The organism is Serratia sp. PL7 (assembly GCF_945957435.1).
Genome location: NZ_CAMFLB010000007.1, coordinates 1 through 56,784, shown reverse-complemented (window position 1 = coordinate 56,784; position 56,784 = coordinate 1). Strand labels below are relative to the sequence as shown.

The 56,784-nt window shown below is 52.9% G+C and carries 55 protein-coding genes (1 of these 55 only partly in view); 35 read left to right on the top strand and 20 right to left on the bottom strand.

The features are described from left to right. Positions 1–1,337 carry the 5' portion of a tetratricopeptide repeat protein gene (locus tag N6G83_RS26390; RefSeq protein WP_021178754.1) on the bottom strand. 133 nt of this gene lie to the left of the window's left edge, so the window shows 1,337 of its 1,470 coding nt (coding positions 1–1,337); its start codon is at positions 1,335–1,337; its stop codon lies off the left edge, out of view. Positions 1,338–1,641: 304 nt separating this feature from the next. Between N6G83_RS26390 and N6G83_RS26385 the strand changes: the two genes are divergently transcribed. Next, positions 1,642–2,718 carry an AI-2E family transporter gene (locus tag N6G83_RS26385; RefSeq protein ID WP_024527067.1) on the top strand — a complete coding sequence of 359 codons (1,077 nt, stop codon included), beginning with the start codon at positions 1,642–1,644 and terminating at the stop codon, positions 2,716–2,718. Between the two features lie 42 nt (positions 2,719–2,760). Here N6G83_RS26385 and bcp read toward each other — a convergent pair whose 3' ends face one another. Continuing rightward, on the bottom strand, positions 2,761–3,225 hold the full coding sequence (gene bcp, locus N6G83_RS26380; protein ID WP_021178751.1) for a thioredoxin-dependent thiol peroxidase: 465 nt from the start codon (positions 3,223–3,225) through the stop codon (positions 2,761–2,763). A gap of 2 nt (positions 3,226–3,227) precedes the next feature. Further along, positions 3,228–3,833, bottom strand: coding sequence for a glycine cleavage system transcriptional repressor (locus N6G83_RS26375; RefSeq protein WP_071784392.1), 606 nt, complete (start codon positions 3,831–3,833; stop codon positions 3,228–3,230). Between the two features lie 108 nt (positions 3,834–3,941). Here N6G83_RS26375 and dapA point away from each other — a divergent pair, with 108 nt between their 5' ends. The 6 genes from dapA (at position 3,942) to ypfH (ending at position 10,701) form a co-directional block, all read left to right on the top strand. Then, a complete protein-coding gene (gene dapA / locus N6G83_RS26370) occupies positions 3,942–4,823 on the top strand; it encodes a 4-hydroxy-tetrahydrodipicolinate synthase (protein ID WP_021807111.1) in 882 nt (293 codons plus the stop codon). Positions 4,824–4,839: 16 nt separating this feature from the next. After that, on the top strand, positions 4,840–5,892 hold the full coding sequence (bamC, locus tag N6G83_RS26365; protein WP_074031444.1) for an outer membrane protein assembly factor BamC: 1,053 nt from the start codon (positions 4,840–4,842) through the stop codon (positions 5,890–5,892). 166 nt (positions 5,893–6,058) lie between these two features. After that, positions 6,059–6,772, top strand: a complete 714-nt coding sequence (gene purC, locus N6G83_RS26360) for a phosphoribosylaminoimidazolesuccinocarboxamide synthase (protein WP_021178747.1) — start codon at positions 6,059–6,061, stop codon at positions 6,770–6,772. Positions 6,773–6,970: 198 nt separating this feature from the next. After that, a complete protein-coding gene (locus tag N6G83_RS26355; RefSeq protein WP_024527070.1) occupies positions 6,971–7,837 on the top strand; it encodes a neutral zinc metallopeptidase in 867 nt (288 codons plus the stop codon). A gap of 56 nt (positions 7,838–7,893) precedes the next feature. Beyond that, positions 7,894–9,903 carry a tRNA(Met) cytidine acetyltransferase TmcA gene (locus N6G83_RS26350; protein WP_211134986.1) on the top strand — a complete coding sequence of 670 codons (2,010 nt, stop codon included), beginning with the start codon at positions 7,894–7,896 and terminating at the stop codon, positions 9,901–9,903. Positions 9,904–10,011: 108 nt separating this feature from the next. Continuing rightward, positions 10,012–10,701: an esterase gene (gene ypfH, locus N6G83_RS26345; protein ID WP_074031446.1), complete on the top strand. Its 690-nt coding sequence runs from the start codon at positions 10,012–10,014 to the stop codon at positions 10,699–10,701. Between the two features lie 28 nt (positions 10,702–10,729). Here the strand turns inward: ypfH and N6G83_RS26340 are convergent, their stop codons facing one another. Genes N6G83_RS26340 through N6G83_RS26325 form a run of 4 tightly spaced genes read right to left on the bottom strand, consistent with a single transcriptional unit; the run spans position 10,730 to position 13,099 of the window. Continuing rightward, positions 10,730–10,915 carry a YpfN family protein gene (locus tag N6G83_RS26340; RefSeq protein ID WP_021178743.1) on the bottom strand — a complete coding sequence of 62 codons (186 nt, stop codon included), beginning with the start codon at positions 10,913–10,915 and terminating at the stop codon, positions 10,730–10,732. A 2-nt stretch (positions 10,916–10,917) separates the two neighbouring features. Further along, positions 10,918–11,592, bottom strand: a complete 675-nt coding sequence (locus N6G83_RS26335) for a M15 family metallopeptidase (protein WP_211134988.1) — start codon at positions 11,590–11,592, stop codon at positions 10,918–10,920. Beyond that, positions 11,589–12,716, bottom strand: a complete 1,128-nt coding sequence (dapE, locus tag N6G83_RS26330) for a succinyl-diaminopimelate desuccinylase (protein ID WP_024527074.1) — start codon at positions 12,714–12,716, stop codon at positions 11,589–11,591. Before dapE ends, N6G83_RS26335 begins: the two co-directional genes overlap by 4 nt. Next, positions 12,713–13,099 (bottom strand): ArsC family reductase, encoded by a 387-nt coding sequence (locus tag N6G83_RS26325; RefSeq protein ID WP_024484524.1) that lies wholly within the window; start codon positions 13,097–13,099, stop codon positions 12,713–12,715. Before N6G83_RS26325 ends, dapE begins: the two co-directional genes overlap by 4 nt. A gap of 463 nt (positions 13,100–13,562) precedes the next feature. Here N6G83_RS26325 and N6G83_RS26320 point away from each other — a divergent pair, with 463 nt between their 5' ends. Together N6G83_RS26320 and N6G83_RS26315 are read left to right on the top strand one after the other, a co-directional pair. Then, positions 13,563–14,042, top strand: a complete 480-nt coding sequence (locus N6G83_RS26320; RefSeq protein ID WP_186528688.1) for an Hcp family type VI secretion system effector — start codon at positions 13,563–13,565, stop codon at positions 14,040–14,042. Beyond that, positions 14,042–14,383: a hypothetical protein gene (locus N6G83_RS26315; protein ID WP_211136942.1), complete on the top strand. Its 342-nt coding sequence runs from the start codon at positions 14,042–14,044 to the stop codon at positions 14,381–14,383. The genes N6G83_RS26320 and N6G83_RS26315 overlap by 1 nt, the downstream gene beginning before the upstream one ends. A 45-nt stretch (positions 14,384–14,428) precedes the next feature. Here the strand turns inward: N6G83_RS26315 and N6G83_RS26310 are convergent, their stop codons facing one another. Further along, positions 14,429–15,244 (bottom strand): DUF4225 domain-containing protein, encoded by an 816-nt coding sequence (locus N6G83_RS26310; protein WP_260524056.1) that lies wholly within the window; start codon positions 15,242–15,244, stop codon positions 14,429–14,431. Between the two features lie 694 nt (positions 15,245–15,938). Here N6G83_RS26310 and N6G83_RS26305 point away from each other — a divergent pair. Beyond that, entirely contained in the window at positions 15,939–16,418 is a 480-nt protein-coding gene (locus tag N6G83_RS26305) for an Hcp family type VI secretion system effector (protein ID WP_186528688.1), read from the top strand. Next, the gene (locus N6G83_RS26300; protein WP_211136949.1) at positions 16,418–16,744 is read left to right on the top strand and encodes a hypothetical protein; all 327 of its coding nucleotides are present in this window, start codon (positions 16,418–16,420) and stop codon (positions 16,742–16,744) included. The genes N6G83_RS26305 and N6G83_RS26300 overlap by 1 nt, the downstream gene beginning before the upstream one ends. 4 nt (positions 16,745–16,748) lie before the next feature. Here N6G83_RS26300 and N6G83_RS26295 read toward each other — a convergent pair whose 3' ends face one another. The 4 genes from N6G83_RS26295 to N6G83_RS26280 form a co-directional block, all read right to left on the bottom strand. Next, positions 16,749–17,387 (bottom strand): DUF4225 domain-containing protein, encoded by a 639-nt coding sequence (locus N6G83_RS26295; RefSeq protein ID WP_248006720.1) that lies wholly within the window; start codon positions 17,385–17,387, stop codon positions 16,749–16,751. An 11-nt stretch (positions 17,388–17,398) separates the two neighbouring features. Continuing rightward, complete coding sequence (locus tag N6G83_RS26290) at positions 17,399–17,560, bottom strand: hypothetical protein (protein ID WP_260524055.1); 162 nt, start codon at positions 17,558–17,560, stop codon at positions 17,399–17,401. 711 nt (positions 17,561–18,271) lie between these two features. Continuing rightward, a complete protein-coding gene (locus tag N6G83_RS26285; RefSeq protein ID WP_024527077.1) occupies positions 18,272–18,703 on the bottom strand; it encodes a GNAT family N-acetyltransferase in 432 nt (143 codons plus the stop codon). A 10-nt stretch (positions 18,704–18,713) separates the two neighbouring features. Beyond that, positions 18,714–19,193 (bottom strand): tetratricopeptide repeat protein, encoded by a 480-nt coding sequence (locus tag N6G83_RS26280; RefSeq protein ID WP_024527078.1) that lies wholly within the window; start codon positions 19,191–19,193, stop codon positions 18,714–18,716. 221 nt (positions 19,194–19,414) lie between these two features. Here N6G83_RS26280 and N6G83_RS26275 point away from each other — a divergent pair, with 221 nt between their 5' ends. Then, on the top strand, positions 19,415–20,680 hold the full coding sequence (locus N6G83_RS26275; RefSeq protein WP_211135556.1) for an MASE1 domain-containing protein: 1,266 nt from the start codon (positions 19,415–19,417) through the stop codon (positions 20,678–20,680). A 38-nt stretch (positions 20,681–20,718) separates the two neighbouring features. Continuing rightward, positions 20,719–22,038: an HdeD family acid-resistance protein gene (locus N6G83_RS26270; protein ID WP_065686520.1), complete on the top strand. Its 1,320-nt coding sequence runs from the start codon at positions 20,719–20,721 to the stop codon at positions 22,036–22,038. A gap of 112 nt (positions 22,039–22,150) precedes the next feature. Here the strand turns inward: N6G83_RS26270 and N6G83_RS26265 are convergent, their stop codons facing one another. Continuing rightward, entirely contained in the window at positions 22,151–22,363 is a 213-nt protein-coding gene (locus N6G83_RS26265) for a DUF4762 family protein (protein ID WP_186528676.1), read from the bottom strand. A 369-nt stretch (positions 22,364–22,732) separates the two neighbouring features. Between N6G83_RS26265 and ypfM the strand changes: the two genes are divergently transcribed. Next, on the top strand, positions 22,733–22,792 hold the full coding sequence (gene ypfM, locus N6G83_RS54955; RefSeq protein WP_138106377.1) for a protein YpfM: 60 nt from the start codon (positions 22,733–22,735) through the stop codon (positions 22,790–22,792). Between the two features lie 126 nt (positions 22,793–22,918). On the opposite strand, the gene acrD is transcribed toward ypfM, so the two are convergent. Then, positions 22,919–26,047, bottom strand: coding sequence for a multidrug efflux RND transporter permease AcrD (gene acrD / locus N6G83_RS26260; RefSeq protein ID WP_186528674.1), 3,129 nt, complete (start codon positions 26,045–26,047; stop codon positions 22,919–22,921). Positions 26,048–26,334: 287 nt separating this feature from the next. On the opposite strand from acrD, the gene N6G83_RS26255 reads away from it, so the two are divergent. After that, on the top strand, positions 26,335–26,613 hold the full coding sequence (locus tag N6G83_RS26255; protein ID WP_024484514.1) for a helix-turn-helix domain-containing protein: 279 nt from the start codon (positions 26,335–26,337) through the stop codon (positions 26,611–26,613). Positions 26,614–26,639: 26 nt separating this feature from the next. On the opposite strand, the gene narP is transcribed toward N6G83_RS26255, so the two are convergent. Both narP and narQ read right to left on the bottom strand, forming a co-directional pair. Beyond that, positions 26,640–27,272: a nitrate/nitrite response regulator protein NarP gene (gene narP / locus N6G83_RS26250; RefSeq protein WP_024484513.1), complete on the bottom strand. Its 633-nt coding sequence runs from the start codon at positions 27,270–27,272 to the stop codon at positions 26,640–26,642. A 125-nt stretch (positions 27,273–27,397) separates the two neighbouring features. Continuing rightward, positions 27,398–29,080, bottom strand: a complete 1,683-nt coding sequence (narQ, locus tag N6G83_RS26245) for a nitrate/nitrite two-component system sensor histidine kinase NarQ (RefSeq protein ID WP_074031455.1) — start codon at positions 29,078–29,080, stop codon at positions 27,398–27,400. A gap of 362 nt (positions 29,081–29,442) precedes the next feature. Between narQ and napF the strand changes: the two genes are divergently transcribed. The 9 genes from napF to nudK all read left to right on the top strand — a co-directional run bounded on the left by napF (position 29,443) and on the right by nudK (position 36,988). Then, positions 29,443–29,940, top strand: coding sequence for a ferredoxin-type protein NapF (gene napF, locus N6G83_RS26240; RefSeq protein ID WP_071784390.1), 498 nt, complete (start codon positions 29,443–29,445; stop codon positions 29,938–29,940). Beyond that, positions 29,927–30,193 (top strand): chaperone NapD, encoded by a 267-nt coding sequence (napD, locus tag N6G83_RS26235; protein WP_166735081.1) that lies wholly within the window; start codon positions 29,927–29,929, stop codon positions 30,191–30,193. Before napF ends, napD begins: the two co-directional genes overlap by 14 nt. Next, complete coding sequence (napA, locus tag N6G83_RS26230; RefSeq protein ID WP_211135555.1) at positions 30,190–32,676, top strand: nitrate reductase catalytic subunit NapA; 2,487 nt, start codon at positions 30,190–30,192, stop codon at positions 32,674–32,676. Before napD ends, napA begins: the two co-directional genes overlap by 4 nt. A 10-nt stretch (positions 32,677–32,686) precedes the next feature. After that, positions 32,687–33,439, top strand: coding sequence for a ferredoxin-type protein NapG (napG, locus tag N6G83_RS26225; protein WP_024527085.1), 753 nt, complete (start codon positions 32,687–32,689; stop codon positions 33,437–33,439). Next, a complete protein-coding gene (napH, locus tag N6G83_RS26220; RefSeq protein WP_211135557.1) occupies positions 33,439–34,347 on the top strand; it encodes a quinol dehydrogenase ferredoxin subunit NapH in 909 nt (302 codons plus the stop codon). Before napG ends, napH begins: the two co-directional genes overlap by 1 nt. Further along, positions 34,344–34,793 (top strand): nitrate reductase cytochrome c-type subunit, encoded by a 450-nt coding sequence (napB, locus tag N6G83_RS26215; RefSeq protein ID WP_024527087.1) that lies wholly within the window; start codon positions 34,344–34,346, stop codon positions 34,791–34,793. The genes napH and napB overlap by 4 nt, the downstream gene beginning before the upstream one ends. 11 nt (positions 34,794–34,804) lie before the next feature. Next, entirely contained in the window at positions 34,805–35,422 is a 618-nt protein-coding gene (napC, locus tag N6G83_RS26210; protein WP_024527088.1) for a cytochrome c-type protein NapC, read from the top strand. A 235-nt stretch (positions 35,423–35,657) separates the two neighbouring features. After that, positions 35,658–36,155, top strand: a complete 498-nt coding sequence (locus tag N6G83_RS26205; RefSeq protein ID WP_211135554.1) for a hypothetical protein — start codon at positions 35,658–35,660, stop codon at positions 36,153–36,155. 257 nt (positions 36,156–36,412) lie between these two features. Continuing rightward, positions 36,413–36,988 carry a GDP-mannose pyrophosphatase NudK gene (gene nudK / locus N6G83_RS26200; RefSeq protein WP_024527090.1) on the top strand — a complete coding sequence of 192 codons (576 nt, stop codon included), beginning with the start codon at positions 36,413–36,415 and terminating at the stop codon, positions 36,986–36,988. A gap of 210 nt (positions 36,989–37,198) precedes the next feature. On the opposite strand, the gene tal is transcribed toward nudK, so the two are convergent. Continuing rightward, the gene (gene tal / locus N6G83_RS26195; RefSeq protein ID WP_024484505.1) at positions 37,199–38,149 is read right to left on the bottom strand and encodes a transaldolase; all 951 of its coding nucleotides are present in this window, start codon (positions 38,147–38,149) and stop codon (positions 37,199–37,201) included. Between the two features lie 188 nt (positions 38,150–38,337). Further along, positions 38,338–38,796, bottom strand: a complete 459-nt coding sequence (gene rpiB / locus N6G83_RS26190) for a ribose 5-phosphate isomerase B (RefSeq protein WP_024527091.1) — start codon at positions 38,794–38,796, stop codon at positions 38,338–38,340. 320 nt (positions 38,797–39,116) lie between these two features. Here rpiB and N6G83_RS26185 point away from each other — a divergent pair, with 320 nt between their 5' ends. From N6G83_RS26185 to maeB, 7 genes are all read left to right on the top strand, one after another. Next, positions 39,117–40,229 carry an MDR/zinc-dependent alcohol dehydrogenase-like family protein gene (locus N6G83_RS26185; protein ID WP_065686511.1) on the top strand — a complete coding sequence of 371 codons (1,113 nt, stop codon included), beginning with the start codon at positions 39,117–39,119 and terminating at the stop codon, positions 40,227–40,229. A gap of 66 nt (positions 40,230–40,295) precedes the next feature. Continuing rightward, entirely contained in the window at positions 40,296–41,555 is a 1,260-nt protein-coding gene (locus N6G83_RS26180; RefSeq protein ID WP_024527093.1) for an MFS transporter, read from the top strand. 23 nt (positions 41,556–41,578) lie between these two features. After that, entirely contained in the window at positions 41,579–42,337 is a 759-nt protein-coding gene (locus N6G83_RS26175; protein ID WP_211135553.1) for an SDR family oxidoreductase, read from the top strand. Positions 42,338–42,366: 29 nt separating this feature from the next. Then, on the top strand, positions 42,367–43,368 hold the full coding sequence (locus N6G83_RS26170; protein ID WP_074031483.1) for a dihydroxyacetone kinase subunit DhaK: 1,002 nt from the start codon (positions 42,367–42,369) through the stop codon (positions 43,366–43,368). A gap of 3 nt (positions 43,369–43,371) precedes the next feature. Beyond that, complete coding sequence (dhaL, locus tag N6G83_RS26165) at positions 43,372–44,028, top strand: dihydroxyacetone kinase subunit DhaL (protein ID WP_211135552.1); 657 nt, start codon at positions 43,372–43,374, stop codon at positions 44,026–44,028. A gap of 99 nt (positions 44,029–44,127) precedes the next feature. Further along, positions 44,128–45,090, top strand: coding sequence for a sugar-binding transcriptional regulator (locus N6G83_RS26160; protein WP_024527097.1), 963 nt, complete (start codon positions 44,128–44,130; stop codon positions 45,088–45,090). A 330-nt stretch (positions 45,091–45,420) separates the two neighbouring features. Continuing rightward, the gene (gene maeB / locus N6G83_RS26155) at positions 45,421–47,700 is read left to right on the top strand and encodes an NADP-dependent oxaloacetate-decarboxylating malate dehydrogenase (protein WP_024527098.1); all 2,280 of its coding nucleotides are present in this window, start codon (positions 45,421–45,423) and stop codon (positions 47,698–47,700) included. 45 nt (positions 47,701–47,745) lie between these two features. Here the strand turns inward: maeB and mmuM are convergent, their stop codons facing one another. Further along, positions 47,746–48,684: a homocysteine S-methyltransferase gene (mmuM, locus tag N6G83_RS26150; protein ID WP_211135551.1), complete on the bottom strand. Its 939-nt coding sequence runs from the start codon at positions 48,682–48,684 to the stop codon at positions 47,746–47,748. Further along, positions 48,674–50,083 carry an S-methylmethionine permease gene (gene mmuP, locus N6G83_RS26145; RefSeq protein ID WP_024527100.1) on the bottom strand — a complete coding sequence of 470 codons (1,410 nt, stop codon included), beginning with the start codon at positions 50,081–50,083 and terminating at the stop codon, positions 48,674–48,676. Before mmuP ends, mmuM begins: the two co-directional genes overlap by 11 nt. Positions 50,084–50,266: 183 nt before the next feature. Here mmuP and N6G83_RS26140 point away from each other — a divergent pair, with 183 nt between their 5' ends. The 4 genes from N6G83_RS26140 to N6G83_RS26125 all read left to right on the top strand — a co-directional run bounded on the left by N6G83_RS26140 (position 50,267) and on the right by N6G83_RS26125 (position 56,604). Next, entirely contained in the window at positions 50,267–51,106 is an 840-nt protein-coding gene (locus N6G83_RS26140; RefSeq protein ID WP_024527101.1) for a ChaN family lipoprotein, read from the top strand. Between the two features lie 102 nt (positions 51,107–51,208). Continuing rightward, a complete protein-coding gene (locus N6G83_RS26135) occupies positions 51,209–52,009 on the top strand; it encodes an energy transducer TonB (protein WP_074031466.1) in 801 nt (266 codons plus the stop codon). Between the two features lie 152 nt (positions 52,010–52,161). Then, positions 52,162–54,234: a S9 family peptidase gene (locus N6G83_RS26130; protein ID WP_248006616.1), complete on the top strand. Its 2,073-nt coding sequence runs from the start codon at positions 52,162–52,164 to the stop codon at positions 54,232–54,234. 129 nt (positions 54,235–54,363) lie between these two features. Beyond that, positions 54,364–56,604 (top strand): TonB-dependent receptor domain-containing protein, encoded by a 2,241-nt coding sequence (locus N6G83_RS26125; RefSeq protein ID WP_211135548.1) that lies wholly within the window; start codon positions 54,364–54,366, stop codon positions 56,602–56,604. The last annotated feature ends 180 nt before the right edge of the window (positions 56,605–56,784 follow it).

Sequence of the window (56,784 nt, the reverse complement as noted above, 5' to 3'; positions counted from 1 at the left end):
TCCAGACGGCCTGCCAGTGCCAGGCTTTCAGCCCGGGCGGAGAGTTCTTCATCGCGTAACCCTTGAGCAGCACTGGCCTGAGCCAACAGATCCCAGCCGTTCGGATCGTCTGGATGGGCAAAGGTATAACGGTTGAGGATTTTTGACGCTTGAGCGGGTTGATTGCCCTCAACGTAGGCGTTCGCCAGGTTGAGCAGCAACACCGGGTTATTGCTTTGCGCCGCATTGACCGCCTCAAGGCGAGCAATAGCCTGAGCGGCTTTATTCTGACCCAGATCGATGTCGGTCAGCAGATCCAGCATCCAGACGTTTTTCGGATCTTTTGCCAACAGCGGCTGAATAAGATTGCGTGCTTCGTCGTATTTCTTGGCTTCATAGAACAGGATCGCCCGGCCATATTTGGCGGCTATTTGCTCGCGAATGTTGCCTTTGCTGTAAGTGTTCAACAGGTCTTCGCTCAGACCATAGCCTTCCGAGCTGTACATGCCCAGCGTACGTACCCGCGCTAGCAGATAGTCCTGGCTGGATTGCACCAGATGGCGCGGCATTTGGTTGGCGCGGTTGCGGGCATCCGAAAGCCTGCTGTCCGGCAACGGGTGCGTCAGCAGCATTTCCGGGGGTTTTGAGGCATAGCGGGACTGATCGGCCAGCCTTTGCAAGAAGTCTGGCATCGCTTCGGGATCGAACCCGGCGCGTTGCAATACCTGAATACCGATACGGTCGGCCTCTTGTTCATTTGCTTGGGTGAAGCTGATCATCCCCTGCTGCGTTCCCGCCAGCGTACCGCTCAGCGCCGCCATGCCCATGGTTGGGTTGGCCATTGCCAGCAGGATAGAACCTAGTGCGCCCACCCAGGTCAGTGGCGCGTTGCGTTGCTGGTCTTCCATTGCGCGGGCCAGGTGGCGCTGGGTCACGTGTGAGATTTCATGCGCCAGAACCGAGGCCAGTTGGCTCTCGTTGTCGGTTTCACGGAACAGGGCCGAGTGCAGCACCACGTTGCCGCCGAAGAAGGCAAAGGCGTTGATCTCGTCGTTACGGACTAGAAAGAAGTGGAACGGGGTGCGCACTGAATAGGCGCTGGCGACCAGCCGGTTACCCAACTGGTTGATATACTGGGTCAATAGCGGATCGTTGATCAACGGGGCGCTAGCGCGTAGCTGCCGCACGTAAAAATCGCCCATGGTCAGTTCCTGGCCGATGCTCAGCGTTCCCCCTGCGGAAGTCCCCATATCCGGCAGTTGGTCTTGCGTTTGGGCGTTAACCGGCGCCAACGCAGAGGTGCAAAGCGAGCCGAGCAGCAGGACTGTTAGCGCTGTTTTAGTCAACCGGATGGTCATAGTCAGGTCATTCCCTCAATAAAGTCATCAACTAAGACGCCAGCATCAGATAAGAGTTCTTCTTCCATGCCAGACTCTCCAGTACAATCATCGCGAAAGTGCGTTGGCTCACAAAAATGCATTTTCAGGGATTGTGCGCCTAAGCGGCAAAAACGCTATCACATCATAGCCAGCCACAACCTACATTGAAACGTCTGCACGGTGATAACCGGGCTAAAATTATCTAAAAATCATGTCATACCAGCTCGGCCGCACAGGGATTGGCGAGCCTCACCCCCATTGATGGAATAAGGAGCAATCTCTGATGTTAGAGATGTTATTACAGTGGTACCGACGTCGTTTCACCGATCCGCAGGCTATTGCGCTGCTGGTGATCCTGGTTGCCGGGTTCTGCATCCTTTATTTTTTACACGGTATCTTGACCCCCTTGCTGGTAGCGCTGGTGCTTGCTTACCTGCTGGAGTGGCCTACCGCTCGCCTTCAGCGCCTGGGATGCTCGCGCACCTGGGCGGCAAGCATCATGCTGATTGTGTTTGGCGGTATTGCCATGCTGTTGGTCTTCGTGGTCGCGCCAACCGCCTGGCAGCAGGGCATCAACCTGATGACCGATTTACCAGGCATGCTCAATCAGTTTTACAACTATGCGGCGACCTTGCCGACACGCTACCCGGCGCTGGTGGATGCGGGCATCATTGATATGATGGCGCAGAACCTGCGTGAGCGCCTGTCGGGCATGGGAGAATCGGTGGTGAAATTCTCGCTGGCCTCACTGGTTGGGCTGCTGACTCTGGCCATCTATCTGATCCTGGTCCCTTTGATGGCGTTCTTCCTGCTGAAGGATAAAGAGCAGATGATCAACGCGGTACGCCGCGTGCTGCCGCGCAACCGTGGGTTGGCAGGGCAGGTATGGATCGAGATGAACCAGCAGATCACCAACTATATTCGCGGCAAGGTGTTGGAGATGGTGATCGTCGGGGTGGCGACCTATCTGGTGTTCTTTATCCTGGATATGCGTTATTCCCTGCTCTTGGCGGTGTTGGTCGGCCTCTCGGTGCTGATCCCATACATCGGCGCGGTGCTGGTGACGATCCCGGTGGTGGTAGTGGCCATGTTCCAGTGGGGCATTGGTGCCGACTTCTGGACGCTGATTATCGCTTATCTGGTGGTGCAAGGGTTGGATGGCAACCTGCTGGTGCCGATCCTGTTCTCCGAGGCGGTCAACCTGCATCCGCTGGTGATCATTCTCTCGGTGATTATCTTCGGCGGCCTGTGGGGGTTCTGGGGCGTATTCTTCGCCATCCCGTTGGCGACGTTGGTGAAAGCCGTGATCCACGCCTGGCCGGATGACATGCTGGTGGATGTGGGTGATGAGGTGAAGTGAGAAAAATAAAGCGCAGCAACTGATGCTGCTGCGCTTTACCCTTTACTGCTGCAGGTAGTTCAGAACGATTTCGTGGTGATTGGTGGTCTTGAAATCATCGAACACTTTCTCAACCTTGCCGTCGGTGCCGATCAGGAAGCTGATACGGTGAATACCGTCATAGGTTTTGCCCATGAAGGTTTTCTCGCCCCAAACGCCAAACTGCTGAGCTACCTGATGATCTTCGTCGGATAGCAGCGTGAAATTGAGCAGTTCTTTCTCAACAAAACGCGAGAGCTTTTCGGGTTTATCGGTGCTGATGCCCAGCACTTCGACACCCGCCTTTTTCAATTCATCCATGTTATCCCGTAACCCGCAGGCTTGCACGGTGCAACCTGGCGTCATGGCTTTGGGATAAAAGTAAACCAGTACTCGTTGTCCCTGGAAGTCGGCCAAGTTAATTTCCTCGCCATCCTGGTCGAGTAAACTAAATTTCGGCGCTGTATCACCGGCTTTCAATGGGCTCATAACTACTCTCCATCTCTCTCATCATGCTGTGGATAGTTCACCACGCTAATACTGCCTTGCGCATTCAATTCTGTACATAGGCGATAAAAGGCTTGTTCAATATTTGTGGCATCCTGACCGCCGGAACTGTGAGCGGTGATCTGAATATAGAGCTGCGAGGGCTGCTCACCTTTTGCTGGCTGAGTCCGTGACACCAGCTCGGCAATGTTCATCTGGCTCGAATCAAACAGGCCGGTAAACCGCTCGATGATATGCGGGGAGTCTTTTACCTCAACCTGTACCCACACTGTAGCTGGCATTGGCGGTCTTTCTTGCGAGTTTGTGCGTTTCATCACGATCAGTAAATCCAGCTCGGCGCCTTTTTGCGGCAAAGTGGATTCAATCAGGGTAATCGCGTTCCAGCTACCTGAAAGCAGCATGATGAAGGTGAACTCTTCACCCAGCATGGCCAGACGGCTATCTTCGATATTGCACCCGCAGCTACTGACGTGGCGGGTGATGGCGTTGACGATACCGGGGCGATCGGCGCCCAGTGCGGTGATCACCAGATAGTGTTCATCAGGCTTAGGCAAAATGCAGCTTCCTGTCGTACTGAATGGGGTTACCATGGTAAACACAAAAAAAACCGCCTGCCAAGCGCTTAGACACGTTGTTTGCTTGCTTTTGGATAGGTGACAAAAGTACCATGGGTAACTTGTTTGTGAAGGGGACGGCCAATGTTTACGGGAAGTATTGTTGCACTGGTTACGCCGATGGACACCAAAGGTGCTGTCGATCGTGCGAGCCTAAAAAAACTGATTGATTATCATGTAGCCAGTGGGACTGCGGCGATCGTTTCCGTAGGAACTACCGGCGAGTCTGCCACGCTGCCCCATGACGAACATGTGGACGTGGTCTTGCAGACGCTGGAACTGGCCGCAGGCCGTATTCCAGTGATCGCCGGCACCGGTGCCAACGCCACCAGCGAGGCTATCTCACTGACGCAGCGTTTCAGCAATACCGGCGTCGTGGGCTGCCTGTCGGTCACGCCTTACTACAACAGACCGACCCAGGAAGGCCTGTACCAGCATTTCAAAGCCATTGCCGAAAGCACCGATCTGCCGCAGATCCTCTATAACGTGCCTTCACGCACCGGTTGTGACATGCTGCCGCCAACGATCGCTCGTTTGGCCAAAATTAAGAATATTGTTGCCGTTAAAGAGGCAACAGGGAACTTAAGTCGTGTTAGTCAGATCCAAGTGCTGGTTGATGATGAAGACTTCATTTTGCTGAGCGGCGACGACGCCAGCGGTCTGGACTTCATGCAACTGGGTGGCAAAGGGGTGATTTCCGTGACGGCCAACGTGGCAGCGCGTGAAATGGTTGAACTTTGCCGCCTGGCGGCGCAAGGCAATTTTGCCGAAGCACGCCGTTTGAATCAGCGCTTGATGCCTTTGCATCAGGATTTGTTCGTAGAAGCAAACCCAATTCCGGTGAAATGGGCCTGTAAGGCATTGGGATTGATGGCAACCGATACGATGCGTCTGCCTATGACGCCGTTGACCGACGCTGCCCGTCCTGTCGTGGAGCGTGCGTTGAAAAGCGCCGGTTTGCTGTAACTCTTAGGGAGATTTGATGGCTTATTCATTGCAAAAGTCTACGCTAGCAACGGTCGTGGGATTAGCGCTGGTGATGACGCTGGCGGCTTGTTCTACCGATCAGCGCTACAAACGCCAGGTTAGCGGCGATGAGGCCTATCTTGACGCCGCACCGCTCAAACCGTTGAGCGCGCCGTCCGGCCTGATCCTGCCGGTACAAACCGGTAATTATGAAGTGCCGGCAAGCGCGCAGAAAGGCGCTGTTGGCAAGCAACTGGATATCCGGCCACCGGTACAGCCGCTGGCACTGTTGAGCGGTTCTCGTGGCCAATATGCGGGTGACAGCGGCACGCTGCTGCTGGAAAGCAGCCCGCAGAACGATAACCTGTGGTCGCGCGTAGCCAGCCTGTTGCAGAGCAAAAACATTCCGATCGCCTCACGTACGGATGCCAGCCAAACGCTGACCACCGACTGGGTGAAGTGGAACCGTCTGGATGAAGACAACCAGTACGAAGGCCGCTACCAGATCACGGTACAGAAACAGGGTTACCAGCAAGCGTTGGTGGTGAAAACCCTGGAACTGCGTCAGCAGGGGCAAACCGACAAGGTTACCGATCCTTCTGAAGTTCAGCGCTACAACGGTATGATGATGAACACCATCGTTGAAGGCCTGGACAAGCAGGACAACCTGTCGAGCAGCCAGTCCGCCAACCGTATTGGCGTATTGGACGTGCAGAGCGGCGCGGATGACACCGGCTTGCCGACGCTGATCGTGCGTGCGCCGTACACGGTAGTGTGGGATCGTTTGCCACCGGCACTGGAAAAACTGGGGATGAAAGTGGGTGACCGCAGCCGTCCGCAGGGTACCGTCGCCGTAACCTACAAATCCCTGAGCGGTAGTGATTGGGATGCGTTGGGCGCGAAAGATCCTGAACTGAAAGAGGGTGATTACAAACTGCAGGTTGGTGATTTGAATAACCGTACCAGTTTGCAATTTATCGATTCCAAAGGTAAGCCGTTGACCCAGTCGCAGAACGATGCGCTGGTCGCCGTGCTCCAGACGGCTTTCAGTAAAACCAGCGTTAAATAAATACATCTAGGGGCTACGGCCCCTTTTTGTTTTGCTGATACGGTATCGTTTGCGTCGCAGGTTTGGCACAATAGTTATCAGCAAACCAAAGAACTTATCAGGTCAATTTTGTGCCCAGTAGGCTGTCTGGCAGCCGGAAGGTACCATCTCATTGGAGTAAGTTAAGATGCAAAAGCTAGCTGAACTGTATCGCGGCAAGGCAAAAACCGTCTACACCACCGAAAACCCGGATCTGCTGGTGTTGGAATTCCGTAACGATACGTCAGCACTGGATGGTCAGCGCATTGAGCAGTTCGATCGCAAAGGGATGGTGAACAACAAGTTCAACCATTTCATTATGAGCAAGCTGGAAGAGGCTGGTATCCCAACGCAAATGGAACGCCTGCTGTCAGATAACGAAGTGCTGGTGAAAAAGCTGGAGATGGTACCGGTTGAGTGTGTGATCCGTAACCGCGCTGCGGGCTCTTTGGTCAAGCGCTTGGGTATCGAAGAAGGCTTGCCGCTAAATCCTCCGCTGTTTGATCTGTTCCTGAAGAACGACGCGATGCACGACCCAATGGTGAACGAATCCTATTGCGAAACCTTCGGCTGGGTGAGCAAAGAGCATCTGGCGCGCATGCGTGAGCTTAGCTACATGGCTAACGACGTGCTGAGCAAGTTGTTTGACGATGCTGGCCTGATCCTGGTCGATTTCAAGCTGGAGTTCGGCCTGTTCAACGGCGAAGTGGTGCTGGGCGATGAGTTCTCCCCGGACGGTAGCCGCCTGTGGGACAAGAATACCCTGGCCAAGATGGACAAGGACCGCTTCCGCCAGAGCCTGGGTGGCCTGATTGAAGCCTACGAAGAAGTCGCCCGCCGTATCGGTGTGAAGCTGGACTAATCGTTAAATAATGCCCCTCACTCTAGCCCTTTCCCGGTAGGAGAGTGCAGAGTCAGGGGCAAAGCATCGAACCGAGCCTCTCATCCCTCATTCACCACTTTCCAGAAAATTACTGCATTCCATCCGCCACGAACGCCTTATAATAGTAACCAGGGCAAGTTTCCTACGATTATTAAAAATCATCTCTGGAGTTTATTTATGCGTTGGCAAGGGCGTCGAGAAAGTGACAATGTCGAGGATCGCCGTGGGCAGTCTTCCGGTCTGGGCGGCGGTGGTGGTCCCCGGATACCTATCGGCGGCAAAGGTGGCCTGATCATTCTGGTAGTGGTGCTGGTTGCCGGTTACTACGGGGTAGACCTGACTCCGCTGCTGAATGGCGGAGATGTCTCTCCACAGTCTCAGCAGCAAAGCGCCAGCATCAGTCCGCAAGACGATCAACTGGCCAAGTTTACCTCGGTGGTGCTGGCCTCTACCGAAGATAACTGGCAGGGGATCTTCAAGCAGATGGGGAAAAACTATCAGGATCCGAAATTGGTCATGTACCGGGGCGCGACGCGTACCGGCTGCGGCACCGGTCAATCGGTAATGGGGCCATTCTATTGCCCGGCGGACGACACGGTCTATATTGATCTCTCTTTCTACCAGGATATGAAAACCAAGCTGGGTGCGGGCGGTGATTTTGCTCAGGCCTATGTGGTTGCGCATGAAGTGGGCCACCACGTGCAGAATCTATTGGGGATTGAGCGCAAGGTTCGCCAGATGCAGCAAGGGGCTAGCCAGGCAGAGGTTAACCGCCTGTCGGTGAAAATGGAGCTTCAGGCCGACTGCTTTGCCGGCGTTTGGGGGCACTACGCCGAGAAACAGCAGATGCTGGAAGCGGGCGATCTGCAAGCCGCGCTGAATGCCGCACAGGCGATTGGTGACGACCGTTTGCAGCAGCAAAGCCAGGGGCGAGTGGTGCCGGACAGCTTTACGCATGGCACCTCGCAGCAGCGTTATACCTGGTTCAAGCAAGGGTTTGATAGCGGCGACCCTAACACCTGCAACACCTTCGCCTCCCGTTGATATTACTCAGTGCCGGTGCCTAGAGCCCGGCACTCTGCTTTCAGGCCTCAATATTCATGTTACAAAAAATGCAACAACGCATGCAGCAGCAGGGTATTCGGCGGCTGTTGGTGATCAGCGGCGAATCGCAATGGTGCCGGGATCAGGCGCAGCAACTGGTGGCACAGCTGCCGGGTGACTGGCCTTGGGTCGGTAATGACGCGCCCGCAGGAATCGATGCGTTGGCGAGTCACGCGGTCAGAACCTTGCTGGGGCAAGAGCGGTTGCATGCGGTGTTTGATGCGTTAGTAGGGCTGGATGTTGAAGCGCTGGCCCAGCTATGCGGGACATTACAAGCCGGTAGCTGGTTACTGTTGCTGGTGCCACCTTGGCAAAGCTGGCCGCAGCAGCCAGATAGTGACAGCCTGCGCTGGAGCGATTGCCCACAGCCGATCGCCACGCCCCATTTTATCCACCATCTGCAACAACAATTGCTGGCCGATAGCGAAGTGTCTATCTGGCGGCAAGGTGAACCCTTGTGCCTGGCTCCCTTACCATCACGGCCAGATTGGCAGGCTCCCCAGGGTGATCCGAGTGATGAGCAGCAGGCCATTTTGGCCCGGTTGTTGGCGGCCGAGTCTGGGATCTGGGTATTAACCGCTGCGCGTGGCCGAGGGAAATCGACGGTGGCGGGGATGTTAATGGCCAGCAGCCCGTTAGCCTGTTGGATCACCGGCCCGAGCCGCGCCGCTACCGACGTTGCCAGTGAGTGGGCCGCCGGACGGGCCCAGTTTTGGGCACCGGATGCTTTGCTACAGCATTGTGCTGAACATGGTGCAGAGGGTGTTGGCTGGCTGCTGGTGGATGAGGCCGCAGCGATCCCAGGACCTTTACTGCAACAGCTAATGGACTATTTTCCACGCGTATTACTGACAACAACGGTGCAGGGATACGAAGGAACGGGGCGCGGTTTTTTACTGAAGTTCTGCGCCACCTTGCCACAGTGGCAGCCGCTAAGCTTGCAGCAACCGATGCGTTGGGCAGCGGGCGATGCCCTGGAGCGGATTATCGATCATGCCTTGCTGTTCAACGAGGAACCAGTATGGGCAGTGGCCGGGCAGTCACCTACTATTGGTGCTATTGAGCAGGCAGAACTGTGTGCTGACCCTCAACGGTTACGGCGTTTCTATGCGTTGCTCTGTAGCGCACACTATCGAACTTCTCCGCTGGATTTACGCCGCCTGATGGATGCGCCCGGGATGCACTTCAGTGCGGCATCGCTGGAGGATGAGGTGGTCGGGGCACTGTGGCTGGTGGATGAGGGGGGCTTATCGGTTGAACTGGCTCACGAGGTTTGGGCGGGGCGCAGAAGGCCACGTGGCAATCTGGTTGCTCAATCTTTGGCAGCACATAGCGGCCAATGGTGGGCACCCACTTTGCGTTCCCGCCGCATTACCCGTATCGCCGTGTTGCCGGAGTTACGCCAGCAAGGGATCGCCAGCCGGTTGGTGGAACAGCAAAAACGCGTCTCGCAGGGGTTGGATTTTCTTTCCGTCAGCTTCGGCTATACCGAGCCACTGTGGCGGTTCTGGCAATCTTGTGGTTTCACCCTGGTGAGGATTGGCAACAAACCGGACGCCAGCAGCGGCTGTTATAGCGCCATGGCATTGCTAGCTATTAGCGAGCAAGGGGAGGCGCTGTGCCATGCAGCGCATAAGCATCTGGCACGGGATTGGCGCTGGTTGCGGCAACGTAGCGACTTGTTGTTGGAATTCGACGATGATGCCGATCCACTATTAAATGAAGAAGATTGGCGCGAGCTGGCCGGTTTTGCCTTTGCCCATCGGCCCTTGGAGGCCAGCCTGGGGGCGCTACAACGTCTGTTGTTGACCAGCTCACTGCCCTGTGCGGTATTGCGCGCGCATTTGCAGCAACAACAAACCATGGCCCAGTGCGCTACCCAATATGGCCTGAGTGGCCAAAAAGCCTTGCTACGGCTTTGGCGACAAGAGGCTGGGCAGGCGTTGCAACAAATTAATGCGCAACATTGCCGTTACTGGCAGGAGTGGGCGCAGTCGTTGCAATAAATGGAAAGAGTTGTTCAATAAAACCCGATTTTCCTGATTTCTCCGCGGCGTATAGTAAGGGGCAGTTGCCGGGTCAGTCCCGGATGTATCTAACCTGAGGAGTCCACTATGAAACACTCGCATTTCGTTGTCCAAAGCCCCGCAACACCGGCAGAGCAACTGATACTGCTGTTTCATGGCGTGGGGGATAACCCGGTGGCGATGGGGGAGATTGGCAGTTACTTCGCCAAAGATTTCCCACAGGCCTTGGTGGTGAGCATTGGTGGCCCATTCGCTTTTGGTAACGGTGAGGGGCGCCAATGGTTCTCGGTTCAGGGGATCACTGAAGACAACCGCGCACAGCGTATTGCCGAAGTGATGCCAACCTTTGTTGAAACCGTGCGCTACTGGCAGCAACACAGCGGCGTGAGCTACGCGGGCACCGCACTGGTTGGTTTTTCGCAGGGTTCGATTATGGCTCTGGAAGGGTTGAAAGCCGAAGCCAAACTGGCAGGGCGGGTAGTGGCCTTCAGCGGCCGTTTTGCCCAGTTACCGCAAGCCGATTTTGGTGACAGCGTGGTACACCTGATCCATGGTGAGACGGACGGCGTTATTGCTGCGGAACATGCGCAAGCGGCTGAGGCTCAGTTACAGGCCGTTGGCGCAGACGTGACGTTGGATATTGAGCCAGGCGTCGGGCATGCAATCAGCTCGGGCATGATGAATGCTGCTCTGGAGCGTTTGCATTACTACGTGCCACAGCGCTATTGGGAAGAGGCGATGTTTGGTAAACGGGGCGATCTGATCGCCTTTAAATAAACAGCAGGGCGCTATGTGCGCCCTGAGGTTATGGCTTTTTCGGCCAGTCGTCTTCGTCGTCCCACTTGGCGTTGTTATCGCGGTGGGGCGGCAATTCAGGCTTGTTAGCCAGGAATTTTCGATGATCCAGGCGGCGTAATTCCTTGATCCCGCTAATGATAATGCCTGCCAATATCACCAGGATTATCCACCAGTAGTCAGCTAACCAATGCATGTTTACACCTTTCCTTCAGGGCGAACAAAACGCGAGAATATCGCGGGCAGATGGCTTGTGAGCCAAGATGCGCCAGCAACGTCCTTATCTCGCCAGGCCGCCAGCAGCAGCTCGGGCGTCAGTAAATGCTCGGCCTCCTGCGCCAACGGGCGATAACTTAAATGCCAGGGTTCCATCGCCACTCCCCCCTGATCGGCGGTAAACGGGCGATAGAAACCAAACTCGGCCATATGTGCAGTCAACCAAAGATTGAGCGGATGGAAATAACCACCGGCTTCATATTCCCACGGCTCCAACTGTAACTTTTGCCCTTCTGGCAATAGCGACGGATCGTACACATCCAGATCGCTGCCCCAGTGATGACGGCTGGCACCCGGCAGGGCCGACCACCGCAAAATGGCTTCGCAACGCTCGGCGGCGGACAATGGCTGGATATCCATCGGCTGGCTATTGTGATCTAATACTGGCCGCTCTCCGCAGAACTTGCCATTCCAGATCGCCAGTTGCCGGTCGAAATCGCGAAAGGTGCTGGCCGGTTGCAGATCGAAGCCTGCCGCTTCAGCCGCCTGTTGCATGGCCTGAAAGGCCACCACCGCAGCGGGTTGCAGACGGTGATTGCCGCTCAGTACGGTGAGATGCTCCGTCGAGCGTCCAGTGAGCATTTCTGCGCTGATCATGCGACCAGTTGCTCCATGATACGCTGATACATGCGGCTCAGTAACTGCAGATCGGCCGCATGTACGCATTCATTCACTTTATGGATGGTGGCGTTGACCGGCCCCAACTCAACCACCTGTGCTCCCATCTGGGCGATAAAGCGGCCATCAGAGGTACCGCCGGTAGTCAGCAATTGCGGAGTGAGCTCGGCATAGTGTTCCACCGCATTCACCACGGCATCGACCAAGGCACCGCGTGAAGTTAGGAAAGGTTGGCCAGACAGCCACCAGTCAATGCTGTAATTCAGGTTATGGCGATCCAACAGTTCCTGCACCCGCTGCTTGATCAGGGTATCGGTCAGTTCGGTGCTGAAGCGGAAGTTGAACTGCACGAACATTTCACCGGGGATCACGTTGTTGCTGCCAGTGCCAGCCTGCACGTTGGCAATTTGCATGCTGGTTGGCGGGAAGAATTCATTACCCTGATCCCACTCAATGGTGACCAGTTCGTTTAACGCAGCCATAGCCCGGTGAACCGGGTTATCCGCCAGATGCGGATAGGCGACGTGCCCTTGAACGCCATGGATACGCAGATTGGCGGTGATCGAGCCACGGCGGCCATTTTTCACCACGTCTCCGACCCGCTCGGTGCTTGAAGGTTCGCCGACTAGGCAATAATCAAGGCGTTCGTTGCGAGCCATCAAGGCTTCGACCACCTTCACGGTGCCATGAGTGGCGCTGGCCTCTTCGTCTGAGGTGATTAGAAACGCCAGGCGGCCCTGATGGTTGGGGTTGGCGGCAACGAAGCGTTCTGCGGCCACCACCATGGCGGCCAGGGAACCTTTCATATCGGCGGCTCCGCGACCATAAAGCATGCCGTCGCGGATGACAGGCTCAAATGGCGGGTTATCCCAATTTTTCTCGTCGCCGGTTGGCACCACATCGGTGTGGCCAGCAAATGCCAGCGTGCTGCCCTGGCCGCGCCAGGCCCAAAAGTTTTGCGTATCGCCAAAGTTCATCGGTTCGACGGTAAAGCCGATCGCTTTCAGGCGGGCGATCATCAGCTCCTGACAGCCTTCGTCATGCGGGCTGAGGGAAGGGCGCTTGATAAGCTGTTGCGCCAGTTCGATAACAGGGCAGATCATGAGTTAACCTCGGTAATAAATTGCTGATAGCTTTCGCTGCTGAAACCTAGCAGGGCATGTCCTTTACCATCGTCCAGCAAGGGGCGTTTGATCATGGCCGGTTGCTCCAGCATCAGGGCGATGGCGGCATCGGCATTGTCGCAGGCATTGCGCTGGGCTTCATCCAGCTTACGCCAGGTGGTTCCACGGGTATTCAACAATGGTTCCCAGCCCAGGCGAGCGACAAAATCACGCAACAGCTGCTCGTCCAGCCCGTCTGCGCGGTAGTCGTGGAATTGGTATGCCACTCCTTGTTCTTCCAGCCAGCGGCGGGCTTTTTTGATGGTGTCACAATTTTTGATGCCGAACATGGTCAGCGAGGTGTGCTGCGGTTTGTCTGTCATGGCGTAAAAGCTACCTTTTAATCGTCAAAATCTGTACTGAGTGGCACAAGAGTAGATCACTAACTTATACCGCACGGTGATAGCACAGATAATGCGGGAAAACGGGGTATAGATCCAGACGGGGAGGGGGTTATCATGCAGATGGAGAGTTTTGGTTTGTAAGGGCCATGAGTCTGTTTTGCCAATCCTTGGTATGGTTGCGGTTAAAACCGCCTCTGTAAAATAATAGGGTGAACCTACAGCTTTAATCAGCGTCAGTAACACTGGATGAATTACATTCATAATATATGGGTAAATGGTTTCTTTACATTGATTTTGGTGATGTGTTGGCGGTTTTTAATGATCGCATCATTCTCTTTACACTTGATTGTTTATGGTAGAGGTGTTAAAAACCATTTGTTTTGTATATAATCTGAGTCTTATATGATGTTTGCGTAGTGACTTTATAAAAAAGGAGTTTGATATGGCTAATGACATTTTTCTAACTCTGAAAGGTGCAAAGCAAGGGTTAATTACTGCGGGATGCTCCACTAAAGATTCAATCGGGAACTTATACCAGTCTGGACATACAGATCAAAGTTATCTTTATCAACTAAGCCATTCAATCAGTAGAGAGCAGCACGTTAATCATCACCCATTCGTTATCGTTAAACCAATAGACAAGTCTTCGCCTTTGATTGGTATTGCAATATCTAACAATGAACGCTTGGATGCTCTTATCGAGATATATAGAACCAACCAGAATGGTGGGCGTGAATTATTTTACTCCATCAAACTGACTAACGTAACGATTATGGACGTCAACATTTTTTACCCTAATTCATCAACCCATAATGAATCACAACCACAAGAGAGTATATCACTGAAGTACGAAAGCATTTCTTGGCAGCATCACATTGCTGGAACCAGTGGCTATAGTATTTGGGATGATAGAGTTTACTAATGAAAAGAGTAAAAAGCGTTGACAGACTCCTTTTGGAGTCTTATTTCACTAGGAGTGAAATAAAAAAAATAAAAAATAATGCTAATGTTTTTCAACTCGATATTCTATATTCAGTTAGAGATATAGGTAGAAGAACCTTCAGAGCAAGTATCATCTTGGGGGTAATACTGACTATTTTCACAATTGGAACAGTTTCCAAAGATGGTGTTTTTGGTTTTGGAATTATAGTTCTTATGTGCTTTATGGTTGTAATACCTTCTTATTTCCTAACACCAATGAGGCTTTACATTAAATCTTTGTATTTTTTCGTGAAAGATAGAAAAAATGAAAAGTGCAAATGAGGAATTAATTTGCATTCTTGTGTAGGTCACATATTTCCTAGTGAGCTATTTCATTACTCCCTTTATAGTAATAGCATCGCTCACTATCTCCAATGAGAGTGAGAACTTCCCCATGATTTTAAAGCCAGCAACCGAATCGTTATACATGGCATAATATAATCTTTCAGTGTCTGGTCCTCTGCCACTTATACCTAACCAGCTTCTACTATTTGGTACTACTACCTTGCCAAATAAAGCTTTTAATGAAAGGGACAGGTCTATGCCTGCATATAGAATATCGCCACCACGTTCACCATAACCTACGTTGGTAGATGCCCAGCGATATAGGTCTCTTAAGTAACCTGTATTTTCCTCACCCGTGAAGAAAAATTGTAAGTTTTCGTAGACGTTATTCGCTCCATGACAAATAAGTAAAACGCCCGTAACACCACTAACGAAAGTGACTTCTGATGCTAGCACCATAGCTAATCCAGAGGCCACTTGTGATAGTCCTGCTACAACGCCGATTGCTTTAACAACATATGTGTATACGCCGTTTTCTTTTTTTATTTCCAAATATACAGCTCTGGCCACCTTATTAAGTTGTAACGACTCATACTGCATTCTTAAAGAATCATGCTCAGCTTTTAGACAGAAAAATGCATTGCGTTGCCCTTCTTGAGTCGTTGCTGTACGGCAAGTCGATATATGATGATTTATCAGATCATCAATTTCTTTTTGAAATGAAAATCTTGATTGTGCATTCTTTAGATAAAAAGCAGATGCTCTGTTAGCCAAACGACCTAACTCATGAGAGTTTGCGAGTGCCATCTCAAGGTAGTAATTTTTTGTTTGCTCACGAAAACCAAAATAATTATCCATATAAAACAAATCCCTTTGAAATAAAAAAGTGTGATCATTATATCGTGCTTACTTTAATTCGCTTGTTAATGATAGCAATCTCTACGAAAGTGATCAAATGTAGCTACTTTGCTTGAGTGATGGGGGGCGGAATGAGAATACCTCCGTAGCTATGATGGAAAGTTAGTGTAACGCATAGAGAATGTTGATGCCGAACATGGTCAGCGAGGGGTGCTGCGGTTTGTCTGTCATGGCGTAAAAGCTACCTTTTAATCGTCAAAATCTGTACTGAGTGGCACAAGAGTAGATCACTAACTTATACCGCACGGTGATAGCACAGATAATGCGGGAAAACGGGGTATAGATCCAGACGGGGAGGGGGTTATCATGCAGATGGAGAGTTTTGGTTTGTAAGGGCCATGAGTCTGTTTTGCCAATCCTTGGTATGGTTGCGGTTAAAACCGCCTCTGTAAAATAATAGGGTGAACCTACAGCTTTAATCAGCGTCAGTAACACTGGATGAATTACATTCATAATATATGGGTAAATGGTTTCTTTACATTGATTTTGGTGATGTGTTGGCGGTTTTTAATGATCGCATCATTCTCTTTACACTTGATTGTTTATGGTAGAGGTGTTAAAAACCATTTGTTTTGTATATAATCTGAGTCTTATATGATGTTTGCGTAGTGACTTTATAAAAAAGGAGTTTGATATGGCTAATGACATTTTTCTAACTCTGAAAGGTGCAAAGCAAGGGTTAATTACTGCGGGATGCTCCACTAAAGATTCAATCGGGAACTTATACCAGTCTGGACATACAGATCAAAGTTATCTTTATCAACTAAGCCATTCAATCAGTAGAGAGCAGCACGTTAATCATCACCCATTCGTTATCGTTAAACCAATAGACAAGTCTTCGCCTTTGATTGGTATTGCAATATCTAACAATGAACGCTTGGATGCTCTTATCGAGATATATAGAACCAACCAGAATGGTGGGCGTGAATTATTTTACTCCATCAAACTGACTAACGTAACGATTATGGACGTCAACATTTTTTACCCTAATTCATCAACCCATAATGAATCACAACCACAAGAGAGTATATCACTGAAGTACGAAAGCATTTCTTGGCAGCATCACATTGCTGGAACCAGTGGCTATAGTATTTGGGACGATAGGGTTTACTAATGGAAAAAATAAAAAGTGTAACCAGACTCCTTTTGGAGTCCGGTTTTACAAGAAAAGAAATAAAAGAACTACAGGAAAAATCCAAATTTTTCGGAATAGACTTGGCATTTGGTGTTAAAGATGTTGGTAAGAGAATGCTAAAGGCTACTATAGTAATTTTTAGTTTATTTTTAGCATTCGCAGCTGTAATTTATATAAAGCAGACATTAAAAACTGTAATTGTATTCTCTGCATTCCTTGCTATGTTATTACTGTTATCCTGCTTTCTAACTAACATTCCTCGATATGCAAAGTCGATAATTTTTTATTTTAAAAGCGATAAATGACTCCCTATAAATTATCCCATATTCCACTGACGGTAACCATATCACCCGTGATTTCTAATCCTAATGAGAGTTTACCCATTGTTTTTATAGTCATTAATAGATCATCATCAATTACATCATAAAGTTTTAATGTGTCTGGGCCATTTTCATAATTCATTAGGCTCCTATAATCAGATACGACTTTTTTGGTAAAGAATAAGCCATGAACTGATAATGCCAAATCAACACCACCATAAACAATATCTGCTATCTTATTATCATATCCGGATTTCTTAGCAATAATTCTATATAGATCCCTTACAGGGCCAATGTCATCCTCCCCATTTATTATAAAATAACCATTCTCATATATATTGTTAAACCCATGGGACACTAATAAGAAACCAGCTATATTACTGCCCCTTGAGCTAAGAATAGATGCAGCGCCAGCCACTACTTGTGAAACGCCAGCAATAAGTCCAATCCCTTTTACTACATAGATCAATATGCCGTTATCATTGGTTATTTCGATGTAGATTGCTTTTTTTACACGGTTTAACTGTAATGATTCGTATTGTTGCTGTAACGAGTTTTTTTCGGCTCTTAAACATACATATGCGTTCCGTTGCCCTTCTTGAGTCGTTGCTGCACGGCAAGTTAAAATATAGCGATTTATCAGGTCATCAATTTTTTTTGAAAAGAAAATCTTGATTGTGCATTTTTGACGTAGAAAGAAGATGCTCTGTTAGCCAAGCGACCTAACTCATAAGATTCAGCAAGAGCCATCTCAAGGTAGTAGTTTTTTACTTGTTCACGAAAACCAAAATAATTATCCATATAAAACAAATCCCTTTGAAATAAAAAGCGTGATCATTATATCGCGCTTACTTTAATTCGCTTATTCATGATAGCAATCTCTACGAAAGTGATCAAATGTAGCTACTTTGCTTGAGTGATGGGGGGCGGAATGAGGATATCTCCGTAGCTATGATGGAAAGTTAGTGTAACGCACAGAGAACGTTGATGCCGAACATGGTCAGCGAGGTGTGCTGCGGTTTGTCTGTCATGGCGTAAAAGCTACCTTTTAATCGTCAAAATCTGTACTGAGTGGCAGATTGGGTCACAATGTAATACCACTCGGTTATAGAACAGATAATGCGGGAAAATGGAGTTTAAATCCAGACAACGATGTGCTCATCATTGACAGGGAGATGCCTGTATTTTCAGGTCCGCAGATGAGTAACACATTTGGTTTTGGCCTTCGCTGTAAAGCGACGAGATACTGCCCCAATCAGGACTTATTGTTTGTCACAGACGGGGAGAGTAATTATGCTGCGACTATTGGTTGAGAATTTTTATTTTCAGGTTCACCCTACCATAGCACATAAATGAATATTATATTTTTTGTTATTATAAATTATTCGCCATCATGATATTTGTAGTCATCATCATAAAATGTGGCTTTAAGTGTATTAAGGGATAAGCTTGCTTTAAATATCATCATGTCAGTATTTTTATTTTCCCACTTAGTATTTAGCAGTTTGGAGTTCAACGCACATACCCGCTATTTTGTAACCGCTCCAGCGCGCTTCCATCGGCATACACCATGCCGGTAGTCAGATCGTGGAAGCCATATCGCTTATAAAATGCCAATTTGTCCGGCACCGAATAAATAAACACTTTACCTAACGGGGCCAGATCTTGCATGACGCGATCCATCAACTGCTGACCATAACCTTGCCCTTGAAAGCGCGGATGGATGGCGACATCGGCCAGATAAGCTACCGAGGTCATGTCACTGATGGCGTGAGCGGTGGCCATCAGCTCTCCCTCAATAAAGCCCCAATAGCAGAATTGGCTATTTTGGTACACCTTCTGTAAGACCTGCGTATCACGCTCACCCAGCCCGGCAGCGGCCAGCAACTCGCCTAACTGTCGCCAGTCGATATTACATTTACGCGGATCGGTGATGATCTCCATAATTTTCCCCTCAGCCAATACGATCCAAATCCGCAGCATATTGCTGGATAGCACGCTGGTAGCTGCTGATTTCCGTATGCGCAGAGGTTTCAGCCAACAGGATCAGCAGGTCCGCCACCGCCTGTTTGGTTTCCCCCAGATTGTAGAGCGTCATGGCGCGGAATAGCGTGATCTCTTTGGCTTGCGGGAACTCGTTTAGCCCGTCGTCGAAAGCGGCTAGCGATTTCTGATATTCCCCCAATGCGCGATAGGTGCTACCCAGACCCAACCAGGCTTCCTGGCGTAACTGTGCAGGCAGGCCGTGCTGCAAGGCGGCGAGATAGCAGGGGATCGCCTGCTGCTCAAAGCCTTGCACATCGTAAAGGCACGCCAGCTGGTAATGCAGCTTGCCATCCAACGGTGCCTGTTGCAGCATCTGTTGGGCCAGCTCGGTGGCTTCCGGGTAGCGGCCTTGCTGTTTCAACTGCTCGATGGTGATACTCGAAGACATGATTTTCCCTTTCAACGGTGTTTTGCTAAATCCTGCATCAACGTTACTCCTCTACTATTCATCCGCAAAGAAATATAAATCTGGATAGATTTTCAATGAGTTTGAAATGGTGCATTCACTCATGCTGATGGATAATGCCCTATAGTTAATCAAGTTTTTCTTGATGGCAACACGTGATATTTTTCACAAAGAATGCCTGCGTGAATACCAGTGAGTAAAAAATGACAACCCACGTTCCATCGTATGTCCGACAACTTTTCACCCTGCTACTATGGGGGATAATCTATTACCTCGCCGGATTGATCTCATTAAAATTTGACGACCCCGCCTCGCCGATCGCAATCGTGTGGTTTCCCTCTGGTGTTGCGGTTGCCGCCTTTCTTTTGACCCGCTGGCGCAGTTATTTAACCCTGTTCGTCATTTTGACGTTGGCGAGCCTGTTGTTGAGGGACGGTTGGCAGCATAACCCACTGATATCACTGACCGATGCTGTGCTATCCATGCCAGCCAACGTAGCGATCGCCTGGGCAGTTCGCCGCTTTGCACGGCTTAATGACGATCTGCATACTATTTTAATCTGTATCACTGCAACCTTGGTCTTTAGCGGGTTGGATGCGCTAATTATTGGTGGGGGTTATGCCCTAATCCACCAGCAGCCTTTGTTTAGCTTGTTCTGGCAGAACTTTATCGCTGATGTTACCGGCATTATCTTTGCCACAACCGTGATTATGGGGTTTGTCAATCGGCGCTTGGAACCTGCCAGTTGCAACCTGCAAATGGGTCTTCTGGGAGCGGCACTTTGGCTGCTGCTGTGTGTTTCGATCTGGTTTATCTTTGGCTACCCCTTTCTCTGGCTGCAACACAACGCTGCGGCACTCTATTTTGCCTTGGCATGTCTCCCCATTATTCTGGCTATTATGCTTTCAGTTGTCTGGGGGAATCGAGGGGGATCTCTCGCGCTTCTCACTCTTGGGTTGGGAGTAATTTATTATACCAATCATCAGCACGGCCCCTTTTTTCTAAAGGGCTTACATCTCAATGAGTCTCTGTTATTAGCCTTGAGCTACCTTTCCGCGACGGCGTTGTTGATCGTGTTTATCAGGGTGCTGAAGCACTCGACCAACAGTTTTAACCCAGATACCGGCCGGATAACCGGCAAGGGGGTGATTTATAGCCTCAATCCGCGGACCGGGATTTTGCACTGGGAAGATGAGCCAGGCAGTCTGTTTGAGCAGAAGGTTCCCAGCAAGCTGGACACGATAGATGACGTGATGCAATGGATTCACCCGCATGATCAAGGCAAGCTGCGTGACCATTGGCTCCTCAATGATAGTCCTCAGCCCCGTCCCCCGTTGGTATTCCGTATCCAGATGCCACAGGGAGAGTGGCTGACGTTGGTGGATAACAGCTGTGCCCTGCTGAATGAGGAAGAACAGAGCATTATCGTCGGCAACTGGCAAGCAAGCCATTATCACCAGGACAGTTAAATGAACCTATTATTTACATATTGCGGAGAGTTGCAGCAGTGATCCAGATTGCCCTGTTATTATTCGGCGTTGATTTTGTGCGCTCCAAAGCCAAATTTTTGGGTGTAATCGGGATTATCTGGGGGCTTATGGGGATCGGTATCTTTATCGATGGCCTTGATGGCGTGCTCTATTTTCCCTTACAGGTTTTTGGTGCCCTGATGCTTCTGGAGAGCCTGGTCACGTTGAGTATTGCCTCCAGCGGGGTTGGGGCGCAGAAAGCGGTGCTTTATTTCAAGGGCGGGATCTTTTGCGTTGTCGCTCTGTTGATCCTGGCGAACAAACCCTACAGTAATTTGCTACTGGCAATCATATTCGGTTTCTCCTATTTCGTTATTGGCTTGTTTATGATCGCTTCTGCCTGGATCGTGCGGTTTCCGCGCTGGAAGAATGCGCTGGTCAGCGGCATTGCTCAGATACTGTTCGCCATGCTCATATTTAGCCCCTATCCGGTGCATTACAAGGCCACCATATCGTTTTTCCTGGGCACATTGATGGTCGTCAGTGGCATCAATATCCTGCAATTAGCCAGGCGGGCCAACCTTTTAAGGGACGGCACCTCGGTGTTTGAATTGTTGGTACCTACTGAGATATTTTACGTCTTTGGAAAGAAATCGGCGGCTCGGCCAGCCGAGGTGGTTGCCCCCAGCATTGATTTTAAACAGCCTTTAACCGTCCATATCTGGACCCCGGAAGGAACGGCGAGTGCGACCCCAATCCCCCGGCCAGTCATTAATCGCTATATCGCGGCAGTGGATGCTCAAGGGGTTATCTCCACCGGACATGCTGCATTGGAACTGGTACCGAGCATCTATATCAGCCTGTATCCAGCGGCAGATATCGATCGTTCTCCTTCAGAGTTTCTCAATGTGTTGAAGGCGACGCGAGAAAATGACGTGCCCGGCACTTTCCAGCCGGACTATGTTACCGAGGCGGCCAACTGGTGCGATTCGAATCGGCAGATCCAGTTTCACCGTTATAACAGCTCGGCGCTGCTACGTTTTTGGAGCGGCTATCAGCTGACTAAAATCTACAATCTGACGTCGCGTAACTGCTCCAGTAGTGTTGCCTATGCCTTGGAGGCCTCATTGGATGGTGTGCTTGCCAAACAGAGTAAAAGCTGGCTGGGCACATTACGTATTTTGACCATGCCGGAACTGTGGATTGCCGCGCAGGTACGCAGAAGGGCACTCTCAATGGCCTGGACACCAGGGCTGGTGATGGATTACGCCCGAGCGCTGCGACATATTGTTCACCCCGTGCCTCAGCCATGGTATCAGCGTATTCTCAAGCGCAGGCAACCGGAAAAAGAGGGATAGCGACTTGTCATGATTACTTTAAATCAATAATCACTCACGCATTTTTGGGTAAGGCTGAACGTTGAACATCCGGTGTCTATAAAAAGACGCCGGATAAATTAACGGATGTTAATTATCGCCCACAGAATGAAGCGGCGATTCTGTTAAAGTGGATTTGCGGGTTACCGAATTTGTCATCACCAGGTATATTGCATTCATCCCTCTTCATGCAGACATAGTTGCCGCTGCCATCGTCATTTCTTATCCATAAGTAGCGTGTGTTACCACACACCAAATGATTACCGCCAATAACATTGGCCGCCTTTTTATGAGTTATTTTTTTCATGGGTTCCAGCCTTATTTCATATTAATGAAATGCTAGGATAACTATCTAAGGTGCAAATTCAAGCCATACATAAAGGAGTGTATCAATAACAGGATGATGCAGGTGACTATATTGGAATGATCTTGTTTGTAGCACATTAAAGTTGTCGTGTTGATTGTGTAGGATAAATTCAACTTAACGTAGGTATCCGCTACCCCGTAAACCTTCCAGAACGCTAAAGAAAAAGTAACATCAGGGTAGGTTTTTGATTAATCTGGAAATATGCTCCACTCCTGGATTTTCTTGACTGGCATCGTTCCCAAAAGGCTTCACTTGGTCAAAAAACCGGCGTAGAATCCCTGCGTCCAATAAACGGAGGTAGTCAGTATTATGGTTGATCGTGAGTTAACAAATTGGAAAGACTTTATTGATGAGATGTTAGGTAACTAACACCATGTAGGGTTTAAAGCTTGAATAAGGCTAATTGGTTTGTTTTTATTTAAAGCACCTAGGGTAACAATATTAAGTCTTTAGCAAAGCAGCCTCGGTTTCCCGAAGCTGCTTTTTTTACGTCTGCTATTGGCTATCGTGATGGTGAGGCAGCGCTTTACCAGGGAAGCGGCGGCGTACCAATACGAAGAACAGTGGGACAAAGAAAATCGCCAGAACGGTGGCGGAAATCATACCGCCCATCACCCCGGTACCTACCGCATGCTGGCTGCCAGAACCTGCACCGGAACTGATGGCCATTGGCAGAACGCCGAAGATAAACGCCAGTGAGGTCATCAGGATAGGGCGCAAGCGTAGGCGAGAAGCTTCCAGCGTTGCCGCCATCAAATCCTGGCCTTTATTGTTCAGCTCGCTGGCAAATTCCACGATCAGGATAGCGTTCTTGGCCGACAGCCCGATAATCGTCAACAGTCCCACCTGGAAGTACACATCGTTTTCCAGCCCTCGTAGCCAAGTGGCCGTAACGGCACCGATCACCCCCAGCGGCACTACCAACATGACCGAGAACGGGATCGACCAGCTTTCATACAGGGCAGCCAGGCACAGGAATACCACCAACAGCGAGATGGCATACAGCGCCGGTGCCTGTGAACCGGACAGGCGTTCCTGGTAGGACATTGCGGTCCATTCCAAGCCGAAACCGGTCGGTAGCTGGCTGACGAGTTTTTCCATTTCATCCATCGCGGTACCGGTGCTGACGCCCGAGGCGGCCTCGCCCACGATTTCTACCGTGGAGTTACCGTTGTAGCGTTCCAGACGCGGTGAACCATATTCCCAATGGGAAGTCGCAAAGGCGGAGAAGGGCACCATCCCACCGCTGTTGTTACGCACGTACCACTTGTTGATGTCCTCTGGCAGCATGCGGAAGGGCGCTCCGGCCTGAACGTACACTTTCTTCACTCGCCCGCGGTCTAAAAAGTCGTTGACGTAGGTAGAGCCCCAGGCGGTTGACAAGGTGCTGTTGATATCGTCGATCGACACGCCCAGTGCCTGTGCCTTGCGCTGATCGATGTCGATCTGCAACTGCGGGCTGTCATCGAGGCCATTATGGCGCACGCGCGATAGCTGCGGGTTTTTCCCAGCCAACTGCAGCAATTGATCGCGAGCCTCCATCAGCTTGCTATGCCCCAGCCCGGCGTGGTCTTCCAACTGCATATCGAAGCCCGAAGAGTTCCCCAGCCCGGTGATCGCTGGCGGGCTGCTGGCGATCACGCGCGCTTCGTTGATATTGCTAAAGGCCTTGGTGGCACGCTCGATGATATCGAACGAACTATTGGCTCCCGAACTGCGTAGATCCCAGTCCTTCAGGCGCAAGAACAGGCGTGCGACGTTCTGGCCGTTGCCGCCTGGCCCGGCACCGATGGTGGAGAACACCGACAGCACGTCGGCTTTCTCTTCGGTCAGGAAGTAGTGCTCGACCTTTTCCACCACCTTGGTGGTTTGCTGAAGTGTGGAGCCTGCAGGCAACTGCACCTGCACGGTGAATACGCCACGATCTTCCTGCGGCAGGAACGAGGTCGGCAGTTTGATAAACAGCACTGCCATACCGGCCAGCAGTAACAGGTAGATCACCATGTAGCGGACACTGTGATGCAGCACGCGCGCTACCCCACGTTCATAGCGTTCGGTGTTGCGGTTGAACATGCGGTTAAACCAGCCGAAGAAACCGCGCTTGCCGTGATGATGGCCTTTGGCGATCGGCTGGAGAATAGTGGCGCACAGGGCCGGGGTGAGGATCATGGCGACCAGCACCGAAAGCACCATTGCGGAAACGATAGTGATCGAGAACTGGCGATAAATGGCGCCGGTGGTGCCGCCGAAGAAGGCCATGGGAATAAATACCGCCGAAAGCACCATGGCTATCCCCACCAGCGCGCCCTGGATCTGCCCCATGGATTTACGGGTGGCGTCCCTGGGTGAGAGACCTTCCTCGCTCATCACGCGTTCCACGTTTTCCACCACCACGATGGCGTCATCAACCAGTAGGCCGATCGCCAGCACCATGGCAAACATCGTCAGGGTGTTAATGCTGTAGCCAAAGGCCGAAAGGATGGCAAAGGTGCCCAACAGCACCACCGGAACGGCGATAGTGGGAATTAACGTGGCGCGGAAGTTCTGCAAGAACAGGTACATGACTAAAAATACCAGCAAAATGGCTTCCAGCAGGGTTTTTACCACGTCATGGATCGACGCCTGCACGAACGGCGTCGTCTCATAGGCGATCTTGGCTTCCAGCCCGTGCGGGAAATATTGTGAAAGCTCGGCAATCTTGGCTTTCACCAACTGGTCGGTTTGCAATTCGTTGGCACCGGAAGCCAGCTTGATGTTCATCCCGGCGGCCTGCAGGCCGTTGTAACGGCTGAGGTAGTTATAGTTTTCCCCGCCCAATTCCACCGTGGCAACGTCACCGAGGGTGACCAGCGAACCGTCCCGATTGACGCGCAGCGTTATCTCGCGGAACTGCTCCGGCGTTTGCAACTGGGATTGAGCATTGATGGTGGCGTTTAGCGCCTGCTGATCCACAGAAGGGGAGCCGCCCAACTGGCCCACTGCCACCTGGGTGTTCTGTGAACTGATGGCGTTGACTACATCCTGAGTGGTGAGTTGGTAGCTGGTGAGCTTGTTCGGATCCAGCCAGATACGCATGGCGTATTGTGAACCGTAAACATCCATGCTGCCCACGCCGTTAATACGGCTGAGCGGGTCTTGCAGGTTGGAGACGATGTAGTCCGCGATGTCCTGCTTATCCATGCTGCCATCGTTGGAGACAAAGGCCACCATCATCAGCGTGGTATCGCCCGATTTTGACACCGTTACGCCTTGTTGCTGTACTGCCTGTGGCAACCGCTTGATGGCGGCCTGCAGCTTGTTTTGTACTTGTTGCATTGCCTCGTTGGGATCGGTGCCTGCATCAAAGGTCAGCGTAACCGAGGCCTGGCCGGTATTGGTGCTCTGGGACGACATATACATCATGTTGTCGAGGCCGGTCATGTTCTGTTCGATAATCTGGGTAACGGTATTTTCCAGCGTTTGTGCTGATGCCCCCGGATAGGAGGCGCTGATACGCACGTTTGGCGGAGCGAGGTTCGGATATTGTTCGACAGGCAGAGAAAAAATCGCCAACGTCCCCGTCAGGCAAAGAATAATTGCCAGAACCCAGGCAAAAATCGGGCGATCAATAAAAAAGTTGGCCATGCGGCATGAACCTCGTTGTGACTTATTCTATTTTTGACTGCATCAGTTATGCTTACGCCTGGCGCTGACTGGTGGCCGGGCTATCGCAGGATTTGATTGTACCCAAAGGTGCCACTGCACTTTACTCGTCAAGCGCAGATAAAGCGTGGAGAAAAAAAGGAGATAATGTAAATAACAGTAGTAGAAATCTACAGTTACACATTGCACCACCACGAAATGCGTCATTATGGCGATTTTATGGCGTTACGGTGAAATAATCAGGACGTTTTCCTCAGCAGGAGTTAAGCATGGAAATTAACCCGGTATTTGCTCGTCGTCTTTATCTGTGTTGGCTGATCAGCAGCAATGAGCGCCCTAACGTTCCGCGCCTGATGGAACTGACCGGTTGGCCGCGCCGTACGTTGCAGGATGTACTCAAAGCTTTGCCAGGCCTGGGCCTGGAGTTGCAGTTTGTGCAGCAGGGGAAGCGTAATAACGATGGCTATTACCAGTTGGCAAACTGGGGCCCGCTAAGCCAAAGCTGGATTAATCAGCATCATGAGATGCTGCTGGCGGCCATTGGTTGAATGTTCCCCGGCGTGCCGGGGAAGCATTACTGGCTTTTCGCTTCCAGATACATCACGGTTGCTGCCACGCGCGAACGCACGTTGAGCTTGCGCAGCATATTGCGGATGTGCACTTTCACCGTCTCTTCAGAAATATGCAACTGCGCCGCGACCTGCTTGTTTGACATACCGCGCGCCACTTCCTGCAAGACATCCAGTTCACGCTCGGTCAGAGCGGCAAAGGGATCGTGTTGTTCGCTGCGAGACGAGAGATAGTCCGCGACCGCATCGCTAATCACGTTCTGGCCCTCGGCGGCCTGGCGAATATGCTCCAGCAACTGTTCTGGCTCGCTGTCTTTCAGCAGGTAGCCGTCGGCGCCAGCATCGATCAGCGCATAGACGTCGCTGCGGGAGTCGGAAACGGTCAGCACGATGATGCGTGCATCCACCCCTTCATCGCGCAGTGCTTTCAGCGTATCCAGCCCGGAAAGCCCCTTCATGTTCAGATCGAGCAGGATCACGTCTGGGGTGAACTGCGCAGCCAGGGCGATCGCCTCCGCTCCGCCGCTGGCTTCTGCCACCACGGTGAAAGTAGGATCTAGCCCCAGCAATTGTTTGATGCCACGGCGCATCAACGGGTGATCGTCCACGATCATTACTCGGTAATTTTTCATCACAATAAAACGTGCTCCCTGTAGCGAGTAAAGCCACTGCGTACTGCCGGCAGTAAAGCTGACTCTTAAAATATAGTAGTAATTGGCATCGTCGCTCGGCTCGAATGGCCGCCGTGCAATGCTGTTAGCCCTTATGGCGGGAAGCTAAGACAGACCTCCGTGCCCCCGGCCTTGCCACGCCTGATATGTAATGTCCCGTTCAGGCGCGTTGCTCGTTCGCTCATAATGGTTAACCCATAATGGCCTTCCGGTTCATCCAGGCTGCCGATGCCGCAGCCGTCGTCACAAATGGTGATCTCGTTGTCTCCGCTGGGGGAGACTTCGCAATGGATCACAATTTCCTGTGCATCGGCGTGTTTGATGGCATTAAGCACGGCTTCACGCACGATCTGTAGCGCATGAACCTGTTGTTGGGCATTCAACGCCTGTGAGGCTAACCGACAGTGTAACTGAATCCGCGCGCTGGTCAGCAGTTTTAATGGTTCCAATACCTGCTGCAACGCGGCGTTCAGGTCGGCATCCTGAATGCTCAACCTGAAGGTGGCCAGCAGTTCGCGCAATTGGCGATAGGCATCCGCCAGTGCTCGATCAAAATCATCAATGATCTCATCTGCCTGCGATGAGTGGCCTGCCAGGGTACGTTTGAGCAAGGTAAGCTGGATGCGCAGGAAAGTGAGAGCCTGGGCTAACGAATCGTGTAGTTCACGGGCAATGGTGGCGCGTTCCTCCATCAGCAGGAACTGCATATGCTGCTTTTGTGCTCGGTTAAAGTATACCCCGCGGCTGAGCATATTGGTCACGCTTTGCATCAGATGTGGGTGGGGCGGCTGCTGTTCATGTTGCCAGCTCAGGCTACCCAAGGGTTTGTTGTCTTGCATAATCACCTGCGAATGCCAGGCCAGTTCCGCCACCGGTTCACCACTGCTGACCTGCCATTGGCTGAGGCTGTCTTCCACATTGAGCCGAATACAATGTAATTGTTCGCTCAGCTTGATGATATGCAGGACCTTCTCAAACGCCCGCTGATCCAACTGCCCAACGCTCAGCGCCTGGGAGCAACTGTAGAGTACCTCCAGCGTGCGGTTGGCCTGTTGTAAACGCTCGGTTTTTTCCTGCACCTTGTGTTCCAGTGACTGGTAGAGCTTCGCCAATTCGCCAGACATGGTGGTGAAGGTTTGCGACAGTACACCCAGTTCGTTTGGCAATGAAACGTCGAGCGGCGGATGATTGAAATCACGTTGTTGCATACGCAGGCTGGCATCCACCAGGCGTTTGAGCGGGGTGACCACTTGGCGGCGCATAAAGCGGATGCAGAACAGCACCAGGGCAATGATGGCGATGTAGCCCATCACGCTGATCGTCGCTACGATGGTCAGCTTTTGTTCGGAGTAGCGCTGCAAAGCCAGGACAAAATGGTCGATCTGATTCACATAGCTGGCCACGTTGGCCTGATAGTTTTCCGGGTTCCCAGCTAGGATCTGTTTTTCCAGTACCAGCCAGGCTTGGCGCAGCGTCAGGTATTTTTGCCGCACATCGTCAGGCACATAAAATCGATCGAGTTTAAGCAGGGCCGGAGCCATCAGCGACTGCTGATACTGTACCAGGTGCTGCTGCACTTCAGCGGAACCGTTAGTGAGCTCATACGCCAACCGGTAGCTCTGCATGCGCAACGATCCCGCGATATTGATCGCTTCGGCATCCTGCAGGCTGCCGGCCACGGTAGTCAGTGCCAGTCCGGTGGACAGCACGGAAAGGATCACGATAGCTATCAGCGCCTTCGCCAGGCTGCCTGTCACTGAGCGTTTTACGAGCAATTAAGCGTCCTTCTGGTTATTGGCCGGAGTGTTATGCGCCGTCAAATTATAACTTTTGCTGGCAAAAAGCATGGCGATTTTGAGCAAACGGCCGATTTACCGCCAAAACCAATCTTCGCTATATAATCAAGTAAATAGCGATTGGGCGGCCTACCGTTGGCAAAATGCCCTATATCGGCTATCAGTGATTGATCTGGCGCAAGTAATACCTACTTTTACCTATTTAGGGTGATTATCTACCCCCTCCGATAAGCCTATTTTATCCTTGCCTCTTACCCGAGGTGCGAGACAAACAATAATAAAGTCACACTATAATAATTTTTTACACGCGCGCGTGTTGCCAACTTTGAAGGATAACCCGAATGGCCGAATTGTCGCGACGCAGATTGCTCAGCGGACAATGGCGTCATCAATCTGATGCGATCCGTCCCCCGTGGTCGCGTGAAGCCCCTCTCTTCCTTGCGGGTTGTACCCGGTGTCAGGCCTGCGTTAACGCTTGCGAAACCGGTGTATTGATCAGCGGCAGTGGCGGTTATCCCGAAATCGATTTTCAACGCGCGGAATGTACCTTTTGCCGACAATGCGCAGATGCCTGCGAAGCCCCAGTGTTTTACCCACCTCAGCACCAACCCTGGCAACAAGTGGCGTCGTTTTCGGCCGTTTGCCTGGCGATGCAGGGGGTTGAATGTCGCAGCTGTCAGGACAGTTGTGAAACGCAGGCAATCCGTTTTCGGCCACGGTTAGGCGGCATAGCCCAACCGGCGCTCGAGGCGGCGGCGTGCAATGGTTGTGGTGCCTGCGTTGCCGGTTGCCCGACCTCGGCGATTGCAATAACCCGGAGTGAAAATAATGAGCAGTGAATGGCACGTAAGCGGGTTGATGGTGCAGGCCCGGCCTGACAAATTCCCGGCCCTGATCTCGGCGCTGCTGGCAATCCCTGATACGGAAATTCCAGCACAGGATCAACAGCAGGGCAAGCTGGTCGTCGTTATGCAAGCAGCACGCTCCCAGGCGTTGCTGGAAAAAATTGAGTCGGCACGCAATCTGGAAGGCGTGTTGGCAGTGTCGCTGGTTTATCACCAGCAGGATGAGCAAGGTGAGGTAATGCCATGAAACTCAGTCGTCGAGACTTCATGAAAGCGAACGCTGCCGCGGCGGCTGCCGCAGCTGCCGGGCTGACGATCCCAACGGTCGCCCAAGCCGTGGTCGGCAGCGGTGACGAAATCAAATGGGACAAAGCACCTTGCCGTTTCTGCGGCACCGGGTGTGGCGTTCTGGTCGGTACCCAAAATGGCCGCATCGTGGCTTCGCAGGGCGATCCGGATGCCCCGGTTAACCGGGGTTTAAACTGTATTAAAGGCTACTTCCTGCCCAAGATCATGTATGGCAAGGATCGTCTGACGCAGCCAATGCTGCGTATGAAGAACGGGCAATATGACAAAGAAGGTGAGTTTACTCCCATCACTTGGGAAAAAGCCTTCGATGTTATGGAAGAAAAATTCAAAGGGGCACTGAAAGAGAAAGGACCGGAAGCAGTCGGCATGTTCGGCTCCGGCCAGTGGACGGTATGGGAAGGCTACGCAGCCTCCAAACTGTTCAAGGCGGGCCTGCGCTCCAACAACCTCGATCCGAACGCGCGCCACTGCATGGCCTCTGCGGTAGTCGGCTTTATGCGTACCTTTGGCATGGACGAGCCGATGGGCTGCTACGATGATATCGAGCAGGCCGACGCCTTTGTGCTGTGGGGCTCCAACATGGCGGAAATGCACCCGATCCTGTGGTCGCGCATTACCAACCGCCGCCTGGGCAACGACAAGGTCAACGTCTCGGTCCTTTCCACCTTTGAACACCGCAGCTTTGAGCTGGCGGATAACGGCATGGTGTTCACCCCGCAGACCGATCTGGCGATCATGAACTATATCGCCAACTACATTATTCAGAACAATGCGGTTGACCAGGACTTCCTCAAGCAGCACGTCAACATCCGCAAAGGGGCGACCGATATCGGTTACGGCCTGCGTCCAACCCACCCGTTGGAGAAAGCGGCCAAGAACCCAGGCAGCGATGCTTCGGAGCCGATGAGCTTCGAAGATTACAAAGCCTTTGTGGCGGAGTACACGCTGGATAAGACCGCTGAATTGAGCGGCGTGCCGAAAGACCAACTGGAAGCGCTGGCCAAGCTGTATGCCGACCCGAATGTGAAAGTCGTCTCTTACTGGACGATGGGCTTCAACCAGCATACCCGCGGCGTCTGGGCCAATAACCTGTGCTACAACCTGCACCTGCTGACCGGCAAGATCTCCAAGCCGGGCTGTGGGCCGTTCTCACTGACTGGCCAGCCTTCTGCCTGTGGTACCGCGCGCGAAGTGGGGACGTTCTCCCACCGTCTGCCAGCGGACATGGTCGTGACCAACGAGAAGCACCGCCAGATTGCCGAACAGAAATGGCAACTGCCAGCCGGCACCATCCCGGAAAAAGTCGGGCTGCATGCGGTTGCGCAGGACCGTGCGTTGAAAGACGGCAAGCTGAACGCCTACTGGGTAATGTGTAACAACAACATGCAGGCCGGGCCAAACATTAACGAAGATCGTATGCCGGGCTGGCGCGATCCGCGCAACTTTATCGTGGTCTCCGATCCGTATCCAACGGTGAGCGCGTTGGCTGCCGACCTGATCCTGCCTACTGCGATGTGGGTAGAGAAAGAAGGGGCTTACGGTAACGCCGAGCGTCGTACTCAGTTCTGGCATCAGCAGGTGAAAGCGCCGGGTGAGGCGAAGTCTGACCTGTGGCAGTTGGTGGAGTTTGCCAAACGCTTCAAGGTGGAAGAAGTCTGGCCTGTGGAACTGATCAATCAGAAGCCGGAATACCGGGGTAAAACCTTGTATGACGTCCTGTTCGTCAACGGTGAAGTGAACAAGTACAAGCTGGAAGAGATCCCGGCCGACCAGTTGAACGACGAGTCGCGCGACTTCGGTTTCTACATCCAGAAAGGACTGTTTGAAGAGTATGCCGGGTTTGGCCGTGGCCATGGTCACGATCTGGCGGCCTTTGATATGTACCATAAGGCGCGCGGTTTACGCTGGCCGGTGGTGGATGGCAAGGAAACCCTGTGGCGTTACCGTGAAGGAACCGATCCTTACGTGAAGGCCGGTGAAAGCGTGCGCTTCTATGGCAAGCCTGACGGCAAAGCCGTGATCTTCGCGCTGCCGTTCGAGCCTGCGGCAGAAAGCCCGGATCAGGAGTTCGATCTGTGGTTGTCCACTGGCCGCGTGCTGGAACATTGGCACACCGGTTCGATGACGCGCCGTGTGCCAGAATTGCACAGAGCCTTCCCTGAGGCGGTATTGTTTATCCATCCGCTGGACGCCAAGAGCCGTAATCTGCGCCGTGGCGACAAGGTGAAGGTAGTGTCACGCCGTGGCGAAGTGGTGAGCATCGTCGAAACCCGTGGCCGTAACCGTGTGCCGAAAGGCCTGGTATATATGCCGTTCTTCGATGCCGCGCAACTGGTCAATAACCTGACGCTGGACGCTACCGATCCACTGTCGAAAGAGACTGACTTCAAGAAGTGTGCGGTGAAACTGGAGAAGGTATAAGGCCAACGGAATGAGCCAGCAACGAGATAAAACACCGGCCCGGCGGCGCTTCCTGCGGGATGCTGCGCGCAGCGTGGCCGGGTTGGCAGGGATAGGCATACTGCTGGGGTTGCAACAAAAGCAGTCTCAGGCACGTGATGGCCTGGCCCTGCGGCCGCCGGGAGCACTTGCCGAAGGGGCGTTTGATAGCGCCTGCATTCGCTGTGGCCAGTGTGTGCAAGCCTGCCCGTACCAGACGCTGAAACTGGCGACGCTGTTGTCGCCGAGAGCGGCGGGAACGCCGTACTTTGTGGCGCGGGATATCCCTTGCGAGATGTGTGAAGACATCCCGTGTGTGGTGGCCTGCCCGAGCGGCGCGCTGGATCCGAACCTGACGGATATCGATCAGGCACGGATGGGGCTGGCGGTGTTGCTGGATCATGAAAACTGTCTGAACTGGCAGGGGCTGCGTTGCGATGTGTGTTACCGCGTTTGCCCGCAGATCGACAAGGCCATCACCTTGGAACTGCAACACAACGAGCGTACCGGCAAACACGCCATGTTTCTACCGACGGTTCACAGCCAGGATTGTACCGGTTGTGGCAAGTGTGAGCAGGCTTGTGTGCTTGAGCAGGCGGCGATCAAGGTGTTACCGATGGAACTGGCACGTGGCCAATTGGGTGAACACTATCGCTGGGGCTGGCAGGAAAAGCAGCGTGCAGGGCATTCACTGGTGCCGGAAGGCCTCACATTGCCGGCACGCGGCGTAAAGGGAGGTGAATGATGGCTAATCCAGTCGCTGAAGCCGGGCGTGATGCCCGTCTGCGCCATGGCTGGTTGCGCAGCAACCGCTTCCTGATCCTGCGCCGTTGCAGCCAACTGTTGATCTTGTTGATGTTTCTCTCGGGGCCGCTGTGGGGCATCTGGATCCTGCGGGGCAACTACAGCGCCAGCCTATTGGCGGATACGGTACCGTTAACGGATCCGTTGATGATGCTGGAAAGCCTGTTGGCTGGGCATTGGCCAGCCTGGTTGGTGTGGGTAGGCGCGGTAGTCGTGCTGATCTACGGCCTGATCGGTAATCGGGTGTTTTGCGGCTGGGTTTGTCCGGTCAACCCGGTGACCGATCTGGCGGCCTGGCTACGGCGCAAGTTAGGTTTGCGTCAATCGGCCAGCCTGCCTCGTTCCCTGCGCTACGGCATCTTGCTTGTCGTACTGGTTGGCAGTGCCGTGAGTGGCACGCTGCTCTGGGAATGGATTAATCCGGTTGCCCTGATGGGGCGCGGGCTGATCCACGGTAGTGGGGAGGGCGTGTTAGCTTGGCTGAAAGGGTTGGGTGCCGCATTTGGTGCCGGTATCTGGCTGATTGTGGCGCTGTTCCTGTTCGATCTGCTGGTGGTCGAACACGGCTGGTGTGGACATCTTTGCCCAATGGGAGCGCTGTATAGCGTCATTGGTAGCCAGGGTGTGGTGCAGATCAGCGCGGAGCAGCGTGACAACTGTACTCGCTGCATGGATTGTTTTCATGTTTGCCCAGAACCGCAGATCCTGCGTGAGCCGTTATTAGTAAAAAAAGGTACACCACGGGTTGCCAGTGATGCCTGTATTGCCTGCGGACGTTGTATCGACGTTTGTGCAGAAAACGTATTCGAAATTAAGAGCAAATTTCATTATTCGGGAGCCAAAAAATGACCAGCAATGTCCTGAAAAAGCAGCTTTCCCTGTGGGGCGCGCTGTTAACACTGGTAGTTGCCAGTGCCGCGTTTGCCGCCAGTGATGTCGATCTCAAGCAATCGCCAGAGGTTTCCGGCACGGCTGAAGGGCAGATCAAAATGCCCAAGCAGCAGGAAAAGATGGCGCTAAACTATGTCAACCAGCCGCCGATGATCCCGCACAGCATCGACGGCTACCAGATTAGCAAAAACACTAACCGCTGCTTGCAGTGCCACGGCGTGGAGCACTATCGCACCACCGGCGCACCGCGTATCAGCCCGACACACTTTATGGACAGCGATGGCAAGGTGCTGGGGGAAGTTGCTCCACGCCGTTATTTCTGTCTGCAATGCCACGTACCACAAACCGATGCGGCACCAATCATCGGCAATGATTTCAAGCCTATGCAGGGCTTTGGGCACTAAGCGGGGGAGCTATGGCCGAACGTAATACCACAACATCCGAGAAAAAGGCCGGGCCGATCCGCCGTTTATGGCGCTGGTGGCGCAGGCCGAGCAGGCTGGCACTGGGGACTTTGCTGCTGTTGGGCTTTGTTGCCGGGATCGTTTTCTGGGGCGGTTTCAACACCGGTATGGAAGCGGCCAACACCGAAAAATTCTGTATCAGCTGCCACGAGATGCGTGAAAACGTCTACGAAGAGTATATGGAGACGGTGCACTACAACAACCGCAGTGGCGTACGTGCCACCTGCCCGGATTGCCACGTTCCGCATGAGTGGGCACCAAAGATGCTGCGTAAGCTGAAGGCCAGTAAAGAGCTGTACGCCAAGGCGTTTGGCCTGATCGACACGCCGCAGAAGTTCGAAGAGCATCGTCTGACCATGGCCAGCAACGAATGGGCGCGTATGAAGGCCAATAACTCGCAGGAGTGCCGTAACTGTCACAACTTCGAGTATATGGATTTCACCGCGCAGAAAACCGTGGCGGCCAAGATGCATGACAAAGCGATAACCGAAGGCAAAACCTGTATCGATTGCCATAAAGGGATCGCACATAAACTGCCGGACATGCACGGAGTCCCTACCGGATTCTAACTCTGGTGGATATCAACCCCGCAGCGCTGCAAGGCCTGCGGGGTTTTTTCAAAATGGCGATGTGTCGATTACTCGCTACCCCGTCCTACCGTGACAAAATGATGAGTGTTTGTTTCAGAGCCAGCACAACGGGACTGGATATCATCATTTATCCTAATTGCATATATTATTTTTATCCAAGTAGGCGCTTGGGTTGGAAAACCAAACGACAAACTGACTGAAGAGGATTGATAATATGGACGCTCATGAGTTTATTACTGATGCACGCATGCATGGTTGGGATAAAGAGGATAAAAGTAGCATTTATTCGATGCTGAGTTTTGAAGTTAATCCCAATGTGACAGAGGCCGATAAAAAAATCAAAGTTGGCATCTATTTGTTTAATGCCAGCTTTGATTCTGTAGCCGTCAGGGAGGCCATAGGCAATGAGGATTTTTCGGGATTTGCTAGCGGATTTTATAACTGCTTTAATCAAGCGGCCTTAAAGAGTGTAAATACTGGGTATGCTCAAGTCGGTGGTGATACCGTCGGAGACGTATTGGCACGGCAGCAGGAAATTATCGTTTCATATCAGGATATGATCGATAAAGGGATCTTGACACCCAATTCAATGATGTTACCAGCAAATGGAGGGCCATTTACCAGTGCCTGGCTCGGTGTCGATTTCTACGATGAAGAGGGTAACGTGACCAGTGGTACAAGTTTCCAGCTGGATGCTATTCCTAAAGTGTAAATAAGTCGGGTTATTATCCAGTTCCACAGCTGTCTTATTTATAAAAACCTTTTGTTGTGAAATAAGAGGTTTTTATCTCATTGATCTATTTCAGCTGTGTGGCATTGGCTCGCCACTGTAATATCATCTCGCTGAAGTTTTAGTCGCCCCAACTCCCCATTTCTGTTTAGCATGCGGTTTTTTGTTGCAAATCTGCTGTAGCTGCGCTTTGCTAGTGGCCAAAGGTTGCAGTGCGTTGGCTAACGGAAGAAGGGAAGATGTCGTCAAAAATTGAAAATATCAGAAAGCAGCTGTTATCGGACAACTGGTACGTTTTGAATAAATACACCTTTGAGTTAAAACGTAAAAATGGCGGAACCATCGAACAGGTGCGTGAGGTCTATGACCGGGGCAACGGGGCGACCATTTTGCTGTATAACCGCGCCAAGGGCACCGTGGTACTGACCAACCAGTTCCGCATGCCGACCTATGTCAACGGCAATGCCACTGGCATGTTGTTGGAAGCCTGCGCCGGGCTGCTGGATGACGATCAGCCTGAACAGTGCGCCCGCCGCGAAGCGGTAGAAGAAACCGGTTTTCAGGTTTCGAAGGTGCAAAAGATCTTTGAGGCCTACATGTCGCCGGGTGGCGTGACGGAAATACTCCACTTCTTTATTGCCGAGTACCAGGATGATGAACGGCAAACCAGCGGTGGTGGCATCGAGGATGAAGATATTGAAGTGGTGGAACTGCCTTTTGGTGAGGCAATCGCGATGATCGCCGACGGCCGCCTCAAAGATGGTAAAACCATCATGCTGTTACAGTATTTGCAGATCCACCGGGTGATGGAGTAGTTTCCCTCACCCCAACCCTCTCCCACAGGGAGAGGGAGCTGTTAGCCACTACTCGTTTGAAAATAAAAAAGTCATTTTAGCTAGCTTGATCGTCCTTAGCCAAAGTGAGTCACTACCTTTAAAACACACTCGATCGGATCCCCTCTCCCTGTGGGAGAGGGTTAGGGTGAGGGGCAACTGCTTTGCCGATCTCACTTTTCTATCATCGTCTTACAGCTGTGCGATCAGCATATCTTCCAGCTTCTGCTGGTCGACGGCGAACAGGCGAATGCCTTCGGCCAGCTTCTCAACCGCCATGGCATCCTGGTTGTGCAACCAGCGGAACTCGGCCTCGGCCAGTGGCGCAGGCTGATAAAATCCTTCGGTAGACGGCGTCAGTTTACGTTCGATAGGCTGATTGCTTTGTTTCAACTCTTCCAGCAGGTTTGGCGCAATGGTCAAACGGTCACACCCCGCCAACGCCAGGATCTGCTCAACTTTACGGAAGCTGGCACCCATGATCACGGTCTGATAGCGGTGCTGTTTGTAGTATTCATAGATAGTACGAACGGATTTCACGCCCGGATCCTGCTCGGCATCGTAATCGGTCATCGGCTGTCTGGCCTGATACCAATCGTAGATACGGCCAACGAACGGCGAAATCAGGTAGACACCGGCTTCGGCGCAGGCACGGGCCTGAGCAAAGGAGAACAGCAGCGTCAGGTTGGTGTTGATGCCTTCTTTTTCCAGCTCTTCGGCCGCCTTGATCCCTTCCCAGGTGGCCGCCAGCTTGATCAGAATGCGGGATTTATCGATCCCCTGGTTTTGATACATGCCGATCAGCTTGCGTGCTTTGGCCACGCACATACCGCGATCGAAGGATAGGCGGGCATCCACCTCGGTGGAGATACGGCCCGGCACGCTTTTTAGAATTTCTACCCCGATATTCACCGCCAGTCTGTCACTGGCGTTAATCAGCTGGGTTTCTTTGCTGCCGCCTTGCTGGCGGGCGTACTCCAGCGCTTCGGTGATCAGCGATTTATACTGCGGTAGCGCCGCGGCCTTGAGGATTAACGAAGGGTTGGTGGTGGCATCCTGCGGTTCGAACTGGCGGATGGATTCGATATCACCGCTGTCGGCAACGACTACGGTCAACTGTTTGAGTGCGTCTAATTGATTCATTTATAAGCTCCTTGCCCAAAGTCATAACAGTAAATGAGAACGTATTTCATTATGGTTAACACCATGCATCATATGGCTGATGAATGAAATACGCTTTTTCTGATTGTTGCAATGGATAGAAACAATGGGGGGCACAAATGCAGCCTGCCTGCGGGCCCCCACGCATTGACGCTTTATCGGCATTGGGTTCAGCGTTGGCCAACGACCTGTTCGTAATAGCCTATTCTTGCCACCTTGGGCGCCGATCCCCCTCCTTCAAATTCAGAGCTCAGCCAGGCTTCGACGATCGATTTCGCCAATTCCGGGCCAATGACGCGTGCGCCAAGCGTGATGATTTGTGCATCGTTGCTTTTACGTGCGCGCTGTGCCGAATAAGTATCATGGCACTGTGCCGCGCGGATCCCCGGGACCTTGTTGGCCACAATGCTCATGCCAATACCGGTGCCACACAGCAAAATGCCACGGTGGTGTTTCCCATCCTTAATGCCCTGTGCCACCTGAAAGGCGATATCGGGATAACCGACGGGGGCCGTATCGCTTCCCGGTGAGTAGTCGGTGACCGGAATATCGCGTTGTTGCAGAAAAGCAACGATCACATTCTTCAGTTCAATGGCGGCATCATCGGCGCCAATCGCAATAGGCTGCATAACACATCTCCTGCTGGTCAAGGGTAAGGCTGACGATCCCCGGTGGCGCGTCATGGCTATTACCATAACCATCATTTATCAAATGTTCAATTGGTGTTCATTTGTTTTTGTTTTTATTAAGAGGGATTGGTCACTAAAGGTGATTAACGTCACGAATAAATCGGTATAAAGGCCTTTATGATGACTTTAAGGGGGCTTCTTGAGCAGGATCACAATTTCAAAGGTTGGTGGTGGGCAAACATGTTGAGAGTATGTAGTGTTTATTTGTTCTTTGCGTGTACTTATGATCATAAAAATAAACCCTACCCGAGGATAGAACTATGTGTCAGAACTGCGTAACAGCGGCAAACATGGCCGAAGGCATTCCTGAAACCATGAAAGCGGTGGTGGCCTATGCCCCGAAGGACTATCGCCTAGAGATTGTGGCGGTACCGAAAATTGGCCCGAAAGAGATCCTGGTGAAAGTTGAAGCCTGCGGCATCTGCGCCGGTGACGTTAAAGCGTTTGAAGGAGCCGCCAGCTTTTGGGGGGATGAAAAACAACCGGCTTACATCAAAGCGCCGATGATCCCTGGCCACGAATTTATCGGCCACGTGGTGGGATATGGTGAAGGCGTTGAGGGATTTAAGCTGGGCGATCGGGTGATCTCTGAACAGATAGTCCCCTGCTGGCAATGCCGCTTCTGTAACCGTGGCCAGTATTGGATGTGTGAGAAACACGACCTGTACGGCTTCCAGAAAAACGTTAATGGCGGTATGGCGGAATACATGAAGTTCACCAAAGAGGCCATCAACTACCACGTTCCTGCGGATATGCCGATCGAGGACGCCATTCTGATCGAACCCTATGCCTGTTCTTTCCATGCGGTACAGCGCGCCAATATCAAACTGGGTGACGTGGTGGTGCTGGCCGGGGCCGGAACGCTGGGGTTAGGGATGATCGGGGCGATTAAAAAATCTGGCCCATCGAAGCTGGTGGTGCTCGATCTGTCTGACGAGCGCCTGGCGTTAGCGAAAGAATTTGGTGCCGACATCGTGCTGAACCCACTGCGCGATGATGTGATGGCGATCGTTAAGGACATGACCGAAGGCTACGGCTGCGATATCTACATTGAAGCCACCGGCGCGCAGCAATCTGTCGAACAGGGGCTGATGCTGATCCGCAAATTGGGCACCTTTGTCGAGTTCTCGGTGTTTAAAGATCCGGTGACCGTCGATTGGAGCATTATCAGCGATCGTAAGGAGCTGGACGTGCTGGGGTCGCACCTGGGCCCTTATTGTTATCCGTTGGTGATTGAAGGGATACGCAATGGCGATCTGCCCACCAAAGGCGTCGTCACTCAAACGTTGCCACTCGAGCAGTTTGCTGAAGGCTTCGCCATGATGAAACGGGGCATCGGCTCAATCAAAGTGGTGCTCAACCCAAACCTGTAATGCCTGCATCATTCTTCGGGTGCGGGCTAGCCTGCACCTCCACAATTCAATGTGCTGGGGTGTTTTATGCTGAATGGACTGATTCATCGCATTGGTCTGTCACCAAAATTAATGCTCGGTTATGCCGGTGTGTTGGTCTTTATGATGGGGGAGGGGCTGGAACAAGGCTGGCTTTCACCCTATTTGATCGGCAAAGGCTTAACCATTCAGGAATCTGCGCTGCTGTTTAGCGTTTACGGTTTTGCTGCGGCAATCTCCGCCTGGTTTTCCGGCGTTTTGGCGGAAATCTTTACCGCTCGTCGCGTCATGCTGGCTGGATTGTTGCTGTTCTTGCTGGGCTCGGTGTGTTTTCTGGTGTGGGGATTACCCAGTAATAACCTGTCGGTGATGATACCGACCTATGCGCTGCGCGGGCTGGGCTATCCCCTGTTTGCCTATGGTTTTCTGGTATGGGTCGCCTATGAGGCTCCGCCGGAGAGGCTGGGTTCCGCCGTGGGGATTTTCTGGTTTGTCTACAGCGGTGGGTTGAGCGTACTGGGCGTGCTCTACTCCAGCATCATGCTGCCGTTCCTGGGGGAAATTCACACCTTATGGAGCGCATTAATCTTTGTGGTACTCGGGGCGATGATCGCACTGATGCTTAACCGCACCCCTGGCCATAGCGACGTGGGGGACAAGCAAAAAGCCTCCCTCAGCTATGTGCTCAAGGGGATCACCATTGCGTTTGAGAACCCGAAAATCGGCCTGGGTGGCATTGTCCGCACCATCAATACCTCTGCGGCGTACGGCTTTGTGGTGTTTATGCCGATGTACATGATGGATATCGGGTTTAGCCGCACAGACTGGCTACAGATGTATGCGGCACTGTGGACGGTGAACATTATCTTCAACCTGATCTTTGGGGTGATCAGCGACGGCCTGGGCTGGCGTAACGTCGTCATGTGGTTCGGTTGCGTCGGCTGCGCTATCACCACGCTGATGTTCTATTACGTGCCTTATTTCCTTGGCCCCAATTTTCTGCTGACCGTCGTGGCCGCCGGGCTATTCGGTGCTTGCCTGGCTGCCTTCGTACCTCTTTCGGCCATTATGCCAACGTTGGCCCCGGAGAATAAAGGTGCCGCCATGTCGATCCTGAATCTCGGCGCGGGGTTGAGCACCTTCGTTGGCCCGGCAGTGGTAGGGTTGTTTATTGGCAGCTTGGGGAGCAGTGGGGTGATTTGGATTTTCACCGGCCTGTATTTGTTCAGCGGCGTATTGATGAAATATGTCACCTTGCCTAAAGCCGTGCCTGCCACCGTGGAAGAAAATCATCACAGCTTGGCGTAACTAACCGTTTGAGGGAGTTTTCTATGATTACTGGTCAAAGCAAGGGAGCCTTGCAAGGGAAAGTGGCGTTGATAACCGGCGGCGCGGCGGGAATAGGTCTGGCTGTTGCCAAATGCTATCTGCAAAACGGCGCGCAGGTTGTGCTGTTGGATCGCGCTGCACAGGTGGTGCAGATTGCCCAACAGCTGGATCAGCAGCAGGCGTTGGGCATCGTGATGGATGTCACCGACAAAGCCTCGGTAGAACAGGCTGTTGCGCAGGCTAATGCCCATTTCGGGCGGCTGGATGTGCTGGTCAATAGCGCCGGGATCGTCGCGCTGTATCCGGCGGAAGAACTGCCCGAAGATGCTTGGGATAACACCATGGCGGTGAACCTGAAAGGGGTGTTCCTTACCAGCCAGGCCGTGGGCCACTATTTGATTCGTCAGGGCAGTGGCAGCATTATCAACCTGGCCTCGCAGGCCGGTGTAGTCGCCTTGCCCAATCATCTGGCTTACTGCGCCAGCAAGGCCGGCGTGATTGGTTTGACCCAGGTTCTGGCACTGGAATGGGGGCCGCACAACGTGCGGGTAAACGCCATTTCACCCACGGTGGTGCTGACCGAGTTGGGGCGCAAAGCATGGTCAGGCGAGGTTGCGGAACAAATGAAGCAGAAGATTCCCCTAAGGCGCTTTGCCGAACCCGAGGATATTGCCGCCAGTGCGCTGTTTTTGGCGAGCGATGCGGCCAGCATGATCACCGGCAGCAATCTGGTGGTTGACGGCGGTTACACCATTCAATAACTCGATACTCAGGCGAAAGAGAGGCCATGATGAACAGAATCATTAACGATCCCGATCACGTCGTGGAAGATGCCATTCAGGGCTACCTGAAGGCTCATCCGGAATATTTTACCGCGACCGATAATGCACGAGTGCTCAAATACCCTGCCGCACCGATCAAAGGCAAAGTGGGCATTGTTACCGGTGGGGGCTCGGGGCATGAGCCAGCGTTTCTGGGTTATGTTGGCAAGAACATGCTCGATGCTGTTGCCATCGGTGAGATTTTCTCTTCGCCAACGGCGGGAGCATTTCTGGATGCGTTCAAGGCTGCGGACAGCGGGGCGGGGGTTGCCTGCCTGTATGGCAACTATGCTGGCGATAATATGAACGTCAAAATGGCGATGAAGAAGGCCAGCGCCGCCGGTATCGCGGTAAAAACCGTGGTGGCAAATGATGATGTTGCCTCTGCGCCCGCCAGTGAAATTGAAAAGCGCCGTGGCGTCGCCGGTGAAATTCTAATGTGGAAAATCGGGGCCGCTGCCGCAGCACTGGGTTACGATCTCGACGGAGTGATTGATGCTGCGCAAAAAGCCATTGGCAATTGCCGCTCGATTGGGGTCGGGCTCAGCTCTTGCACCATCCCGGCGGTAGGTAAGCCCAACTTTCATATTGCCGATGGCCAAATGGAGATCGGGATTGGTCATCACGGCGAGCCTGGGATTGAGGTATCACCGATCCAGTCGGCGTCTGCGATGGCTGGCACCATGCTCGACTTTGTGCTCAATGATATGCCGTTGAACAAGGGGCAGGAAGTCGCCTTGCTGATTTCTGGCCTGGGGGCCACGCCGGTGATGGAGCTCTACATCTATTATGCCGAGGTTGAAAAGCGGCTGACGGAGCGTGGCATCAAGGTTCACCGTCGCTATGTGGGGAACTATTTTACCTCTCTGGAAATGATGGGGGTGACGCTAACCGTGATGAAGCTCGACGACCAATTGAAAACGTTGCTCGATATGCCCGCTCATTCATTGGGCCTAACCCAGGTGGAGTGAATCATGACCACACAAATTTCGACGCAGTATGGCAATGAGATCGTCACGGCGCTGATTGGCGTGATTGTCAGCAATCGTGAGTATCTCAGTGAGATAGATGGTGCGATTGGCGACGGCGATCACGGCATTAATATGTCAAAAGGCTTCACCTTATGTAGTGAGTCCATCAAGGGCCAAAATCTGTCGTTGGCACAGGCTTTCGACGCGGTAGCGGACGCGCTGATGGAAGGGATTGGTGGCTCGATGGGGCCGCTGTATGGCAGTCTGTTCATGGGCATGGCCGACGGCGTGCGCGATAAAACGGCGCTGGATAAACAGGTTTTTCTGGCCATGCTGCGCAATGGGCTCACTGAACTGCAAGACATCAGCAGCGCTGGCGTAGGCGACAAATGCCTGATGGATACGCTGATCCCTGCGATCGAAGGGTTTGAGCAGGCGGTTCGGCGCGGTGATAGCTTCAGTGAATCGCTGGAACAGTTGAAACAGGCTGCCGTTGCCGGACGTGATTCAACTCGCGATCTGGTTGCCAAGATTGGCCGCGCGAGCCGGTTGGGGGAACGTTCGCGCGGTGCGCTGGATGCTGGTGCGGTATCCTGCTGTCTACTTTTATGCCAACTGGCTGATGCAGTAGAACAACGCTTGAATACCGTTGCCGCTTGAACAGGTTATACTAGCGAGCAATGCGATAAGATGGGTTCGGCATGCTGAACCCATCTTCTATTGAAAAAGACTAATCTGCCGTGGGGAAACGTGTAACGGATGGAAAAAAAAACAGGATCCCAGGATAACGAACTGCTGACTGAAATTGCCGTGGCTTATTATCAGGACGAAATCACTCAGGAGGAGATTGCAAAAAAGTTCGGTATTTCGCGGATTAAGGTCGGGCGTTTACTCAAACGGGCTAAAGAAGAAGGCATTGTTGAGATCACCGTCCGCTATCATCCGGTATTCAGTACCCGGCTGGAGCAGCAAATGCTGGAGCGCTTTTCCCTCAGCCGTGCATTAATCGCGCTGGATCATCAGGATGAGGAAGAACAGCGGCGTCAGGTAGCAGCATTGGTTTCCGGCTATCTGGCTATGTCATTGAAAGATAATATGGTGCTGGCGGTTGGCCAAGGGCGTAACGTGGCCGCGATCGCCGACCATGTGGGCAGCGTGGCACCAAAAAGCTGTAAATTTATCTGTGGCATTGGGGGGACGCATCGTCCTGGTGACGCTATAAATGCTGACCACATCAGCCGCCGTTTGGCGAAGAAGTTTGGTGGTAGCAGCGAGACGCTGTATGCCCCGGCATATGTTGAAAACCGGGCGCTGAAAGAGGCGTTTATGCAAAACGGCACCATCAAGGAAACCCTGGATCGGGCGCGCAAGGCCGATGTGGCCCTGGTGGGGATCGGTGATATGAACGAAAACAGCTACATGGTAAAGCTTGGCTGGTTTACTCCCCACGAGATCATTGATGCCAGTCTGAATCAGGGAGTGATCGGTGATATCGCCGGTTATGACTTTTTCAATGCGCAGGGGATGCATGTGGATACGGTGATGAACGATCGCGTCATTGGCCTGAGCATTGATGAACTGCGGAAAATCCCTTGTGTGATCGCCATTGCCTCTGAGAATACCAAAGCGTTGGCTATTCTGGGCGCGCTGCGCACCGGGGCGATCGATATTATCGCGACCAGTGCCCTCAACATCCGCACCATTCTTAATATGTCACAGTAATCGCTACGGTAAAAAGGGGTTTAACTGCGTCAGGTTGAACCCTTTGCACTTCCCCCCTCCAGGCCACATTCTACCTGCGAACCTTGCCCGCCTGGCACTTGAGCAATGCAACGGAAGCGACAGTGAGATTTGCTGCGTGAGTGGTAAACGACTGACGCAGGCATAACCAAAATTGCTGCTTTTCTGTTCGCTTAACTTCCTTTTAACTTTTATTTACAAGTTTCGCCCAAGGTTATGGCACGCTTCAAAGTTTGTGACGATTCTCTCACTATACTAGTTCAGCGATAAAGCCTTACCTCAACATAAAAGAAGAAAGCAAAGGAACCCATAATGGACGAACAGCTCAAACAGAGTGCCCTTGATTTCCATCAGTTTCCGGTCCCAGGGAAAATCCAGGTATCGCCGACTAAACCGCTAGCTACGCAGCGCGATCTGGCCTTGGCCTATTCGCCGGGCGTGGCTGCTCCCTGCCTGGAAATTGCTGCCGACCCGCTGGCCGCTTATAAATATACCGCCAAGGGTAACCTGGTGGCGGTGATCTCCAACGGCACCGCGGTGCTGGGGTTGGGGAATATCGGGGCGCTGGCCGGTAAGCCGGTCATGGAAGGTAAAGGGGTTCTGTTTAAGAAGTTTTCCGGTATTGACGTGTTCGATATCGAAGTCGATGAACTCGATCCTGACAAGCTGATTGACGTGATCGCCGCGCTGGAACCGACCTTCGGCGGCATTAACCTGGAGGATATCAAAGCGCCCGAGTGCTTCTATATTGAGAAGAAGCTGCGTGAGCGTATGAAGATCCCGGTGTTCCATGACGATCAGCACGGCACGGCGATTATTACCACCGCTGCGGTGCTCAACGGCCTGCGGGTGGTGAAGAAAAACATCTCCGACGTACGCCTGGTGGTATCGGGAGCCGGTGCGGCCTCGATTGCCTGTTTGAACCTGCTGGTTGCGTTGGGTCTGAGCAAGCAGAACATCACCGTTTGCGACTCCAAAGGCGTGATCTATCAGGGCCGCGACGCCAAGATGGAAGAAACCAAGGCGGCGTATGCCATTGCGGATAACGGCCAGCGTACGCTGGGGGATGCCATTCCCAATGCCGATATTTTCCTGGGTTGCTCCGGCCCTGGCGTGTTGACGCAGGACATGGTGAAAACCATGGCCAGAGATCCGCTGATCATGGCGCTGGCTAACCCGGAACCGGAAATTCTGCCGCCGTTGGCGAAAGCGGTGCGCCCAGATGCGATCATCTGTACCGGCCGTTCTGATTATCCCAACCAGGTGAACAACGTGCTGTGCTTCCCGTTCATCTTCCGTGGCGCGCTGGATGTGGGGGCCACGACCATCAACGAAGAGATGAAGCTGGCCTGCGTGCACGCTATTGCCGATCTGGCGCTGGCAGAGCAGAGCGACGTGGTGGCTTCGGCGTATGGCGATCAGGACCTCTCCTTTGGCCCGGAATACATCATTCCCAAACCGTTCGATCCGCGCCTGATTGTCAAAATCGCCCCGGCGGTAGCCAAGGCAGCCATGGATTCCGGCGTGGCGATGCGCCCGATCGAAGACTTTGATGCTTACGTGGAGAAACTGACCGAGTTCGTCTACAAAACCAACCTGTTTATGAAGCCGATCTTCTCCCAGGCGAAGAAAGAAGTGAAACGCGTGGTAATGGCCGAAGGTGAAGAAGAGCGCGTGCTGCATGCCACTCAAGAGCTGGTATCGCAGGGGCTGGCTTATCCGATCCTGGTGGGCCGCCCAAGCGTAATTGAAATGCGCCTGAAGAAACTCGGCCTGCAGCTGACGGCGGGCAAAGACTTTGAAGTGGTGAATAACGAGTCCGATCCGCGTTTTAATGAATACTGGGGTGAGTATTACCAGATCATGAAGCGCCGTGGTGTTTCCCAGGAGCAGGCTCGCCGTGCGGTGATCGGTAACCCAACGCTGATTGCTGCCATCATGCTGCACCGTGGGGAGGCCGATGCCATGATCTGTGGCACCATCGGTAGCTACCACGAGCATTATGACGTAGTGGAAAAGGTGTTCGGGTTCCGTGAAGGGGTGCATGTGGCAGGGGCGATGAACGCCTTACTGCTGCCGAGTGGCAACACCTTTATCGCCGATACCTACGTCAACGATGACCCAACGCCGGAACAGCTGGCAGAAATCACCCTGATGGCGGCAGACACGGTACGGCGCTTCGGGATTGAACCGAAGGTGGCGCTGTTGTCCCACTCCAGCTTTGGTTCTTCCAATTGCCCGTCGGCGAGCAAAATGCGTAAAACGCTGGAACTGGTCAATCAGATGGCGCCAGGATTGGAGATCGACGGTGAGATGCACGGTGACGCCGCGCTGGTGGAAAGTATCCGCCACGATTTGATGCCGGACAGCCCGCTGAAAGGCGCGGCCAACATCCTGATCATGCCAAGTATGGAAGCGGCACGGATCAGCTACAACCTGCTGCGTGTCTCGTCTTCCGAGGGGGTAACGGTAGGGCCGGTATTGATGGGCGTATCGAAACCGGTACATATCCTGACGCCGATCGCCTCAGTGCGCCGTATCGTCAACATGGTGGCATTGGCCGTAGTGGAAGCACAAACCCAACCGCTGTGATAGCGTGAAAGAGACCCCCTGCGGCTTCGGCCACAGGGGGTTTTTTTATGCGTGGCAGCGTTCGGCAATCGCCTGAATGTCGGCAGGCGTGGTTCGGCAACAGCCGCCAATCAAGCGGGCCCCGGCATGCTGCCAATCGGCCAACTGATTAATCAGATGATGCTGGTGGTTACCGCAGCTGTGCCAGGTTTTGCTCACCGCGTCGTAGTGTTCGCCGGAGTTAGGGTAAACCAGTAACGGTTTATTGCTCAGCGCGGCAAGCTGCTGCAACGCCGGCGTGACGTTTTCCAACGCGATACAATTGACGCCTACTGCCAGTACCTGCGGGTTATCGTTAAGCTCAGCCATGACGACGGCCAGTGGTGTACCATCGCTTAGATGCTGGCTATCGCGCAGAGTGAAAGAGAACCACCCACCCAGCGCTGGGAATTCCGCCAGTAGCGCCAGCAGGGCCTGTAATTCGGCGAACGAAGGCAGCGTTTCACATGCCAGGAGATCCACTCCAGCATTGGCCAGAGCAGTGATACGCGGACGATGGAACGCGATCATCTCTGCTTGCGGCAGATGGTAGTCGCCACGGTATTCGGATCCATCCGCCAGATAGGCACCATAAGGGCCGACCGAACCGGCAACCAGTAAAGGCAATTGCTGCGGGCGCTGGGCCAGATAATCGGCGCGTGCCTGCTGTGCCAGGTGGACGCTTTGGGCGATCAGTGCCAACGATTGCGACTCATCCAGGCCTCGGCGTAAAAAACCTTGGGGCGTGGCCTGATAGCTGGCGGTAATGGCGCACTGTGCTCCTGCATTGAAGTAATCCAGATGCACCTGATAAATCAGCTCCGGGTTTTCAATCAGCACTTTTGCCGACCACAACGGATCGGTGAGATCGCAACCTCGGGCCTCCAGTTCGGTGGCCATTGCCCCGTCCAAAATCAACGTGCGGTTATCGGCCAGCAAGGCGGCCAGAGGGTTGTTAACCGACATGTTCTTCTCCGGTGTTCAGTAGGTTTTTCTGCCCGGAACGCCGGGTCAGGTAATAGGCCAGATAACAGATCGCCACAAACGGCAGGCCGCAATACAGCGCCACGCGTTGCTCTGGGTCGAATGCCAGACCGATACAGGCCAATAAACACAGCGCAAAGCCGACAATAGGCGTCAGCGGATAGCCTGGTGCACGGTATTTCAGCCCTTCAATTGGCTGACCGCTGCGCAGATAGCGGCGGCGAAAAACGTAGTGGGCGGCACAGATGCTCAGCCAGACGGCAACGACCGCAAAGCCGGAGATGGCAGACAGTGCCACAAACACCGTATCGGGAGCGATCACGCTGGTCAACAGGGCCAGCACGCCGCCGAGCATGCTGAACGTCAATGCATTCATCGGGATCCCGCGCGCATTCACCCGTGAAAAATAGGCAGGCATGGTGCGCTGATTGGCCAGCGACCACAGCATGCGCCCCGAAGCATACAGCCCGGAGTTGGCGGCCGAGAGAATGGCTGTCAGGATCACGAAGTTAAAAATATCGGCGGCATAAGGCACACCAATGCGCTCAAAGACCAGAACAAACGGACTTTTCACGATCCCTGCCTGCTCCATAGGGATCAGCGCTGCCAGGATAAATACCGTACCGATAAAGAACACCATCAGGCGGACCACCGTAGTGCGGATGGCCCAGGGCACCACTTTTTCCGGATTTTCGGTTTCGCCCGCCGCAATGCCGATTAGCTCAGTACCGGAGAAGGCGAAATTGACCGCTACCATGGTCATGAGGATCGGTAACGTTCCATTGGGCAGCCAACCCGATGAGGTCAGGTTACTCAGGAAGGGCGCTGGTGTGCCGTCTTTCATCGGGATCAGGCCAAACATGGCTGCACCACCTAGCACGATAAACGCCAGAATGGTGATCACCTTGATCAGCGAGAACCAGAATTCACTTTCGGCGAAGAAGCGGGTGGTAATGACATTGAGCAGAAAAATGGCCAGACAGAAAATCAGGCACCACAACCAGACCGGTGATTGTGGAAACCAGTATTGCATACAGAAACCGGCGGCAGTCAGGCTGGAGCCCAACGCGACGGTCCAGGTCAGCCAGTATAGCCAGGCAACGGTATAGCCGGTAGCCGGGCCAAGATAGCGTGCCGCATAGACGTGAAATGCGCCGGTTTCCGGCATGGCGACGGCAAGTTCTCCCAGACACAGCATGACCAGATAGACCACGACAGCGCCAATCAAATAGGCCAGCAGGGTGCCTAGTGCACCGGTAGTGGAGATGATATAGCCGGTGTTGAAAAACAGACCGGTACCGATCACGCCGCCCAGCGACAGCATCACCAAATGCCGGGCTTTCATGGTGCGTTTGAATTGCCCTTCAGCGGCAGGTTGCATAACACTCTATCCGTATAGACGTCTAAATGGCTATCAGTTATACCCGTTCCATTACGCGAAATCAACGTAACTCAAAACACGGTAACGAAAAAACAGGTGTCGGCCACCAGGTGCTGCCAATTTCTATATGCAAATGATAATTATTATCTATAATGTCGCCACTTTTGTGTAAGGAAAGACAACATGAAGTTTCTGATATTGTTTGCAACGTTGGTGCTTACGGCCTGTAGCCAGGGGCCGACCTCTCCCCCGAAAAGCGACATTACCACGCTAGGCAAGATTGTTGATTTACGCAGTGGCGAGATATTGACGCCGCAGCAGTTACTGACGCGCCTGGCAGATCAGCCACGGGTGATCGTGGGTGAAAAGCACGACAATCCTTATCACCACCAGATCGAACTGTGGCTGGTAGAGCAATTACCTAAGCTAAGACCGCAGGGCAGCGTGCTGATGGAGATGATCACGCCCAGCCAGCAAGGCAAAGTGGATGAAGTAAAGCAGTGGCTGCAAACCGAACCGACGGTACGTGATAGCCGCGTAGCTGAACTGACAGCCTGGCAAACCAGTTGGAAGTGGTCACTGTATGGTGACGTGGTAATGGCGGCGATGCGTGCACCTTATCCTCTGTTATCCGCCAACCTCGATCGCAGCGAAATCATGGCGTTTTATCAGCGGCCCGAATTCCCCAAAGGCCAGCTTTCCGTGCGCCCAGAAGTTCAGCAGGCGCTTGCTGTCACCATCCGTGATTCCCATGACGGCAAAATTGATGAGGTGCAGCTGCATGCCATGCTCGCCATTCAGCAGCAGCGCGATCGCCGTATGGCCGAAAGTTTACTGGCTGCACCCACCCCTGCACTGCTGATGGCGGGCGGATATCATGCCTCCAGAACGGTCGGTGTGCCGCTGCATATCCAGGATCTGCAGCCCGGTGCCAAATTTACGGTGTTGATGCTGGCAGAGCAGGGCATGGCCATCGATCGGTCCATGGCGGATTACCTGTGGGTCACGCCAACCGCAAAATGATTACGTCAGGATAGCGAAAAGATCTGTCATTAATATTTACAAATGATTATCATTATCAAATGTGATCTGCAATCATTCGCAATTAGGTAATCTACTATCCCTATGTTTAGTCAGCCTTATAGCACTCAGGCGGCTGCTCTGCCGCAGCCGCGCTGGGGGCGTGGTTTACTGTATGCGCTAGGCGTTCATCTGGCGCTGGTATGGCTGTTTTACTGGCCGCAAACTTCGTTGCCGCCGGTGCTGATGCCGCCACCGGCGATCATGCTCAGTTGGGCGGGGCAGATCGAAGCGCCAAGCCAGCCTAAACCGTTGCCGCTGGGGGTGCAGCAACAAGCAGACAGTTCCGCAGCACGGCCTGCGCAACAGCAGCGGGAGCCGGAGATGCCCGAACTGGCACGTGCCGAGGCGGCAAAAATTGTGGTGGCCGAGCGCAGTAAAAATGCGCATAAGCAGCAGCGTAAAGCGCCGCCAAAGCCGCCAACTCCGATGGAGAATGAGCAAGACGTCACGCATTCCGCAGCAGCCAGCACGGCGGCACCCAAGGCGCAAAACCTGGCACAGCGCGTGGCGGCTCCGTTAAACAGCGATTCTAGCGCGCAGGCACAGGCCAAGCTTTCCTGGGAGAGCCAGGTCAAAGGGATGCTCAACCGAGTGAAGCGCTATCCGGCAGACGCCAAACGGCGTCAGCGTTCGGGGGCACCGGTGGTGAGTTTTGTGGTGGATGCTCAGGGGCGAGTGGCCGATGTCGTACTGAAAACGCCCTCCGCTACCGCGTCGTTAGATCGTGAAGCGCTGGCGGTGATATTGCGTGCGCAGCCGTTACCTTCGCCACCAGCGGAGATGCTGCGCCAAGGCAAAATTGCCGTGACCATGGCAGTGGATTTTAACCTGGCGTTGTTGTAAGCCAGCCAAAAAGTATTTACCCATCAGGCGTTATCTCTTGTTGCACGCAATAGGAGGGGGTTACTACGCTCAAATTATTGTGAGGGGTTATGACATTACCTGTTCAATCGGCTCGCTGCCGCAGGCCTTTGGTAACTTATCTACTGATTTCTATGGGGTTATTAAACTTTGCCACCAAGGTGGCCGCGCAGCCGCCCCAGGCTGAAATTATTCCGCATAAATTAACCGCCCAGGGCGAAACACGAATCGATAATTATTATTGGCTGCGCGATGATAGCCGCCAGAATAAACAGGTGTTGGCTTATCTGACGGCGGAAAACCATTATACCGAACAGGTGATGCAGCCGTATCAGACGCTGCGCGATCGGTTGTATCACGAAATGCTGGGCCGCATGAGCCCGGAAGATCGCTCGGTTCCCTACCAGCTCAATGGCTACCGCTATCAGGAACGCATTGATGCGGGTAAGGAGTTTGCCGTCTACCAGCGGCAGGCCGTTGCGGATGGCTCCGCCTGGCAGACGTTACTGGATGCCAATCAGCGCGCCCAGGGCCAAGATTATTACCGCGTGGGGGGAATGGCGGTCAGTGAAGATAACCGCCGCCTGGCCGTGGCGGAGGATACTCAAGGGCGCAGGCAGTACCGCATTTCCCTGCGCGATCTGGCTAGCGGCACTTGGGCCAAAGAGGTGATTGAAAACACCTCGGGCAATATGGTGTGGGCCAACGACGGCAACAGCTTGTTCTATGTGCGCAATCATCCCCAAACGCTGTCACCCTATCAGGTCTACCGCCATCAATTTGGTACGCCGGTTGCGGCCGATAAGCTGGTGTATCAGGAAAACGATGGGGCATTTTACCTGAGCTTGGGTCTCTCCTCTTCGCGGGATTACGTGATTGTCACCATCAGCGGGAATACCACTTCCGAAGTGCGTCTGCTCGACGCCAACCGGCCGCAAACTCCGGTACAACTTTTTGCCCCGCGTCAGGCCGGGCGCGAATATTACCTCGACCATTATCGCGGTGAGTTTTATCTGCGTTCCAATCATCAAAGCCCGCACTTTGGTTTGTACCAGACTGCGTCCGCGAGCCAGCCATGGCAGCCGCTGATCGCTCCACAGGAAAACGGTGAGCTGGAAAGCTTTGCCCTGTTTCGTGACTGGTTGGTGGTGAAAGAGCGCAGTGAGGGCCTGGTGCATTTACGGCAGATTGCCTGGCAAGGGGGCGAGCAACGTAGCATTGCGTTTGATGATGCCAGCTATATGGCCTGGCTGGGCTACAACCCGGACCCGGAAAGTGACCGCCTGCGCTATGGCTATTCGGCCATGACCACGCCAACCAGCACCTATGAATGGGATCTCAACAGCGGTAAACGCGAGTTGCTGAAACGACAGGAAGTGAAGGGCGTAGAACCAGGCCTGTATCACAGTGAGCGCTTGTGGTTCACCGCCCGCGACGGAGTAAAGGTGCCGGTCTCGCTGGTATACAACAGCGCCAAATTCAAACCTGGCAAAAGTCCGCTGGTGGTGTATGGCTACGGTGCCTATGGCATGAGTATGGACCCGGCGTTCAGCGCCAACCGCATTAGCCTGTTGGATCGCGGTTTCGTCTATGCGCTGATCCACGTCCGCGGCGGCGGTGAGCTTGGGCAAGACTGGTATCAGCAGGGCAAACTGACGAACAAACCAAACACCTTCAATGACTTTATCGATGCCACTCAGGCGCTGATCGATAAGGGATTCGGGCAGCCGGGGCGCGTTTACGCGATGGGAGGCAGTGCCGGAGGCTTGCTGGTGGGGGCGGTGATCAATCAGGCTCCCCAACTGTATAACGCGGTGGTGGCTCAGGTGCCTTTTGTGGATGTGCTGACGACGATGCTGGATGACAGCATTCCGTTGACCGTCGGTGAATACGAGGAGTGGGGCAACCCCAATCAGCCGCAGCCCTATGCGCTGATCAAGTCCTACAGTCCGTACGATAATGTGCGCGCGCAGCGCTACCCGAATCTGTTAGTCACCAGTGGACTTTATGATTCACAGGTGCAGTATTGGGAACCCGCCAAATGGGTGGCGAAGCTGCGCCAATTCCAGCAGGGGGATGCGGTGTTATTGCTGTCCACGGATATGTCGGCGGGCCACGGGGGGAAATCGGGCCGCTTGAGTCGATTGGAAAATAGCGCGCTGGAATACAGCTTTATTTTAGCAATGGACGAAAAAGCGCAAAAATAAGGCTCTTGGCCGCGCAGCTTAATGGCTGCGCGGCAGATAATAACCATAATTAATTTCCGCCTACCTGGCGGTATTTTCTGCTGAGCATTGATCACTCACTGATTTTGATAGCAATACTTTAGGGGATATATGAAATTTAAACTGCTTATTGGTGCGGTTGGCACCGGTATGGTTTTGTCTGGCCCGCTGTTGGCTGCAGAAAATAAAGGCCAAGCGCTATTCAGCCCGCTGAACGTTTCGGCGGCGACTAATAACAGCGAACAGGAGGCATTGGAAAAGCCTGGGGCATTCAGCTCGCGCGACGAAAATAAAAATCTACAGTCGATAGATAATATCCTGCGCAGCATGCCTGGCACCTTTACTCAAATCGATCCCAGCCAAGGGGCGGTCAGCGTCAATATCCGTGGGATGAGTGGTTTTGGCCGGGTAAATACCATGGTTGATGGCATTACCCAGAGCTATTTTGGCACCTCGACCTCTGGCGTGATGTCCCATGGTTCTACCAACAATCAATCCGGTGTGCTGATCGATCCGAATTTTATTGTTGGGGTCGACGTGGCGCGTGGCGAGAACAGCGGTGCATCTGGGGTGAACGCATTGGCTGGCAGCGCCAACTTCCGCACTATCGGCGTGGATGATGTGGTGTTTGCCGATAATCCGTTTGGCGTGCGCACCAAGTTCTCCGTGGGCAGTAACGGTATTGGCCGCAGCGGTATGATCGCCGTTGGGGCCAAGGGGGCTGCGTTTACCGATACCGGCAGCTTGGGCGTGATGGCTGCCATTAGCGGCAGCTCCATCTATTCCAACTTCAACAACGGCGACGGCGTGAGCAGTGAAGATTTTGGTTACGACGAGTTTATGAAGCAAAATCCCAAATCGCAGCTGTTCAAGGTGGATATCAAGCCCAACGAATATCACCGCATTGAATTATCCGCCCGAACTTACCAGAATAAATTCTCGCGCCGCGATATCGACAGCAACGATTTTTATCTCAAATATCACTACGCGCCATTTTCTGAGTGGGTGGATCTGAATATGACCGCCAGCCACAGCAAGGGTAATCAGAAGTATGACAGTGATTCACTGTTCACTTTCTTTAATACCAATGCGGAAAACCGCTCCGACGCGCTGGATATCAATAATACCAGCCGCTTTAGCCTGTGGCAGACCGACGTAGCGTTCACCTACGGCGGTAAACTGATGCGCAACCAGTACGACAAGCACGTCGAATCGCAGATTGAGGATCCGCAGACGGCACATGAGGCGATCGAGAACAACACCTTTGCCCCGTCGGGCGACCAGCGTATCGCCAGCCTGTACACTGGCTTGCAACTCAACCGTGAAATCTACCAGCTCGATCTCAATCTCAATTATGCCAACAACAAGCTCACTGGCTTTAAACCGGCCTGTGATTTACGGGTGGAGTGTTTTCCGCAGGGGAGTGCCAACATCGACCTGAAGGAGCACGGATTTAACCCTTCGGTGATGCTGTCTGCGCAGGTCACGCCTTGGCTGCAACCTTTTGCCAGCTACAGCAAATCGATGCGTGCCCCCAACATCCAGGAAGTGTTCTTCTCTAACTCCGGAGGCGCTTCGATGAACCCGTTCCTGAAAGGCGAACGTGCAGAAACCTGGCAGGCCGGCTTTAACCTCAGCGGCAACGATCTGTTGTTCAAGCAGGATACCCTGCGCTTTAAAGCGGTGGTTTACACCAGTAAAATCAAAAACTATATTTTCAGCGAGTCTTACATGGTGTGCCGAAATGGCCGCAAGTGTAGTTTGGGTGAGAATTTGCAGAATGACTGGAGCGATGCCAGCGAAGAGTTCTCGGATAACATGTATATCTACGTCAACTCTCTGACGCCGGTGCGTACCCACGGGGTGGAGCTGGAAGCCAATTATGATGCTGGCCGCGGCTTTGCCCGTGCCTCATTTAGCAAACAGCACACCGACCAGCCTACCTCTATCGCCAGTAGCTACTTTGGTGCGGGAGATATCAACGAACTGCCGGACATGTATTTTACTCTGGATAGCGGGTTACGTTTCTTTGACGAAGCGCTGACCGTGGGCAGCATCATCAAATATACCGGCAAGGCTCGCCGTCTTTCTCCTGATTTTGAAATGAGTGAGCAAACCGGGAAGTTGATGAAACAGGAGATGCCAAATATTCCTACCGTTATCGATCTGTACAGCACCTATCAGATAAACCGTAACCTATTGCTGAAATTCAGCGTGCAAAACGTGATGGATAAAAGCTATTCCGATGCGCTTAACAAACTGAATATGCTGCCGATCCAAGGGGATGAGGCTACTGCGGCCAACACCGCCCGCGGTCGAACTTATCTGTTTGGTGGCGAGGTGCGCTTCTAAGCTGATTTGAGGCGTTTGCGGCCCCTCACCCCAACCCTCTCCCACAGGGAGAGGGAGCTGTTCCGGAGCAGCGTTCAGGTGCGGGAGTCGAATGTGGCACGTTTCATACTTCAGCCAATACAAGGTTGAATTCAGATATAGAAGTCAATGGGTGGCAAGTCAGATACGGAAGCTAATTGG

What these genes read in the sequence shown, in the direction of transcription:
- N6G83_RS26355 (WP_024527070.1), top strand. Translation starts at nt 6,971, where the DNA reads ATGCGTTGGCAAGGGCGTCGAGAAAGTGACAATGTCGAGGATCGCCGT.
- N6G83_RS26320 (WP_186528688.1), top strand. Translation starts at nt 13,563, where the DNA reads ATGGCTAATGACATTTTTCTAACTCTGAAAGGTGCAAAGCAAGGGTTA.
- bamC (WP_074031444.1), top strand. Translation starts at nt 4,840, where the DNA reads ATGGCTTATTCATTGCAAAAGTCTACGCTAGCAACGGTCGTGGGATTA.
- N6G83_RS26275 (WP_211135556.1), top strand. Translation starts at nt 19,415, where the DNA reads ATGACAACCCACGTTCCATCGTATGTCCGACAACTTTTCACCCTGCTA.
- tal (WP_024484505.1), bottom strand. Translation starts at nt 38,149, where the DNA reads ATGAATCAATTAGACGCACTCAAACAGTTGACCGTAGTCGTTGCCGAC.
- N6G83_RS26180 (WP_024527093.1), top strand. Translation starts at nt 40,296, where the DNA reads ATGCTGAATGGACTGATTCATCGCATTGGTCTGTCACCAAAATTAATG.
- N6G83_RS26280 (WP_024527078.1), bottom strand. Translation starts at nt 19,193, where the DNA reads ATGTCTTCGAGTATCACCATCGAGCAGTTGAAACAGCAAGGCCGCTAC.
- N6G83_RS26315 (WP_211136942.1), top strand. Translation starts at nt 14,042, where the DNA reads ATGAAAAGAGTAAAAAGCGTTGACAGACTCCTTTTGGAGTCTTATTTC.
- dapA (WP_021807111.1), top strand. Translation starts at nt 3,942, where the DNA reads ATGTTTACGGGAAGTATTGTTGCACTGGTTACGCCGATGGACACCAAA.
- N6G83_RS26385 (WP_024527067.1), top strand. Translation starts at nt 1,642, where the DNA reads ATGTTAGAGATGTTATTACAGTGGTACCGACGTCGTTTCACCGATCCG.
- N6G83_RS26300 (WP_211136949.1), top strand. Translation starts at nt 16,418, where the DNA reads ATGGAAAAAATAAAAAGTGTAACCAGACTCCTTTTGGAGTCCGGTTTT.
- napG (WP_024527085.1), top strand. Translation starts at nt 32,687, where the DNA reads ATGAGCCAGCAACGAGATAAAACACCGGCCCGGCGGCGCTTCCTGCGG.
- N6G83_RS26205 (WP_211135554.1), top strand. Translation starts at nt 35,658, where the DNA reads ATGGACGCTCATGAGTTTATTACTGATGCACGCATGCATGGTTGGGAT.
- N6G83_RS26285 (WP_024527077.1), bottom strand. Translation starts at nt 18,703, where the DNA reads ATGGAGATCATCACCGATCCGCGTAAATGTAATATCGACTGGCGACAG.
- N6G83_RS26350 (WP_211134986.1), top strand. Translation starts at nt 7,894, where the DNA reads ATGTTACAAAAAATGCAACAACGCATGCAGCAGCAGGGTATTCGGCGG.
- maeB (WP_024527098.1), top strand. Translation starts at nt 45,421, where the DNA reads ATGGACGAACAGCTCAAACAGAGTGCCCTTGATTTCCATCAGTTTCCG.
- napC (WP_024527088.1), top strand. Translation starts at nt 34,805, where the DNA reads ATGGCCGAACGTAATACCACAACATCCGAGAAAAAGGCCGGGCCGATC.
- N6G83_RS26170 (WP_074031483.1), top strand. Translation starts at nt 42,367, where the DNA reads ATGAACAGAATCATTAACGATCCCGATCACGTCGTGGAAGATGCCATT.
- mmuM (WP_211135551.1), bottom strand. Translation starts at nt 48,684, where the DNA reads ATGTCGGTTAACAACCCTCTGGCCGCCTTGCTGGCCGATAACCGCACG.
- N6G83_RS26335 (WP_211134988.1), bottom strand. Translation starts at nt 11,592, where the DNA reads ATGATCAGCGCAGAAATGCTCACTGGACGCTCGACGGAGCATCTCACC.
- napB (WP_024527087.1), top strand. Translation starts at nt 34,344, where the DNA reads ATGACCAGCAATGTCCTGAAAAAGCAGCTTTCCCTGTGGGGCGCGCTG.
- acrD (WP_186528674.1), bottom strand. Translation starts at nt 26,047, where the DNA reads ATGGCCAACTTTTTTATTGATCGCCCGATTTTTGCCTGGGTTCTGGCA.
- N6G83_RS26305 (WP_186528688.1), top strand. Translation starts at nt 15,939, where the DNA reads ATGGCTAATGACATTTTTCTAACTCTGAAAGGTGCAAAGCAAGGGTTA.
- N6G83_RS26160 (WP_024527097.1), top strand. Translation starts at nt 44,128, where the DNA reads ATGGAAAAAAAAACAGGATCCCAGGATAACGAACTGCTGACTGAAATT.
- N6G83_RS26340 (WP_021178743.1), bottom strand. Translation starts at nt 10,915, where the DNA reads ATGCATTGGTTAGCTGACTACTGGTGGATAATCCTGGTGATATTGGCA.
- nudK (WP_024527090.1), top strand. Translation starts at nt 36,413, where the DNA reads ATGTCGTCAAAAATTGAAAATATCAGAAAGCAGCTGTTATCGGACAAC.
- N6G83_RS26375 (WP_071784392.1), bottom strand. Translation starts at nt 3,833, where the DNA reads ATGGTAACCCCATTCAGTACGACAGGAAGCTGCATTTTGCCTAAGCCT.
- N6G83_RS26125 (WP_211135548.1), top strand. Translation starts at nt 54,364, where the DNA reads ATGAAATTTAAACTGCTTATTGGTGCGGTTGGCACCGGTATGGTTTTG.
- purC (WP_021178747.1), top strand. Translation starts at nt 6,059, where the DNA reads ATGCAAAAGCTAGCTGAACTGTATCGCGGCAAGGCAAAAACCGTCTAC.
- mmuP (WP_024527100.1), bottom strand. Translation starts at nt 50,083, where the DNA reads ATGCAACCTGCCGCTGAAGGGCAATTCAAACGCACCATGAAAGCCCGG.
- N6G83_RS26130 (WP_248006616.1), top strand. Translation starts at nt 52,162, where the DNA reads ATGGGGTTATTAAACTTTGCCACCAAGGTGGCCGCGCAGCCGCCCCAG.
- N6G83_RS26325 (WP_024484524.1), bottom strand. Translation starts at nt 13,099, where the DNA reads ATGACAGACAAACCGCAGCACACCTCGCTGACCATGTTCGGCATCAAA.
- bcp (WP_021178751.1), bottom strand. Translation starts at nt 3,225, where the DNA reads ATGAGCCCATTGAAAGCCGGTGATACAGCGCCGAAATTTAGTTTACTC.
- dhaL (WP_211135552.1), top strand. Translation starts at nt 43,372, where the DNA reads ATGACCACACAAATTTCGACGCAGTATGGCAATGAGATCGTCACGGCG.
- N6G83_RS26290 (WP_260524055.1), bottom strand. Translation starts at nt 17,560, where the DNA reads ATGGATAATTATTTTGGTTTTCGTGAACAAGTAAAAAACTACTACCTT.
- N6G83_RS26265 (WP_186528676.1), bottom strand. Translation starts at nt 22,363, where the DNA reads ATGAAAAAAATAACTCATAAAAAGGCGGCCAATGTTATTGGCGGTAAT.
- N6G83_RS26255 (WP_024484514.1), top strand. Translation starts at nt 26,335, where the DNA reads ATGGAAATTAACCCGGTATTTGCTCGTCGTCTTTATCTGTGTTGGCTG.
- rpiB (WP_024527091.1), bottom strand. Translation starts at nt 38,796, where the DNA reads ATGCAGCCTATTGCGATTGGCGCCGATGATGCCGCCATTGAACTGAAG.
- N6G83_RS26185 (WP_065686511.1), top strand. Translation starts at nt 39,117, where the DNA reads ATGTGTCAGAACTGCGTAACAGCGGCAAACATGGCCGAAGGCATTCCT.
- napA (WP_211135555.1), top strand. Translation starts at nt 30,190, where the DNA reads ATGAAACTCAGTCGTCGAGACTTCATGAAAGCGAACGCTGCCGCGGCG.
- napF (WP_071784390.1), top strand. Translation starts at nt 29,443, where the DNA reads ATGGCCGAATTGTCGCGACGCAGATTGCTCAGCGGACAATGGCGTCAT.
- N6G83_RS26175 (WP_211135553.1), top strand. Translation starts at nt 41,579, where the DNA reads ATGATTACTGGTCAAAGCAAGGGAGCCTTGCAAGGGAAAGTGGCGTTG.
- N6G83_RS26140 (WP_024527101.1), top strand. Translation starts at nt 50,267, where the DNA reads ATGAAGTTTCTGATATTGTTTGCAACGTTGGTGCTTACGGCCTGTAGC.
- dapE (WP_024527074.1), bottom strand. Translation starts at nt 12,716, where the DNA reads ATGATCTGCCCTGTTATCGAACTGGCGCAACAGCTTATCAAGCGCCCT.
- N6G83_RS26135 (WP_074031466.1), top strand. Translation starts at nt 51,209, where the DNA reads ATGTTTAGTCAGCCTTATAGCACTCAGGCGGCTGCTCTGCCGCAGCCG.
- napH (WP_211135557.1), top strand. Translation starts at nt 33,439, where the DNA reads ATGGCTAATCCAGTCGCTGAAGCCGGGCGTGATGCCCGTCTGCGCCAT.
- ypfH (WP_074031446.1), top strand. Translation starts at nt 10,012, where the DNA reads ATGAAACACTCGCATTTCGTTGTCCAAAGCCCCGCAACACCGGCAGAG.
- N6G83_RS26310 (WP_260524056.1), bottom strand. Translation starts at nt 15,244, where the DNA reads ATGGATAATTATTTTGGTTTTCGTGAGCAAACAAAAAATTACTACCTT.